The organism is Corallococcus sp. AB030 (assembly GCF_003668965.1).
GTDB lineage: Bacteria > Myxococcota > Myxococcia > Myxococcales > Myxococcaceae > Corallococcus > Corallococcus exiguus.
Map to the genome: position 1 here is coordinate 1 of NZ_RAWQ01000047.1, position 50,234 is coordinate 50,234.

Sequence of the window (50,234 nt, forward strand, 5' to 3'; positions counted from 1 at the left end):
CTCGGGGGGAGGGCGTGGCGGGGCTTCTTCCCCGTGGGCGGGGAGCTCACGTCGGGCCGGCCGGATCGCAAGGAGGGGTTGTATTTCGGCACGGAGCTGTCGCCGGACGACCCTCGCGTGCGCGCCGGCACTCCGCTGCATGGACCCAACCTGTTCCCCCTTGAGCCGGACGGGCTGGGCGGCGCGGTGCTGGCGTACATGGCGGCGCTGACGTCGCTGGGACACACGTTGATGTCCGGCATCGCGCTCAGCCTGGACCTGGAGGCGGACTTCTTCGCCGCTCGGTACATGGCGGATCCGACGGTGCTGTTCCGCATCTTCAACTACCCGCCGGGCCCGGAGGTGGACGCGCAAGGGCTGCCGGTGTGGGGCGTGGGCGAGCACACCGACTACGGCGTGCTCACCATCCTCAAGCAGGACGACGCGGGCGGGCTCCAGGTGAAGACGCGCCAGGACGGGCACACGCGGTGGGTGGACGCGCCGCCGGTGGAGGACGCGTTCGTGTGCAACATCGGCGACATGCTCGACCGGATGACGCGCGGTGTGTACCGCTCCACGCCGCATCGGGTGCTCAACCGCGCCGGCCGTGACCGGCTGTCGCTGCCGTTCTTCTTCGACCCCGACTGGACGGCGGAGATCGCGGCCATCGACTCACCCGCTTTGAAGGACGCGGGCGCGGACGACCACGCGGAGCGGTGGGACCGGCAGAGCGTGCACTCTTTCCGGGGCACGTACGGGGCCTACCTGCTCGGAAAGGTGGGGAAGGTGTTCCCCGACCTGCGCGCGGAAGTGCTGTAGCGCTCGCTCAGGACTGCCGGAGGCGCTGGTCCCTGGCGGTGTCCTGCAGGGACCGCGGCGCGGTCTCCGCGGCGGCCATGTCAGGCGGCCCCGGGTCCTTCATCGCCAGCACCAGGCACTCCCGCAGGCGCTGGCGCGCGCGGAACAGGAGGATGCGGGCGTTCTCCGGCGAGATCTCCAGCAGCGTGGAGACCTCCTCGCCCGGACACTCGTCCAGGAGCCGGAGGCGGATCACCGCCTGCTGCATCTGCGACAACTGCTGTACACAGCGCACCAGGCTCACCCGCGCCTCCGCCTCCGCCACCAGCGTGTCCGCTGAAGGCAGGTCGGAGGCCACCTCGGACAATTCGATCTCGGTCGGCAGCGCCCGGCGCGCCAGCTTGCGCCGCTGATTCAGCGCGGCGTGGGCCACCAGCGTCGACAGAAGGCGCTCGACCTCGCTGGAGCGGGCCGACAGGGTCGTGGCCTCCGGCATCCGCAGGAAGGTGACGAAGGCGTCCTGGACGCAATCGAGCGCGTCCTCGGGAGGCAGACCCCGGCGCCTCGCGCTCGTCACCAGTCGCGCACGGTGCTGGTGGACGAGCAGGGTGATCCAGGAAAGGAACTGGGCGCGCTCGGTGGCGGCGTCCGGGGAGCTGTCATCAGGCATGGCTCCGCCATCCTAACCCCCTTCGGCGAAGGCCGCCGAAGGGGGAAGGCCGGAAGACCCGGATGACGCATGATGACTTGTGCCGTCGCCTAAACCGGGCGATGCGCCCCACGCGCGAGCGCGGTCATCAGCTCCTTCTCGTTGAAGCCCAGCGGCGGCAGGGCGGACTGCCTCCCGTAGACGACCTCTCGGGAGGGGGCCAGCAGCACGGTGCCGCTCGGTTGCAGCTTGCCCCAGAAGATCGGCTCCAGGCCCGCTTCCGCGTGCGTGCCCGTCCCGCTGGTCAGCACCGGCACCGGCACCCCCAGCCAGGTGGCCAGCTCCCGCGCCTCCTCGGGCCCATCCGGGATGACCGAGATCACCTTCGCCTGGTTCGCCGCGATGTCGCCCTGGCGCTTCGCCAGCGTCTTCAAGTGGTTGCGGCACACGGGACAGGCGGCGTTGCGGAGGAAGAACACCACCGCCGCCTCGCCGCCCATGGCCTCGCCCAGCCGCGTGGGCTTGCCTGCCCCGTCCCGCAACTCCAGGTCGGGAAAGCGGGCCCCGGGCTCGAAGGTCGCTGTCACGCGTGGATTCCGTCGATGACCGCCGCTGGGACCAGGTCCACGGGCGGGATGTCGATCTCCGTCTGGGCCAGGTGGTTGAGGTAGTTACCGAAGGTGGTGGCGACGACCTGCGCCAGGATCTCCACCACGTCGCCGTCGGTCCAGCCCGCGGCACGCACCGCCGCCAGCTCCGCGTCCGTCACCGCGCCGCGCCGCGCCGCGATCTGACGGGAGAACTGGAGCGCCGCCTCCACCTTGGCGTCCGGCGCCTTGCCGGAGCGCGCCTGATCCAGCTCCTGATCAGAGAGGCCCGTCTTGCGGCCCAGCTGGGTGTGGTGCGAGACGCAGTAGCGGCAGCCCTGCGCGTTGCCCACCGCGAGCGCGATCTGCTCGCGGACGCGCGGCGTCAGCTGCCCCTGGCCCAGCGTCCCGTGCAGCGCGAAGAAAGCGCTCATCGCCGCGGGCGAATTGGCAAGCACCCGGACCGGCGGAGGCAGGTTGGCGCCCAGCTTCTCCTTGATGGGTTTGAGCGTGGCGTGCGAAGCGTCGACAAGGTTCAGACGGGACATTGAGAACTCCTGAGGCCGCATGATTGCGGCTTGCCAGTCATTAAGGTCGCGACCCCAGGCCGGCGTTACGCCGGACCTGTCGATTCTTCTCCGGGAATCGTAAGTCCATGAAATCACGTGTGATTTCTGGAGAAATAATCATACATAAAATCCCCATAAATCAGGTGCGAAGTGCGCAAGGGAAAATTGAAATGGATGTGATTCTTTGTTGAAACGGATTTCTCGGGGTGGCATTGTCAACTGAATCCAACATTCCATTTTTGGGGAGGGTGAGTCTTGGGGCGACTGAGGATTCATACGATTGAGAGCGCGCCGGAGCAGTCCCGTCCGGTGCTGGCCGCGGTGGAGAAGTCCGCCGGTTTCCGTTCGAACCTGCTGGGGCTCATCGCGGAGTCGCCCGGCGTGACGCAGGCCTTCGCGCAGATGGGGCCGCTGCTGGCCCAGTCCTCCCTGGGCGCCGTGGAGCGCGAGGTGGTCATCATGACCATCGGCTGGGAGAACGACTGTTCGTACTGCATGGCCTTCCACAGCTTCTTGTGTCGCAAGCTCCAGGTTCCGGATGCGCTCGTGGCCGCGCTCCGGTCGGGGACGACGCTGCCGGATCCACGGCTGGAGCTGCTCGCGGAGTTCACCCGGACGGTGGTCCGTGAGAAGGGGACCGTGGGAGACGACCTCTGGAGCAGGTTCACGGCCCAGGGCTTCACGAGCGCCAACGCGCTCGACGTCATCCTGGCCCTCTCCCAGCAGGTGCTGGTGAACTACGCGAACCACCTGGGCGGCGTGGAGCTGGAGCCGGCGCTGAAGGAATTCGCGTGGACCCGCCCGTCCGGGGCGGCGGCGCGCCAGGCGTAGTGCTCGGAGGCCCCGGGCCAGGTCCCAGGGCTTCCTCCCATACATCCGATGTTTCGCGCCCAGGCCCTTCGCGCTGGCGCGCGAGTCCGCGTTCGCGGTGACGGTCTTGTCGTGTCTTGAGTGGCTTCAGGCGCGGGTGGGGTCTGCCTTGCGCTGACGTGGAAACCGGGCCCTTGGGGAAGGGCTGACAGGGGGAAATGCCATGGGTGCGCCGACGAACTCTGATCCTGTGACGGACGCGTCCGTGCTGTCCGCGCTCAGGTCACACCTGCTGGAGGCATTGGCGCGCCGCAACGGCCTGTCGCCAGAGCAGATCGACTCCCGCCGGCCCTTCAGCCACTACGGGCTGGACTCTCTGGGCGCGGTGGCGCTCGGCCGGGCACTGTCGGAGCTGGCCGGACGCGAGGTGTCTCCCACGGTCTTCTGGCGCCACCCCAGCGTGGACGCGCTCTTGCGGCACCTGTCCACGGGTGACGCGGACGCCACGGCTCACGTGGAGGCCGCCGGGCCTTCCGTGGCCCGCGACGAGCCGATCGCGGTGGTGGGCATGGCCTGCCGCCTTCCGGGCGCGGCGGACCTCACCGCGTTCTGGGAGCTGCTGCGCACCGGGCGCGACGCGGTGTCGGAGGTCCCCTCCGGCCGCTGGGCGGACGGGCGGCTGCAGCAGGCGGATCGCGGCGGGGGCAGCGCGCCGGTGCCGCGCCGCGCCGGGTTCCTGCCAGACATCGCGGGGTTCGATCCGCTGTTCTTCGGCATCTCTCCGCGCGAGGCGGCGGAGATGGATCCGCAGCAGCGCCTGTTCCTGGAGCTGGCGTGGGAGGCGCTCGAGGACGCGGGCATCGTCCCGCGCGAGCTGCACGCGACGGCGACGGGCGTGTTCGTCGGCGCCATCTGGCGTGACTACGCGGAGCTGGGCGGCGCGGAGCCGGGGCGCATCACGCCGCACACGGCCACCGGGCAGGCGCTCAACATGATCGCCAACCGGCTGTCGTACGTGCTGGGCCTCCAGGGGCCCAGCCTCGTCCTCGACACGGCGTGCTCGTCGTCACTGGTGGCGGTCCACCTGGCCTGCCAGAGCCTGTGGGCGGGGGAGAGCACCACGGCCATCGTCGGCGGCGTCAGCGTGATGGCCTCGCCGCACACCATGGTGGCGCTTTCCCGCTTCGGTGGCCTGTCGCCGGACGGCGTGTGCAAGGCCTTCGACGCGAGCGCGGACGGCTTCGGGCGCGGAGAGGGCGGGGGCGTGGTGGTCCTCAAGCCACTCTCCGCCGCGCTCGCCGCGGGCGACACCATCCGCTGCGTCATCCGCGCCACGGGCAGCAACAACGATGGGCCGAGCAATGGCCTCACGGCGCCCAACCCGGAGGCCCAGGAGAAGCTGCTGCGGCAGGTCCACGCGCGCTCGGGCGTGGCGCCCGGCGCGGTGGGCTACGTGGAGACGCACGGCACGGGGACGGCGCTGGGAGACCCCATTGAAGCGGGCGCGCTCGGGGCCGTGTTCGCGAAGGCGCGCGGGGAGGGCCCGCCGCTGGTCATTGGCTCGGTGAAGACCAACATCGGCCACCTGGAGGGGGCCGCGGGCATCGCCGGCTTCCTCAAGGCCTGCCTGTGCGTCGAGCAGCGCACGGTGGTGCCCAGCCTCCACTTCACGCGGCCCAACCCGCTCATCCCCTTCGAGGAACTCCGGCTGGAGGTCTCGCGTGAGACCCGCGCGTGGCCGGTGCCGGACGGGTTGGCCGTGGCGGGTGTCAGCGCGTTCGGCTGGGGCGGCACCAACGCCCACGTCGTGCTCCAGGAGGCCCCGCCGTCGCGGCTCACCTGGGTGGGGCTGGCGGCGTCCGGAGCCGAGGCCCTGAAGGCCGAGGCCCGCCGCGCGCTCGACGCCCTGCGGACCGGGGTGCCGCTCGACGCGCTCCACGCGGTGCTGGCGCCGGAGGCTTCCGGCCCGGAGCGGCTCACCGTGTGCGTGCGCACCCGGGGCGAGCTGGTGGCGCGCTTGAGCGGGTTCCTGGACGGCGTGGCGGGGACGGTGACGCTGGGGACGGCGCCTGGCCGGCCTCCGAAGGTGGCCTTCGTCTGCGCTCCGCAGGGCGGCCAGTGGGTGGGCATGGGCCGGCGCATGCTGCTCACGGAGGACGCCTTCCGCGCGGCCTTCGAGCGCGTGGACGCGGCCCTGGCGGTCCACTCCGGCCAGTCGCTCCGGGAGGAGCTGTTCAAGGCGGAGGGCATTGCCCGCTACGACGACGTGGACGTGGTGCAGCCGCTCCTCTTCGCGTTCCAGGTGGCCCTGGCGGAGCAGTGGCGCGCCTGGGGCATCACCCCGGACGTCGTCGTGGGGCACAGCCTGGGGGAGATCGCCGCCGCGCACATCGCGGGCATCCTCGACCTGGAGGAGGCGGCGCTCGTCATCCACCACTACAGCCGCCTGCAGAAGCTGCTGGCGGACCGGGGCGGCATGGCCGTGGTCAACCTGCCGCCCGACGCGCTGACCGGGCTCCTGGAGGCCACGGGCGGGGCGGTGGTGCTGGCCGGCCACAACGGCCCCCGGTCCACCGTGCTGTCGGGAGACCCGGCCGCGCTCGACGCGCTCCTCGCGGAGCTGAAGCGCCGCAAGGAGCTGTGCGCGCGGATCCGCGTGAACGTCGCCGCGCACAGCCCGCAGATCGACGAGATCCTCCCGGAGCTGGAGACGGTGCTCGCCGGGCTCCGTCCGAAGCCCGCGCGCCTGCCGATGATCTCCACCGCGCTGCGGCGGCGGATGGAGGGGCCGGAGGTGGACGGGCGCTACTTCGGCCAGAACCTGCGCACGCCGGTGTGGCTTGCCCCGGTGCTCGCGTCGCTGGTGGCCGACGGCGTGGACGCGCTGGTGGAGCTCAGCCCGCACCCCGTGCTGGTGGGAGCCCTGCAGCAGGCCGCCGAGGGCCGGCAGCCGCCCCCTGTCGTCCTGCCGTCCACCACGCGGGACGAGGACGAGCGGCTGGCCCTGTACGAAGCGCGCGCCACGCTGTTCCGTCTGGGATGCGCGGGGGCGGCTGCCCCCGTCGCCCGCGACTCGCTGGTGCCGCTGTCCGCCCATACCCCGCAGGCGCTCCGGGAGCTGGCGGCGCGCGTGGCCGGGACGCTTCGCCACGCGCCCTGGACGCAGGTGGAGGACGTCGCCGCCACGGCCGCGCTGCGCCGGACGCACCACGCGGAGCGACTGGCGGTGGTCGCGCGCGGAGGGGAGGACCTGGCCCAGGCGCTGGATGCGTTCGCCCGGGGCGAGCCCCATGAGCGGCTGGTGACTCCGGCGCTCGCGAAGGCGCCCTCGGTGGTGTTCGTCTTCCCGGGGCAGGGCTCGCAGTGGCACGGAATGGCCCGGCAGCTCTTGCGCGACGAGCCGGCGTTTCGCGCGGAGCTCGGGCGGTGCGACGCCGCCATCCACGCGCTCACCGGCTGGTCCGTGCTGGAGGAGCTGGAGGCGTCCGAGGCCGCGTCGCGGATGGCCCGGGTGGACGTGGTGCAGCCGGTGCTCTTCGCCGTGGAGGTGGCGTTGGCCGCGCTCTGGCGCTCGTGGGGCGTGCGGCCGAAGGCGGTCATCGGCCACAGCATGGGCGAGGTCGCGGCGGCGTATGTCGCGGGCGCGCTGAACCTGGCGGACGCCGCGCGGATCATCTGCCGCCGCAGTCAGCTGCTCCGCCGGGTGAGCGGGCAGGGCGCCATGCTCGCCGCGGAGCTGACGCTGGACGAGGCCCGGGAGGTCCTGCGCGGCCACGAGGCGCAGGTCGCCGTGGCCGTGAGCAACAGCTCCCGCTCCACCGTGCTGTCGGGCCAGCCACAGGCGCTGGAGGTCATCTCCCAGGCGCTCCAGGCCCGCGGCGTCTTCTGGCGCTGGGTCAAGGTGGATGTCGCCTCCCACAGCCCGCAGATGGACGCGCTGAAGGGCGAGCTGCTGGAGGTGCTGGCGGGCGTGCAGCCCTCGCCGTCGGCGGTGCCCATCCACTCCACGGTCCTGGACGCGGTGACGGACGGCCGCGACTTCGACGCGGGCTACTGGGTGCGCAACCTGCGCGACCCCGTCCTCTTCGCCTCGGCGGTCCGGCGCGCGCGCGAGGCGGGACACGACGTCTTCATCGAGATGAGCCCGCATCCCATCCTGCTGCCCGCCGTGGAGCAGGAGCTGGCGGACGTGGACCAGCCGGGCGAGGTGCTGCCGTCGCTGCGGCGCAACGAGTCCGAGCGCGAGACGCTGCTGCGCTCCGTGGCGGCGCTCTACACGCGAGGCCTGGAGCCTGTCTGGAGCGCCGTCACCCGCGCGGGGCGCCCCGGCGTGCCGCTGCCTTCCTACCCCTGGCAGCGCGAGCGCTTCTGGCTGGACGCGGCGCCCGCGGTCCGTGCTCCCGTCGCCGCCAGCCGTCCGAGCGGTGAGGGGCTCCTGGGCAGCCACTTCCCGTCCGCCTTGGAGCCGCGGCTGCACCACTGGCAGGCCGAGTGGGGCGCGGACGTGTCCGGCTTCCTCGCCGACCACCGCGTGGGCGGTGACGCCGTGGTTCCCGGCGCCGTCTTCCTGTCCATGGCGCTGGGTGCCGCGAAAGAGGCGTTGGGGACCGCGCCCGTGGCGCTGCGGGACATCGCCTTCCCGCAGCCGCTGATATTGGGCTCCGAGCCCGCGCCGCGCGTGCAGACCGTGCTCTCCGTGCGCGACGCGCAGCGCGAGCTCCAGGTGTTCTCCCAGGGCGAGGGCCGCACGTGGGTGCCGCACGCTCGGGCCCTGGTGGACGCGGGGCCCGCGGCGGCGGTGGGCCGGGAGCGGGCGCAGGAGGCGCTGGCGCTCCGGGACTCGCTGCGCGGCTCCGCGGCGATGCTGCTGGACTCCGTGCGGTACTACGAACTGCTGGCGGGCTGCGGGCTGGAGTACCGCGCCGCCTTCCGTGGCGTGGACTGCGTCTGGTCCCGCGAGGCGCAGGCGCTGGGGCGCATCCTTCCGCCCGCGGCCTCCGTGGACCCGGAGCTGGCGCGGGTGGCCTGCATCGACTCCGCGCTCCAGCTCTCCATCGCCACGCTGCCGCCCAGCCTGGTGTTCCGGGGACGGCAGCTCATCAGCGTCGGGGTGGACGGGTTCGCGCTCCACCGCCTCCCGGAAGGGGCCTTCCACGTCCACGCGCAGCGCCGTCCGGGCGGTGAGGGCCCGGTGTTCCTGGTGGACGTGGTGGCGTTCACCGACGCGGGCGAGCCCCTGTTCCACGTCGACGGGCTGAAGGTCCGCGTGCTCGACGTGGCGCGGCCCGCCGTCGCCCGGAATGACGAGGCCCAGCCGGCCGCCGCTCCGCCCCGGACGCTGTTCGACGAGCTGGGCGCGCTGGAGCCCTCGCGGCGGCGGTCCCGCGCCGAGGACGAGCTGCGGCAGGTGGTGGCCACGGTGCTCAAGCTGGCCCCGGCGCGCGTCCCCGTGGACCAGCCGCTGCGCACCCTGGGCATGGACTCCGTCATGTCGCTGGAGCTGCGCAACCGCATCGAGGCGCGCACCGGCATCCGGCTCTCCGCCACCGCGCTCTGGAATCACCCCACGGTGGAGGCGCTGACGGGGTTCGTCCTGAGCCAGGCCTCGTCCGCCCCAGCGGCCCGGTCCACGCCCGCGCGCGTCGTCCCGCCAGCGCCCGTGCCCGCCGCACCCGCCGTTCCCGCCGACGCGGCATTGCCTTCCGACCTGGAGCTCGAGCGGCTGTTGGAGGCCGAGCTCGTCCAGGTCCACCAGCTCATCAAGGAGTCCTGACCATGACGGCCCCACTGCCCACCGCGAATGATCCCACGCTGCTCAAGCGCAGCCTCGACGCGCTGAAGGACCTCCGGGCCCGGTTCGAGGCCCTGGAGTCCCGGGGCCGGGAGCCCATCGCCATCATCGGCCTGGGGTGCCGCATCCCGGGGGGCGGGGAGACCCCGGAGACCCTCTGGAAGATGCTGCGCGGCAAGGTGGACGCCGTCAGCGAGGTGCCCGCGGACCGCTGGGACCTGTCGCGCTACTACGACGCGGACGTGGCCACACCGGGGCGGATGCACATGCGCTACGGCGCGTTCCTGGACGCGCCCGACCGCTTCGACCCTTACTTCTTCGGCATCTCGCCCCGTGAAGCGGAGCAGATGGATCCGCAGCAGCGCCTCTTCCTGGAGGTGGCGTGGCACGCGCTGGAGGACGCGGGCCTGAGCGCGAAGGCGCTCGCGGGCACGGACACCGGCGTCTTCGTGGGCGCCAACGGGAACGACTACCTCCAGCTCCAACTCTCAGAGCCGCAGGTGCTGGGCACGTACTCGCTGGTGGGCGGCACCAACTGCATCATCCCCAACCGGCTGTCGTACCTGCTGGACCTGCGCGGGCCGAGCATGGCCTTCGACACGGCCTGCTCCTCGTCGCTCGTCGCGGTCCACCAGGCCTGCCAGAGCCTGCGCCACGGAGAGAGCTCCACCGCCATCGTGGGCGGGCTCAACCTGCTGCTGTCGCCCGTGGTGTCGGTGGCGCACTCCAAGGGCCTGCCGCTGGCGGCGGATGGGCGCTGCAAGACGTTCGACTCGCGCGCGGATGGCTACGTCCGCGGCGAGGGCTGCGGCGTCGTGGTGCTCAAGCGCCTGTCGGACGCGCTCGCGGCCGGGGACCCGGTGTGGGCCGTCATCCACGGCTCGGCCGTCAACCAGGACGGACTCAGCAACGGCCTCACGGCTCCCAACGGTGGGGCCCAGCGCGCCGTCATCCGCAAGGCGCTGGAGCGCGCGCGGCTCACCGGCTCGGAGGTGGGGCTCGTCGAGGCGCACGGGACGGGCACGTCGTTGGGCGACCCCATCGAAGTGGAGGCCCTCTCCGAAATCTACGGCGCCGCGGAGGGCGAGCGGCGGCCCTGCGCGCTCGGCTCCATCAAGACGAACATCGGGCACCTGGAGGCGGGCGCCGGCATCGTCGGCATCCTCAAGGTCGCGCTGTCGCTCAAGCACGGCGTCATCCCGGCGAACCTGCACTTCCAGGCGCTCAACCCGCACATCTCGCTGGATGGCACGCGCCTCTACGTGCCCACGGAGTCGACGCCGTGGACGGATCCGGCGGAGCGCCGGTATGGCGCGGTCAGCTCGTTCGGCGCGGGCGGCACCAACGCGCACGTCGTGCTGGGCACCCTGGAGTCCGCGCGCCCCGAGGCCGCTGCACGGCCCTCCGTGTCTGGCGTGGAGCGCTCCCACCTGCTGGTGCTCTCCGCCCGCAGCCGCAAGGCGCTGTCGAACGTGGCCCGGCGTCTGGCGGACCACCTGACGAGCGGCGCCGGCCAGCATGAAACGCTGGAGGACGTCTGCGCCACGGCCGCGCTGCGCCGGACGCACCACGACCACCGGGTGGGGCTCGTCGTCCGCACCCGCGAGGACGCACTCCAGCAACTGCGCGCGCTCCAGCAGGACGTCCGGCCTCCGGGCGCATGGACGGGCACCGCCGGAAGGCCGGGGCGCCCGGTGTTCCTCTTCCCCGCGGAGCCCCGGTTGTCAGGGGCCCGGCTCGCGGCGCTGGGCCGCGACTGTCCGGTGTTCGCCCAGGCCCTGGAGCGCTGTCGCGGCGCGCTCCAGTTGGGGCAGGGCGCGGACGGGGTGGGTGAGCACTTCGCCGTGCAGGTGGCGCTCGCCGAGCTGTGGCGCTCGTGGGGCGTCGAGCCGGCCGCGGTGCTCGGGCAGGGAGTGGGGGAGATCGCCGCGGCCCACGTCGCGGGGGCGCTGTCGCTGGAGGACGCCGCGCGCGTCGCCCGTGAGTGCGGAGCCCTGCTGGCGAAGGGAGACGCGGCGGCTGGAGCGCTGAGCGCGGCGCTGGCGGGACTGACGCCCCGGCCCACGGCGGTGCCCCTGTCCTCGGCGGACGGGACGGTGCTGGACGGCGAGTCCCTGGGCGCCGGTGCCTGGACGCGGTGCCTGCGCCGGCCCGCGCAGGTGTCGCCGGGCATCGAGGAGTCGCTGCGCGCTGGCCACGTGCTCTTCGTGGAGCTGGGCGCGGAGCCGGTGCTCACCGCGCCGGTGGAGGAGGCCGCCGCGCGCCAGGGACTGACGGACGTGCTGGCGGTGTCCTGTCTCCGTGGGAGCCAGGATGCGCTGGGGGCGCTGCTGACGTCCGTGGCGGCGCTCCACGCGGCGGGTCTGGGCCTGCTCCTGGAGCGGCTGCTCGCGCCCCACGGGCACTTCCTCCGCCTGCCGACCTATCCCTTCGAGCGCGAGTCCTTCTGGTTCAAGGAGCGGCCCGTCACGATGCTCGCGTCGGTGCGCTCCACCAGCCTGGAGCTGCCCCGCGCGGCGGTGCGTGACACGCCCCCGGAACCCGTCCGGCGTCCCACGGAAGTCCGCGCCCCGGCCTCGCCGCAGCTGGCTGGCTGGGCGGAGCTGCCGGAGCGCGAGCGCGCCACGAAGCTGCGGAGCCTGGTGCACGCGGAGGTGGCGCGCATCCTGAAGTTCGACGCCGCCCGGCTCGACCCCAAGGGTGGCTTCTTCCAGATGGGCATGGACTCCGTGATGGCCGGACAGCTGCGCAACCGGCTGGAGCAGCAGCTGGGGCGCAAGTTCGCCGTGACCGTCATCTTCGAGAACCCCACCGTGGAGCGGCTGTCCCGGCAGCTGGGCACGTTCGTCACGCCACCCCCGGCACCCGCCACCCCGCCGCGTGAGCCGCAGCCCCTGGCGTCCCAGGGCCTGTCCCCGGCGACGGGAGGCGGCACTGACAGCATCGCCGACCTCCTGGCGCGGGAACTCGAAGAGACCTCCTCCATCTCCAGCAAGGACCTGTCATGAGCACCCCGCCGGTTTCCACCGAAGCGTCCAACCGCGACGAACTGCTCCAGCGTGCCCTGGAGCGCATCCGTGAGTTCCGCGGGAAGCTCGACGCCGTCGAGTCCCAGCGCTCGGAGCCCATCGCCGTGGTCGGCATGTCCTGCCGCCTGCCGGGCGGCAATGACGACCCCTCCACGCTGTGGCGCTTCCTGCGCTCCGGAGGCGACGGCATCCGCACCTTCCCCCAGGAGCGCGGCGCCGCGGCGACCCCGGACGGACAGCTCTTCAAGGGCGGGTTCCTGGATCAGGTCGACCGGTTCGACGCGGGCGTGTTCGGCATCTCCCCGCGCGAGGCCGCGACGTTGGATCCCCAGCAGCGCCTGTTCCTGGAGGTGAGCTGGGAGGCCCTGGAGAACGCGGCGCAGCCCTTCGACAAGCTCGAGGGGAGCATGGCCGGCGTGTTCGTGGGCATCACCAACTACGACTACTGCCAGAAGCTGATGCAGGAGACGCCCATTGATCAGCTGGACGCCTACTGCCTCACCAGCAACGCGTCCACGTTCGCGGCCGGGCGCCTGTCGTACTGGCTGGGCCTGCGCGGTCCCAGCCTGTCCGTGGACACGGCCTGTTCATCTTCCGCCGTCGCCCTGCACCAGGCATGTCAAAGCTTGCGCGCGGGGGAGTGTTCGCTAGCACTGGCGGGCGGCGTCAACGTGCTGCTGTCGCCGGAGTGGTTCGTGGTGCTGTCGCGCGCGGGCATGCTGTCGCCGGACGGCTACTGCAAGACGTTCGACCGCGACGCCAACGGCTACACCCGCGGCGAGGGCTGTGTCGTCTTCGTGCTCAAGCGCCTGTCGGACGCGGTGGCGGCGAAGGACCACATCCACGCGCTGATCCGGGGCTCGTGCGTCAACCAGGATGGCCGCAGCGGCGGGCTCACGGTGCCCAACCCCGCGGCGCAGCAGGACGTCATCCGCGGTGCGCTCAAGGCCGCGCGCGTGGGGGCGGACCGCGTCAGCTATGTGGAGACGCATGGCACGGGGACGCCGCTCGGCGACCCGATAGAGGTCCGCGCGCTGGGCGCGGCGCTGGGCGAGGGTCGCGCGGAAGGCGACCGCATCCACATCGGGTCCATCAAGGCCAACATCGGGCACCTGGAGCCGGCGGCGGGGGCCGCGGGCCTCATGAAGGTCATCCTCGCGCTCCAGAACGAGGAGCTGCCGCCCCAGGTCCAGTTCCGGGAGCTGAACCCGGAGATCGACCTGGAGGCGCTGCCGGTGGCCATCTCCACCCGGCCGGAGGCGTGGCCGCGCGCGGAGCGTCCGCGCATCGCGGGGGTGAGCTCGTTCGGTGCGAGCGGCACCAATGCCCACCTGGTGGTGGAGGAGGCCCCGGCCGTGGTGCGCCCGGCGCGGGCCTTCGAGCCCGGCACGCAGCTCTTCACCCTGTCCGCGCGCAGTCCGGCGGTGCTGGCGCGGCTGGCGGGCCGGCACGCGTTGCATCTGGCGGCGAAGCGCGACCTGCTCCTGGAAGACGTGTGCTTCAGCGTGAACACCGGCCGGGCCCGGTTCGCGGAGCGCGTGGCGCTGCCCGTGGACGACCTGGAGTCGCTCCAGCACGCGCTGTCCGCCATCGCGGCGGGGGAGCTGCCGGCGGGTGCGTCCCTGGGCCGCGCGCAGGTGGGGCAGGGGCCGAAGGTGGCCTTCCTCTTCACCGGCCAGGGCAGCCAGTTCCCGGGCATGGCGGTGGAGCTGCACGCCTCGCAGCCGGTGTTCCGGCAGGCGTTGGACCGCTGCGCGGAGGCGCTGAAGTCCCACTGGGACGTGCCGCTGCTCACGCTCCTGCGCGGGGAGGGCTTCACGGCGGGGCTGTTGGATCAGACCCGCTACACCCAGGCCGCGCTCTTCTCCGTGGAGTACGCGCTCGCCATGCTCTGGCGCAGCTGGGGCGTCGTGCCTGCCGCGGTGCTGGGCCACAGCGTGGGTGAGTACGTCGCGGCCTGCGTCGCGGGCGTCTTCGAGCCCGAGGCGGCCGTGGCGCTGCTCGCCGTGCGCGGCGCGCTCATGCAGGCGCTCCCGGCGGCGGGCGCGATGGCGTCCGTCTTCGCCAGCGAGGCCGAGGTGCGGGCGGCGTTGGAGGGGAAGGCCGACCGCGTGTCCGTGGCCGCGGTGAACGCGCCGGACAACATCGTCATCTCCGGCCAGGTGGACGCCGTGGAGCAGGTGCTCCAGGCGCTGATGGCGCAGGGTCACAAGCACAAGCGCATCAACGTCTCGCAGGCGTTCCACTCGCCGCTGCTGGATCCGATGCTGGACGCGCTGGAGCAGGCCGCGTCCGGGCTCACGTTCCATGAGCCGTCCCTCCCGCTCATCTCCAATCTGACGGGCCGGCCCGTGGACGCCGGCACGCTGGGGCCGCGCTACTTCCGCGACCACGCCCGCGAGGCCGTGCGCTTCCAGGCCAGCATGGAGTGGCTGTTCGAGAACGGCTTCGACACCTTCGTGGAGGTGGGCCCCGCGCCCCACCTCATCGGCATGGTGAAGCGCTACGCGCCCGCGGGGGACCGCGCCTTCCTGCCCTCGATGCGCAAGGGGCTGTCCGCGCAGCGCTCCATGCTGGAGAGCGCGGGCGCCCTGTACACACGTGGCGCCGACCTGGAGTGGGACCACCTGCACGCGGGCCTCGAGCCGCGGCGGGTCCCGCTGCCGACGTACACCTTCGACCGGAAGCGGTACTGGTACGCCGCCCCCGCGCCCGGTACCGCGGCCCGGTCCTCGGCCCCGGTGCGGGAGGAGACCGCCTCGACGACGCTGCTGGGGAACCGGCTGCCGTCGCCGCTGCCCGCGGCGCAGTTCCGCGTGCGGTACGACGCGGCCCAGCACCCGTGCCTGGCGGACTGCCGGATGGGCGGGATGCGGGTGGTGAACGTGGGCGTCTTCCTGGAGGCCGCGCTCCAGTCCTGGCACGCGCTGACGCCGGGCGCCGGAGCCTGCCGCGTGGAGGGCCTGTCGGTCCGGCGCGGGCTCCTCATGGACGACGACGAGACGCGCGTCGCGCACCTGGTGGTGGAGCCACCGGACGCGAAGGGCGAGCGTGGCTTCGCGCTCCACAGCCTGCCGCCGGGGGCCTCGGAGGACTCCAGCGCCTGGGCGGTGCACGTGGAGGGACGGCTCGCGGAGGCCCAGGAGGAGAAGGGCCTGGAGTCCGCGGACGCCATCCTCGCGCGCTGCACGCGGACGCTGGACGGCGCGGAGTTCTACGCGCGGATGGAGAAGCGCCAGCTGGTGCTCGGGCACTCGGCGCGGTGGATTGAGCAGGTCCGCTTCCGCGAGGGCGAGGCGCTCGCGACGATGCGCGCGCCCGACGCGAAGGAGGCGGAGGGCTACCGCGTCCATCCGGGCCTGGTGGACGCGCTCTTCCAGGCGGTCTTCGCGTGCCTGCCGGGCGACGTGCCCGAGGACGCCATCTACATGATCGTCGAGGTCGCCCGCTTCGTCGTCGGTCCCGCCACTCCGGCGACCGCGACCCGGGCCCACGTGCGGCTGCGCCCCTGGAAGGATGGGGACACGACGATTGTCGCGGACGTGGACGTGGCGGACGCGCAGGGCCGCGTCTTCCTGCGCGCCGAAGGAGCGCTGCTCAAGCGCACGACGGTCCAGGCGCTCCAGAAGGTGACGCGCGCGGAAGTCACGCCGTCGGCGAGCGCCGCGCGCCCTGCTTCGTCGGGCCTGCGGGACGTGCTCGCGCGCCTGCCGGTGGCGCAGCGCACGCCCCGGCTCGTGGAGTGGCTGCGTTCCCAGGTCGCCGTCATCCTGCGCGCGTCCGCCGCGGACGTGGACGTGGACGCGCCGCTGGCGCACGCGGGCTTCGACTCGCTGATGGCGCTGGAACTCAAGAGCGCGGTCGCCAACGAGCTGAACGTGGCGTTGTCGCTCGGCGGGCTCCTGGCGGGCGCGAGCCTCAAGGCCCTTTGCTCGGAGATCCTCGGTCAGCTGTCGCTGGAGGCGCCTCCCGCGAGCAGCGCGGCGGAGCCGGCGCGGACCGCGAGCGCGGAGCCGGCCCCGGTGGAGGTGCTCGTGCATGACGGGGAAGGGCGCCACCAGCCCATCGGCATGACGGACCTCCAGCAGGCGTACCTGCTGGGCCGCACCCGCTCCTTCGAGCTGGGCGGCGTGTCCACCTACTTCTTCCTGGAGGTGGACCTGCTGGGCGTGGACCTGGAGCGGCTGGGCTCGAGCCTGGACGTCGTCATCCAGCGCCACGACATGCTGCGCGCGGTGGTGACGCCGGACGGGCAGCAGCGGGTGCTGCCCACGGTGCCGTCCTTCGTCATCCGCACGGTGGACCTGCGGGGCCAGGACGCGTCCCAGGTCGAGCGCGCGCTCGCGGCGCTGCGCACGGAGATGGCCACCCAGGTCTTCCAGACGGACCGCTTCCCGCTGTTCGACGTCCGGGCCACGCGGCTGGATGGCGAGCGCACGCGGCTGCACCTGGGCTTCGACGCCCTGGTGGTGGATGCGTGGAGCACGTCGCTGCTCTTCAAGGAATGGTCCGCCGTGTACCGCGAGGGCGCCGGGGCGCTGCGGCCCATCGACATCACCTTCCGCGACTACGTGCTGGGCGTGCAGGCGCTGGAGTCTGGCCCCGCGTACGCCGCCGCGGAGAAGTACTGGCTCGATCGCGTCCCCAAGCTGCCGCCCGCGCCGGAGCTCCCCATGGCCCGCCACCCGGGCACGCTGGAGCTGCCGCGCTTCACGCACCGCTCGTTCCGGCTGCCCAAGGCGCAGTGGGCGCGCTTCAAGGAGCTGGCGCGCGAGGCGGGCGTCACGCCCTCCATGGTGATGTGCGCGGCCTACTCGGAGGTCCTGGCCACCTGGGGCCGCAGCCGCGCCTTCACGCTCAACGTGCTGTTCTTCAACCGCGTGCCGCTGCACCCGCATGTGGACCGGGTGCTCGGCAACTTCAGCGCCACCACGCTGCTGGAGGTGCAGGTGGAGCGCGCGGAGTCCATCGCCTCGCGGGCGCAGCGGCTCCAGCAGCAGCTGTGGAACGACCTGGACCACGCGTCGTTCAGCGGCGTGCGCGTGCTGCGTGAGCTCAACCGCCGCGACGGCGACATGCGGCGCGCCCGCATGCCCGTCGTCTACGCGAGCACCATCAACTTCCACTCGCGCGAAGGCGACGCCGCTCCGGCCGGCCTGGCCCAGCACCTGCTCACCATGGGCACGGGCGGCGAGGAGATCCACAGCAGCATCCGCACGCCCCAGGTGTTCCTGGATCACCAGGTGGTGGAGGACGGCGGTGGACTCGTCCTCAACTGGGACGTGGTGGAGGAGCTGTTCCCGGCGGGGATGATCGACGCCATGTTCCAGGCCTACTCGGGCCTGGTGACGCGGCTGGCGGCGGAGCCCGCCGCATGGACGGAGCGCACCCGGCTGCTGGTGCCTCCGGAGCAGCTGGACGTCCGCCGGGAGGCCAACGCGACGGCCGCACCCGTGGCGCAGGGCCTGATGCACGAGCCGTTCGTGAGGGCCGCCGCGCTCCAGCCGGACCAGCCCGCGGTCTTCACCTCGCGCCGCACGCTCACCTATGGCGAACTGGACGCCGCCTCCAACCGCGTCGCGCACTGGCTGCGCGAGCAGGGGGCCCGACCCAACGCGCTCGTGGCCCTGGTGATGGAGAAGGGCTGGGAGCAGGTCGTCGCCGCGCTAGGCGTCCTCAAGTCCGGCGCCGCGTATGTGCCCATTGACTCGCACCTGCCTCCGGCGCGCCTGCGCTACCTCCTGGAGAACACGGGAGCCCGGCAGGTGCTCACCCAGTCCTGGCTCAAGCTGGAGCTTTCGGGCGTGGACCCCAGCGCGGTGCTGGCCATCGACGGGCCGGAGGCGCAGCGGCCGTCCGCGGACGCGCTGCCGAGCGTGCAGCGTCCGGACGACCTGGCCTACGTCATCTACACGTCCGGCTCCACGGGGCACCCCAAGGGCGTGATGATTGAACACCGGTCGGCGCTCAACACGCTGCTGGACGTCAACACGCGCTACGGCGTCGGCGCGGACAGCCGGGGCTTCGCGCTGTCCGCGATGAACTTCGACCTGTCGGTGTGGGACGTCTTCGGCCTGCTGGCCGCGGGTGGCGCGCTGGTCATCCCGGAGCCCGGCGAGCTGCGCGAGCCCGGCCGCTGGCTCCACCTGGTGCGCGAGCACCGCGTGACGGTGTGGAACAGCGTCCCGGCGCTGATGGAGATGATGGCCGACCACCTGGCGGGCCTGGGCGAGACGTGGCCCCAGCTGAAGACGGTGATGATGAGCGGCGACTGGATCCCGGTGTCGCTGCCGGAGCGCATCCACGCCGTGGCGCCGAATGCCGCCGTCTACAGCATGGGCGGCGCCACCGAGGCGGCCATCTGGTCCATCGTGTACCCCATTGGCGACGTGGACCCCGCCTGGCCCAGCATCCCCTACGGCAAGGCGATGCTGAACCAGCAGATGCTGGTGCTCGACGACGCGCTGATGCCGTGCCCCACCTGGGTGCCGGGGCAGATCTTCATCGGCGGAGTGGGCGTCGCGCGCGGCTACTGGCGGGACGAGGAGAAGACCCGCGGAAGCTTCATCCGCCACCCGCTGACGGGCGAGCGGCTGTACCGCACGGGAGACCTGGGCCGCTTCCTGCCGTCCGGCGACATCGAGTTCCTGGGCCGCGAGGACTTCCAGGTCAAGGTCCAGGGCTTCCGCATCGAGCTGGGCGAGATTGAAAACGCGCTGCTCCAGCACCCGGGCGTGCGCGCCGCCGTCGCGTCCGCCGTGGGAGAGAAGCGGGGCAACAAGCGGCTCGTGGCCTACGTGGTGCTGGACGCGGAGGCGCCCCCGGCGCTGGACGCGCTGCGCGAGGCGCTGCGGACGAAGCTGCCGGAGTACATGGTGCCGCAGACCTTCGTGACGCTGGACTCGCTGCCGCTCAGCGCGAACGGGAAGGTGGACCGCGGCGCGCTGCCGGCCCTGGAGGGCACGCAGCAGCCGAAGCAGACCGGCGTCAAGGTGCCGCCGCGCACCGGGCTGGAGAAGACGCTGGCCGGCCTCTGGGAAGGGCTCTTGCCGGGGCCCGTGGGCGTCCACGACAACTTCTTCGAGGTGGGCGGCAACTCGCTGCTCGCGGTGCGGCTGATGGCGCGGCTGCGCCAGGAGCTGGGCCGGGAGCTGCCGCTGGCGACCCTCTTCGAGATGCCCACCATCGCGCTGCTCGCCGAGTCCCTGGCCGGGCCGGAGGCGCCGCGGCGCGAGGGGCGTGGCGCGCTGGTGCCCATCCAGCCCGCGGGCACGCGGCCTCCGCTCTTCCTCGTGCACCCGGTGGGAGGCAGCGTCCTCTGCTACGCGGAGCTGGCGCGGAAGCTGGGGACGGATCAGCCCGTCTTCGGGATCCAGGTGCCGCCCGGCGCGCCGGCCCGGTCCATCGAGGCCATGGCCGCCGCGTACCTGGAGGCGCTGCGCGACGTGCAGCCGCGCGGCCCGTATCACCTGGGCGGGTGGTCCATGGGCGGCGTCGTCGCCTACGAGATGGCGCGCCAGCTCCAGGCGGCGGGGGACACCGTCTCCACGCTCGCGCTCATCGACGTGCTCGTCCCGCCAGCGGGGCAGGGCGGGGACGCCATGGACGAGGCGGCGCTGATGGCGCGCTTCGCCGAGGACCTGGGCGCCCTGTCGGCCCGCCGCGTCTCGGTGGATGCCGGCGCGCTGCGGGCCCTGCCCGCGGACGCGGTGCTGGAGCGCGTGGTGGAGGACCTGCGGGCGCAGGAGGCCATCGCTCCGGAGCTCGACCGCGCGACGCTGGGGGCGCACGCGGAGGTGTTCAAGGCGAACATGCGCGCCCTCACCGCGTACCAGGCCCGGCCCTACGCCGGCCGCGTCTGGTTCTGCCGGGGCGCGCAGCCCGGAGGCGCCTCGCGGCAGAACGCGGAGGCGTGGCTGCGGCTCACCTCGGGCGGCCAGCTCGTGGAGCTGGAAGGCAATCACTACACCCTGTTCAGCCACGGGCTCGACGCGCTCGTGGGCTCGCTGTCGTCCGCCCTGCGCGCCTGAGCCAGGGCTTCTGCTTCGTTCATCTCGTTTCGTTCACAAGGAGTGCAACCGTGTTTCATCGTCTGAGTCCGTGGATCCTGGGTGCGGCCCTGCTGGGCATGGCCGGCTGTTCCGATGAAGGGGAGACCGTCGACGCCTGTGTCGACAACAAGGTCCAGAAGGTCTCCGAGAAGGAGCTGTCCAAGCGGTTGAAGGACGGCGCGTACCGCGGCACGTGCGACCTGATGGAGAACCGCGTGTCGTTTGGCGACGGTTACGTGCAGTCCATCATCCACAAGAACGCGGACGGCTCCGTGAAGGCCATTGGCGTCACCGTGGATCAGGCCGCCATGGACACGCTGCCCATGCTGCCCCACCTGCCGACGAACGACGGGCAGACGTGCTGGGACATGAACAACGACGGCGTGACGGATCCGGAGAAGGAGTGCAACGGCGGCCACGAGCGCGTGCTCTGGTTCCCCAAGATGAAGGACGTCCCCTTCCAGTGGATCATGTTCAACTGGCAGGGCCGGGGCCACGGCCCCATCGGCGCGTTCGACAAGGGGCACTTCGACCTGCACTTCTTCATGCAGGACTTCGTGACGCGTAACTTCATCCGCACCGGTCCGTGCGGCGTCTACACGGACTGCAACGACTACGCGAAGGCCATCAAGGATCCGCCGGCGCCCTTCTACCCGACGGGCTTCGAGAACCAGAAGGGCGTGTCCGCGCGCATGGGCAACCACCTGGCGGACATCGCCGAGTCGCCCTTCAACGGCGAGCCCTTCACGCAGGCGTTCGTCTACGGCGCCTACGACGGCCACATCACGTACTTCGAGACCGTCGTCGAGGGCGGCTTCGCCAAGAGCAAGCCCGCCGAGGACTGCCGCCCCATCAAGGCGCCTCCGGCGATGGAGGTCTCCGGCCTCTACCCGACGCGCTACTGCTTCCGGTACCGCGAGGACAAGAAGGACTACCTGATGACGCTCGAGGACTTCGAGTACCGCAACGCGCCCAACTAAGCGTTTCCCCCACGCGAGCGGCCGTGCCCCGGAGCGCATCCGGGAGCGGCCGCTCGTTGTTTCCTCTCCTCGCTGGAGCCTCACCGTGAAGAAGACATCCATCCTCCTGTCCTGGATGCTGCCGCTGCTCCTGTCGTTGTGGGCGGCTCCGGCCGGGGCGCACTGGGGCATGCCCGACGAGGCGAGCAGCATCAGCGTGCGCCGCGGGCACGAGGACGACTGGATCATGGGTGACGCTTCCGGCGCGCTCATCTCCCGCGACCAGGGGACGACCTGGCGGTGGATCTGCCCGGAGGGCATGGGCATCGCCATCTGGCGTCCGGAGCGCTACTTCTGGCTGTCCGGCGGGGCCATCATGGCCGCCACGGGGAGCGCGCTGATCCGCTCCGACGACAGCGGCTGCTCGTGGGCGCCGCATACCTATTTCAAAGACACGTGGGTCACCGGGTTGGCGGTGCACCCGACGGACGAGCGGTTCCTGTACGTCAGCACGGGGCGGCCGTCCCTGAACAACGGGCTGTACCGCTCCGAGGACGGCGGGGAGTCCTGGGTCCAGGCGCTGGCGCCGACGCCGGGCTCCCGCTACTCGGCCATCCGCATCGCCGCGTCGGATCCGCTGCGCCTCTACGCGTCGGGCCAGGACGCGGAAGGCCAGTTCCTGGCGCGCAGCGATGACGGCGGGCGCGTCTGGACGCGGCTGCCCCAGCCGCTCACCGCGTTGAAGCTCCCGTATGACCTGGTGCTGCTGCGCGTGAGCGACGCGTCACCGGACGTGCTGTGGGCGAAGATCTCCGCCCAGGGTCGCGACTGGCTGCTCAAGAGCACGGACGGTGGCGTCACGCTGACGTCGGTGATGGACACCTACGAGCGCATCTCCAGCGTGGAGGCGTCCCCGGACGGGCGCACGGTCTGGGTCTCCACGACGACCCGCCTCTTCCGTGGGCAGGATGACGGGCCCTTCACGGAGCTCGCGGAGCCGAACGGGAACGCCTGCGCGCTGAAGCGGAACGGGACGCTCTATGGCTGTGGTTCGGGCTGGACGGGCGGCTGGGCGTTGGCGAAGAGCGCGGACGAAGGCACGACCTGGGAGCCGATGTTCAAGCTCGGCGACGTGCAGGGCGCGCACCTGTGTCCCGCCGCGACGCCCGTGCAGCAGCGGTGTCCGGCCCTGTGGCCGCAGCTGGCGCAGCTCTACGGCGCGGCTCCGGACGGGGGCGTGGGGCCCACGCAGGACGCAGGCCCTTCCGAGCAGCCCGTGGCGCCAGCGTCCCCGGATGGTTGCGCCGCGTCGCCGGGCCTGGTGCCGGGCGCGCTCCTGGTGCTCGCGACGGTGTGGGGGCGCCGTTCCAGAAGGGACGCGCTGGCGCGGAGCCGCAGGTCATGACGGTCTCACTGCCTCGTACGAAGCGCGCTGTCGGGGCGCGGTCCTGGCTGCTGCTCGCCCTGTCGGTGGGCGTGCTCGGGGCTTGTGGTGAGACGGACATGGGGCCGGTCCAGGTGCCGGAGCTGGAGTACGGCGTCGAAGCGCCGTGGCCGGTGTCCGCGCCGCTGCCTCCCGTGGGGCCCGCCGGGCGGCTGATCATCACCAACAACCTGGAGGACACCCTCAGCCTGTTGGACCTGGACGGGATGGAGTCTCCCACCTGGGGTGAGCTGGCGCGCGTCCCGGTGGGGCTCAACCCGGTGGAGCTGGAGGGGCCGCACCACTCGGTCGTCTCGCCGGAGGGTGACTTCTATTACGTGGGCATCTCCAACTATGTGCCCGGCTCCGGATCCGGACCGCACGGGACGCATGGTTCGGGGAAGGCGGATGGCTACTGCCTCAAGCTGGACGCGGCCACCCACGCCGTCGTGGGGTCCGCGCGCGTGGATCCCAACCCGGGCGACGTCATCCTCAGCGCGGACGGGCGGACGCTCTTCCAGACGCACTTCGACCTGCTGAAGATCGCGGAGGTGGCCCGGCGGGGAGGCACGGAAGCGGAGATGGATTCACGGATGGCCATCCTCGACGCGCGGACGATGACGCGCACGGCGATGGTGCCCGTCTGTCCCGCGCCCCACGCGGTCCGGCTGTCACCGGATGGACGCCGTGCCTACGTCGCCTGCTGGTCGGACGAGGTGGCCATCGTGGACCTGGAGCAGGCGGACCGCCCGGTGAGCCGCGTGAAGGTGGCGGCCAACACCGGCACGGCCGTGCGGCCCCTTCACCAGCCCTATGCGCTCACGGTGTCGCCCACGACAGGGGCGGTGTGGGTCAGCTCGCTCGCGAGCCGCGCGGTGCAGTACCTGGATCCGGAGACGCTCACGATGGATCCCCAGCGCACGGTGTGGCTGCAGGGCGCGCCGATGTTCGGTGCCTTCACGTCCGACGGGCGCACGCTCTACATGCCGTACCAGTCGGTGGACTCCATCGCCATCATCGATGCAGCCCATCCGGAGGCGGTGCCCGGGGAGATTCCGCTGTCGCCCAGCGGCTGCCTCAACGTGCACCAGCTGATGCTGACGCCGGATGAGCGCCATGCGCTCGTGGTCTGCGAGGGCGACCACGTGGGGCCGGGCACGCTCCACGTCGTGTCGCTGGAGGAGCGGCGGGTGGTGAAGACGGTCCAGGTGGGGCTCTTCCCGGACTCGGTGGCGCTGCTGCGGAGCCGGCCATGAGGTGGCTCTGGGGGCTGGGCGCGCTGCTGGCGGGCTGTGGCGGCGCGACGCCCGCGGCGGAGTTCGGTGAGACGCTGTTCCAGGATGCCCGGCTGTCGGACAGCCAGTTCAACAGCTTCTCCTGCGCGACCTGCCACGCCACGAGCGCCATGCCCGATCCGGACCGGATGCTCGCGGGCTACCCGCTGGAGAACGTGGCGTTCCGCGAGACGTGGTGGGGCGGCTACGAGACGGACCTGCTGAGCGCGGTGAACTTCTGCTACCTGGGCTTCATGCGCGGCGTGTCCCCCCTCACGCGGGAGGATCCCAAGGCGCGGGCGCTGTACGAATACCTGGTGCGGATCAGCCCGGACGCGGACGCACCCGCGCTGCCCTTCACGGTGGTGAAGGACATCCAGGACGTGCCGGCTGGTGATGCTGGAAGGGGAGTCGCCGTGTACCGCGCCGCCTGCCAGACGTGCCATGGGGCCACGCACACAGGGGAGGGGCGGCTGACGACGTTCGCGTCGGTGTTGCCGGAGGTGACGGACGACTACGACGCGCTCTTCCCCGGCATTCCCCGGCGGCTGGTGGTCATCGAGAAGCTGCGTCATGGCAGCTTCTTCGGCGTCGGCGGCACCATGCCGCTCTACAGCCGGGAGGCCCTGTCGGACGAGGACCTGGCGGCGGTGCTCACCTTCCTGGGGTTGTGAGCGCCTCAGGCCCAGAGCGACTGCTCCAGTGAGTCGAGCAGCGCCGAGGCGACGTCGGGCGAGGGCAGTCCGGCGTCGGCGGTGAGCTCGGGGTCGAGCGGCACGGCCACCTCCGCGCGCAGCACCGCGATGGCCTGCCGCCGGGCCTCGTGGAGGACGGCCTGTGCCTCGGTGGACAGGTTGGGCGTGGCCCACGCGTCGATGTCCCAGGACAGGCCCGCGTGTCGGGTCTCATCGTCGGCGATGCGTGCCATGGCCTCGCGGATTTCCGCGTCCTCCGCGTGCAGCGCCTGATGGTGGGCCAGCAGCGCGCTGTAGGTCTCCCGCACGCACCCCTCCACGGCGTTGTCGAGCAGCACCTCGCGCAAGGACCTCAACGGCACGTCGGCCACGGAGGGCAGGGGAGGCTCGGCCCCGAAGTGACGCGCGAGCCGGGTGGTGACCTCCGCGTGCCGGACCTCGTCCTGCGCGCTGGCGAGCGCCGCGTCCTGCAACGCCTGACCCGCACCGTGCAGGGCCAGCTCCTCGCGCAGCCGGAGGAAGGCGTCGACGGACGCAGCCTCCAGCCGGGCGGCATTGGCGAACCAGGCGCCCCGGGCGTCCTCGCAGTCCTCAGCCTGTGCCTCCTGGAGTCCCACGGGCCTTCTGCCGGGATAGCAGCCCGTGTCGCCGTACTTGACCTTGAAGGCTTTGTGCTCGACCACCTCTCCCGAGGACGAGATGCGCACCGGCTTCCGGGACAGCCATGACTGCTTCTGGTCACAATCAACGCCCAGTTCCTCCAGGATCGTGAAGCCCTCGTCGGGATTGACGCCGACCCATGGCGGGGCCTCGGTGGAGGAGCAGACCTCGTAGCCGGCCGCGAATGCCAGGAGTGCGGCCTCCTCCGCCTGCTCGATGGCACCCAGCACCTGTTTGAGCGAATCCCTCGACCTGAAGATCCTCACGTCGTCGCCCCGGGTGGTCACCACGTAATAGGAGCTACACGTCGAAAGGGCGTCGCCAAGACACTTACCTCCAAAGCCTTCCATGCCTCCGTCGTCCAGCGACTGGCGCGCTTCCACACAGGCCTCTTTGTTGACGGCCGTCTCGCAAGCGTTTCCCGTGGTGAAGACGGACTGGGAGCCAGGGATTCGCTTCCTCTCGGCACGGGCTGGCTGCCCTCCACCGGGTCGTCGGGGCTTTGACGTGTCGGCGACGAGCTCCCAGGTGTACGAATACCGCCTCACCTCGACGAAGTCCGGCACGGGCACCATCCACGCCCTGTCGATTCCGGGGACCGCGTTGTAGAAGGGATATCCCTCCCTCGGAGGAGCCTCCGCGCACCGGATCCGGCGGTAGTTCGTCGCCAGCCGGCCAGCGGGCACGTCCGGCTTTACGTGCCGTTCGCCGTGGCATCCGGCAATCACAAGCGGCGTGGCCAGCGTTGCCTTCAAGGCCCTGGCGAACAGCCGCCGCAATCGCTCCGCGTTCAATGGCAACCCCCGTGTTGGCAGCCCGGCCCCTGCGCTGCCCCCAAACCCTATCAAACCGGTTCGGGACCATGCCCATGAAAAGCAGACGGGCGATGCACGCCGCAAAGCGCGCATCGCCCGTGGGAACGACCGTGGAACAGGTGCGGCCTACGCCCCCGCGTACTTGCGGCGGAACTCGTGGATCTCCGCCAGCCGGAACGTGCCCGGCTCCGGGGCAATCGCCTCCGGCGCGTCGTAGGGCAGGTTCATCAGCCGCTCGTACTCCTCCACCGACACGCGCTCGCGCTTCGCCAGCACCGTGTCCAGGTCCGCGCGGGCCATGCGCTCCGCGGCCTTCTCACCCACGACACCGGTGTAGAACTCTGCGCAGGAACCGCTGCCGTAGGACAAGAGGCCCATCCGCTGGCCCGCCAGCGCCGCGCCCTCCGCGTGCAGCTGGCCCGCGAGCGCCAGGTACAGCGACGCCGTGTAGACGTTGCCCACCCGCGCGTTCAGCCCCAGCGACTTCGCCACCTGCGCGTCGTAGCTGGCCTGCGACTTCGCCGCCTCGTCGCGCGCCTCGGGCGTGGCCGGCCCGTTGCCGGAGTCCTCCAGGTCGCACAGCCGCACCTGCGCGTGCGCCTTGCGCGCCATCTTGCAGAAGGGCACGTGGTAGAGGATGCGCGCCAGCTGCTCGCTGGGCAGCTTCGAATCCCACCGCACCAGCCCCTGCTCCATGGCGCGCTCGCGCCAGCCCCGGTACGCGCCCGCCATGGCGTCCAGGTAGCAGGTGATGGAGTAGTGACCGTCCACCAGCGCCTCGCGCCGGCCCACCGGACGCCAGAAGTCGTACACGTCCGCGGTGCTCACGCCGTTGAGCCCCACGTCCACCGCCAGCAGGTCCGGCGTCTCCGACACCAGCAGCGCCACCGCGCCGCCGCCCTGCGTGGGCTCGCCCGCCGTCTTCAGGCCGTAGCGCGCGATGTCCGTGCACACCACCAGCGCGGAGCGGCCCGCCGCCGCGCCGGACGCAATCCACTCCACCGCCGCCATCAGGCCCGCCGTGCCGCCGTAGCACGCGTGCTGCGAGTCGAACGTGCGCATGCCGCGCGGCAGCTTCAGCAGACCGTGCACGTGCGACGCGATGGGCTTGGAGTGGTCCACGCCCGTCTCCGTGCCCACGACCAGCATGCCCAGCTTGGAGGTGTCCACGCCCTGCTGCTGGATGAGCCGCGCGGCCGCCGTGGCCGCCAGCGACACGGAGTCCTCGCCCGGGTCGTTGACCGCCATCTCCTTCGCGCCCAGGCCCGCGGTGAACTTCGCCGGGTCCACGCCGCGCGCCCGCGCCAGGTCCTCGATGTCCACGTACCGCCGGGGGACCGCCACCGCCAGCGCTTCGATTCCAACCCGCTTCTTCATGGGGAGCTCCTCAAAATCAAAAGGTCACGAATCCAGACGGCCTCACGCCGCGGGGGGCACCAGCACCAGCCGGCCCGCCACTTCCCGGTTCTCCAGCCGGAAGTGCGCGCGGCCCGCGTCCGCCAGCGCCACCTCTTCCGACACGAAGGGACGGACGAGGCCCTTGGCCGTCAGCCGCAGCGACTCGTCCAGCTCCTCGCGCGTGGTCGCGTACGCGCCCAGAATCTCCAGCTCCTTCACGATGACCAGGCCCGGGTTGAGGTTCACCACCCCGGACTCCAGGTTGCCCACCACCACCACGCGTCCACCGGGCGCCATGGCCTTGAGCGTCTGCTCAAAGGTGGCGCTGCCGACGATCTCCACCGCCACGTCCACACCCTGGCCCTGCGTGCGCTTGCGCGCCTCCGACCCGAAGTCCAGGCCGCGCGAGACAATCACCTCATCCGCGCCAGCCTCCTTGAGGGCCGCGACCTTCGCCTCGCCGGACGTGATGGCGATGACGCGCGCCCCGTCCACCTTGGCCAGCTGCACGGCCGCCAGACCCACGCCGCCGCTGGCGCCCGTGATGAGCACCGTCTCACCGGCCTTCACCTTCGCCCGCGTGCGCAGCGTGTGCACGGCGGTGCCCAGCGTGCAGCACACCGTCGCGGCCACCGCCCAGGGCAGGTCGGACGGCACGCGGCCCAGGCCTCGCACCGGGGCCACCATGAACTGCGCGTAGCCGCCCTGGAGCTCCTCGCCGAAGAAGCGGTTGTCCGTCTTGCACAGGCTGTTGCGGCCGGCGAGGCACAGCGCGCACTCACCGCAGGACATGCGCTGCAGCGTCGCCGCGCGGTCGCCCACCTTCCAGCCCACCGTGTCCGGACCCACTTCCACCACCTCGCCCGCGGCCTCGTGCCCCAGGATGGCGGGCACGTGCGTGCGGGGCAGGTTGCCTCGGCGGTTGATGACGTCGTGGTAGCAGACGCCGCACGCGTGGACCTTCAGCAGCACCTCGCCCTTGCCCGGCCGGGGAATCGGCACGGTCTCCAGACGCAGGTTCTCTGCACTCCCGAACTGGCGAAGAACGACGGCTTCCATGCGGTGCCTCTTTTCCGTGTGGCTTGAAGATTGGGGAGATGTGTTTCAGCCGCCGACGAGCGCGTCGCGCAGGTTGCGGGGGTCCAGCGCGCGGATGGCCGACACCGTGCGCGCGTCCGGAAGGGAGGTGACGGGCAGCGCGTCCGGCACTGCGAACTCGAAGCCGGTCCGCTCTGCGATGCCGTCCACCGTGGCCCACGGGTGACGCGCCAACAGCCGCGCCCCACGGGGCCCGCCCAGCTCATACGTGCCCAGGTCGGAGATGAGCCGCACCGGACGGCTGGGGTCGCGCGTCGTGGCCACCTGGACCTGGGGAACGAGGTTGCGGCGCGACTGCCGGGGCACCAGCAGCACCGGGTTCTTCACCCACTGGCGCAGCGTGGCCGCGCCCGCGACACCAGGGAACTTGGTCCGCGGCTTCTCCAAGGTGCCGGACGCCGTCATGTTGGTGCGGCCCGCCGGATCCACCTCCGCCGCGCCAAAGAAGACCGTGTCCACCCGGCCGCGCCGGGCATGGTCGAACAGGTCCGCGATGCTCACCTCCGCGGACCGGCCGTCCAGGTAGCGCAGGTCCTCGGACGACGGGTACAGCTCCGGCAGCTCAGGATCCAACGAACCGACACACGCCAGGTACGTCAGCCCCGGCGCATGCGTGGCCCGGGCCACCGCGATGGCCAGGATGACCAGCGGAGACGCCACACCCGTGGCCACCACCGAGCCGTCTTCAATCTCTCGCGCCAGCAGCGACACCACCGTCTCCGCGGGCGTCGCGTCCACCGTCGTCGTCATCATGCCGCGCTCCGGGTCGCGCGCAGCGACATGAGGAAGCCCTTCGCGTCGCCCGCATCCGCCGCGGCCAGGTAGGCCGCGAGCATCGCGTCGTCATGCGGGTACTGGCCCAGGCAGCCCGTGGGCAGCGCACCGCCGGGGGCGAGCACCACGCGCTCCACCTGGAAGGCGGGGATGGTGACGCGCGACAGCTTCGGCACGCGCTCCTCCACCGTTGCGATGATCCGCTTCGCGGCGCCCGCGACGAGCAGGTCCGTGGTGGGGTCCTCGATCAGCAGGTTGCCCTTGTCGTCCGCCGCCCGGGCGTGGATGAGCGCCACGTCCGGGTAGTACGCGGGCTCCACCGGCACGCGGCGGCCCGTGAACGGATCCTCCACCGTGCGCGGCGCGTCCACCTCCGCCAGCTCCGACACGTCCGAGTCCGGCGCGGGGATGAAGGGCAGCCCCATGGACGCCGCGCGCAGCCGCTGCACCACGCGGTAGCCGTCGTGCTCGCGCCATTCAATCTCGCCCGCCTCGATGGCCCGCTTGAGGCAGGGCAGGGGACGCACGCGGTTCTCCAGCACCAGCGCGCCGAAGGGCAGCTCCACGCGCTTGAGGCACCCGCCCGCGACCAGGAACTCCGCCGGCAACGGGTTGGGCAGGGAGATGAGCTGCAGACCGCGCTTCTCCAGCGCCACCAGCTCCAGCACCAGCGCCATGGGCGCGCGGCCGAGCATGAACCCGCCAGCCGCGATCGACGCGCCGTCCGGGATGGAGGCCACCGCCTCCGACAGGGAACTCCAACGGGCGCGGTTCACTGGGGCTCTCCTCCAGAACCGGAGCTGGAACCGGAAGCGGCGCGCGGCACCATGCGCAGCGCGGGCGCGTCTTCAGCCGAAGGGGCCGGGGCGCTCACGGCCGAAGCGGCGGAGGGAAAGAGCAGCTCCACCATGCCGTCGGCGATCTGCTCCTCGGTGAGGCGCCCGTCCGGTTTGAACCACTTGTAGACCCAGAGGATCATCCCCAGGAACGAGAACGCCGCCACCGTGGGGTCCACCACGCCGCGCAGACGGCCCAGGCGGTTGGCCTCCGCGAACGCGTCCTCCAGGAAGCGCACGTAGCGCTTCTTGCGCCGGTCGATGTACTCGCGCGCTTCACCGGTGAGCGTGGCGTGCTCGTGGAGGATGATGATGACCTCCTTGCTGCGGCCGCTCGTCACGAGGTGGATGTTCTGCCGCATGCACTGGCGCAGCCGCTCCACCGGATCCGCCACAGCCTGAACGGGCGCGAGGACCTGCTCCTCGAACACGTCCATCCCGTAGTTCATGATGGCGAAGAGCAGCTGCTCCTTGTTCTGGATGTGGTGGTAGAGCCCCGCCTTGGTCATCCGGCACGCGGCGGCGATCTCCTGCATCGACGTGCCCTCGTAGCCGCGCTCGCAGATGAGCCGCGCCGCCGTCTCCAGGATGGCCCTGTACCGCTCGCCCTCGTCCGGTTTGCGCCCCGTGGGTGTCATGCGTGCCTTCCCTCGCCGGCCTGCCTGCTCCTGCCGGGCTGAAACCACCTACCGACCGGTAGGTCACTTAACCTACCGACCGGTAGGTAGCACCCGGCGACGCGGTCCGTCAACGGGCAAGTACCGGAGGGCTGGTGGGATAAAGGCTTTTGGAAACAAGGACTTGGGACCACCCAACGGGTTAGGTTGCGGGCCTCCCATGCGGTCCACGCTCCTGCCCATCCTCCTCTTGTGCGCCGCGCTGGCGAGCGTGGGGGTGGGGGTCTGGACCCTCGTGAAGCGCAGCCGGACGACCCTGGTGGAGCAGTTCGCGGGGGACCGGCAGAAGCAGTTGGACGAGGCCGTGGGCGGCGTCACGGACTCGCTGGAGGAGGTGGGCAAGAACCTGCGCTTCGCCGGCGAGCTGATGTCCCAGCCGGGGACCCTGGCGGAGCACCGCCGGGAGCTGCGCGCGCTGCTGGAGGCGGTGGGCCAGTACAAGGCCATCGCGGCGTACGACGGCGACGGCGCGGAGCGGCTGCTGCTGTTGGACCGGAAGCCGGACGCGCAGGTGTCGCGCGAGGGGCTGGTGGCGGAGATGGCCGACACGGCGCGCCGCGCGTTGCAGCGTCCGCCGGGCGACCTCACCACGTCGCCCAGCCTGGACGCGGCCAACGGCGGTTGGCTGCGCATCCTGGCCACGGCGCTGCCCGCGACGGACGGCAAGCCCGAGGGCGCGGTGGCGGTGCTGGTGGACACGGAGTCGTTCTTCGCGCCGCTGCGCATCGTCACGTCGGACCTGGAGGCGCGGATGCTGCTCGTGGGCACGCACGGCCAGCCCACGCCCGCGAGCGACCCGGCCCTGACGGAGTGGTTCGGCCGCGCGAGCCAGAAGGACTCGGGCGTGCCGGGCTTCGCGTTCCTGGTGTCCCGGCTGAAGGCCGGCGCGCGCGGCATGCTGCCCCTGTCCGAACAGGAGGCGGAGCGGCTGGGGTTGGGGCGCTCGGAGGTGGTGGCCGTCTACACGCCCATCCGCATGCGCGGCGGCAGCCACTGGGCGGTGGCGACGCTGGTGTCCACCGCGGCGCTGCGTTCGCACGAGCAGTCGCTGGTGGTGCGGCTGTTGGGCGCGGGCGCGCTGGTGGCGTTCTTCCTGGTGGCCTTCGCGGTGTACGTGGTGCTGGCGCGGCGGCGCGCGGTGGCGCTAATGGAGAGCCGCCGTCACGCGGCCCAGCTCGCCGCGCTCCATGACCGGACGCGGAAGATATTGGACCATCTGCCCACCGGCGTCCTCGCGCTGACGGAGGACGGGCGGATCAGCGCCGTCAACCAGGCCCTGCGCTCGCGCGTGCCCGGCAACGTGACGGGTGCGCCGCTGGCGTCCGCGTTCCCCAGCGCACCGGCACCGGTGGTGGAGCGGCTGTCCGCGCTGGTGGCGTCCGCGCGTCAGGAGGACCGGCCGCGCAGCCTGCTGGGCGAACCGCTGGCGCTCTTCGGCGAGGAGGGCACGTACAACCTGCACGCGGTGCCGCTGACCGCGGAGGACCCGAAGGAGGAGACGCGCGCGCTCCTGGTGGTGGAGGACCTCAGCGACGTGCGCGCGCTGGAGACGCAGCTGTTGCGCGCGGAGAAGCTGGCCACGGTGGGCGTGCTGGCGGCGGGCATCGCGCATGAAATCGGCACGCCGCTGGGCGTGGTGCGCGGCCGGGCGGAGTACGTGCAGAGCAAGCTGGGCCCCACGCATCCTCAAGGGCCGGGGCTGGGCGTCATCGTCGAGCAGATCGACCGGGTGAGCCGCACGCTGCGCCAGTTGCTGGACTTCTCCCGCCTGCAGCCCGCGATGGTGCGGCCGGTGGCGCTGGGGCCGCTTGCCCGGAGCGTGCATGAGCTGTTGCAGGTGGAGGCGGAGCGGCGGCGGGTGAGCTTGAGCGTGGACGTGCCGGAGTCGGTGCCGGCGCTGGCGGCGGACGCGGATCAGCTCCAGCAGGTGCTGCTCAACCTCACGCTCAACGCCTGTGATGCGTGCCGCGAGGGCGGCACGGTGGAGGTCTCGGCTTCCGCGCTGGTGGGCCCGGAGGAAGGCACGTGGGGCCTGGTCGCGCTCACCGTGCGCGACGACGGGTGCGGGATTCCGAAGGAGCGCCTCAACCAGGTGTTTGATCCGTTCTTCACGACGAAGAAGCGCGGGCAGGGCACGGGGCTGGGGCTGACGATGGTGGCCCACGTCGTGCGCAACCACGGCGGACGGGTGGAGCTGGAGAGCACGCCGGGGCAGGGCACCCGCGTCACCGTGCTGTGGCCGGTGGCGCGCGCTGTCCCAGAGGAACGAAATGCCGAGCGACTTGCCGTCTGACGCGCGCATCCTCGTGGTGGACGACCACGTGGAGATGGGGCGCATGCTCCAGGAGCCGCTGGCCGACGCGGGCTGGACGGTGGACCTGGCCACCGGAGGGCAGGAGGCGCTGACGCTCATCCGCTCGCGCGTGTACGACGCGGTGCTGACCGACCTGCGCATGGAGAAGGTGGACGGCCTGGACGTGCTGGACGCCGCCCGCGCGGTGGATCCGGAGCTGCCCGTGCTGCTGATGACGGCCTTCGGCGGCGTGGAGAGCGCCGTGGAGGCGATGCGCCGGGGCGCGTACCACTACTTCACCAAGCCCTTCCGCCTGGACGAGGTGCGGCTGTACCTGGGCCGCGCGCTGGAGGACCGCCGGCTGCGCACGGAGCACCGGGCGCTGAAGCAGGCGTCGCAGGAGCGTTCCGGCCTGGGCGCGCTGGTAGGCAAGAGCGCACCCATGCGCGGGCTGTACGAGCTCATCGACCGGGTGGCCCACGCGGCGGCCCCGGTGCTGCTCCGGGGCGAGAGCGGCAGCGGCAAGGAGCTGGTGGCCCGCGCGCTCCATGTCGAGGGCCCGCGCGCGTCCAACCCCTTCGTGGCCGTCAACTGCACCGCGCTGCCGGGGCCGCTGCTGGAGAGCGAGCTGTTCGGCCACGTGAAGGGCGCCTTCACCGGGGCCACGTCCGTGCGGCGCGGCTTGTTCGTGGAGGCGCACGGCGGCACGTTGTTCCTGGACGAGATTGGCGACATGCCCACGGAGCTCCAGGCGCGGCTGTTGCGCATCCTGGAGGACGGCGAGGTGCGCGCGGTGGGCTCGGACGCCAGCCGCACGGTGGATGTTCGCGTGGTGGCCGCCACGCACCAGGACCTGGAGGCGCGCGTGAGGGAAGGGCGCTTCCGTGCGGACCTCTTCTACCGGCTCAACGTCGTCACGCTGCGGGTGCCTTCGCTGAAGGAGCGCCGGGAGGACATCCCCCAACTGGTGGAGCACTTCACCGCCCGCTCCCGCGCGCGCAACCCGCGCTCCCGCGTGACGTCGCTGTCACCAGAGGTGGTGGCCGCGCTGGGCGCCATGCCCTGGCCGGGCAACGTGCGCGAGCTGGAGAACCTGGTGGAGCGGCTGGTGGTGCTCGTCCCCCGGGAGACGGTGACGCTGGAGGACCTGCGGCCCCACGCGCCGGTGCCCTCGGCGGAGGAGGCCACGCCCTTCGCCCAGGCTCAGGAGGGCGTGTGGACCCTGCGCAAGCTGGAGGGGGAGTACATCCACTGGATGGTCCAGCACTGCGGCGGGAACAAGACCCGCGCCGCGGAGCTGCTGGGCATCGATGTGTCCACCATCCATCGTCGCGAGCGGGAGCGGTGAGCGGGCTGTCTCCTCGCGCGGGCTGACAGCCGGGCGGCCGGACGAACGTCCGTGGGGGAGCCTCCGCCGGGTTGCCGCACGGGCGGCGGGGGCTCATGGAATGGGCATGCCCACGCCTCGCCCCGCCAGGACCGAAGTGTCGTGGAAGCTGCTCTTCCTCGCCTTCGCCGCCGTCGTGGGCAGCTTCTTCGTGACCAGCTGGATCGTCCAGCGATCGTCCGGGGTCATCAGCGATCTCTCGAATGAGATCATCTACAACTCGGCGCCGAGCATCGAGCACCTCGCGCTCGTCCGCAGGGCCGTGCTGGAGGCCGAGCTGGTCCTCGCCCGATTCATCAATGAGCCGATGCACCGGGGGGAGCTGGACCGGGAGCTGGAGACGGCCCTGTCGGAGGCGAGGGCGGGCATCAGCGAGTACCTGGATCTGACGGCGCTCCCGGGCGAGCAGGCGGTGAGGCGGGACGTGCAGGAGTCCTGGTCGCGCTTCGAAGCCGCGGTCAAGCAGGCCCGCACGGACGCGGCATCCGTGCGGGAGGGGGAGGAGGGGGCGCTGTTCGAACAAGAAGTCGAACCCCCGGGCCGGCGCCTCCTTGAGGACATCACGCGCTCCATCGAATGGAACGCGGTCCGGGGACGGGAGCTGGCGGAGCGCATCCGCGAAGCGCGCCGCGAAGCCGTGTGGCTGAGCACGAGCCTCCACGCGCTGTGCGGCATCCTGGCCGGGGTCGTGGCGTGGTTGCTCCATCGCGAACTGCAAGGACGCCGCGCGCTCGCGGACGCGCACACGAAGTTCGTCGAAGCGCGAGCAGAGGAGCTGGAGCAGTTCGCGGGCCGCGTCGCGCACGACATCCGCAACCCGCTGTCCTCGGCCCGGATGGCCGCCGAGCTCGGCTTGCGCAAGACCCCGGAGGAATCCTCTCGCGCGCCCTTCAAGCGCATCATCCGGAGCCTCTCACGGGCGGATGCCATCACCGGCGCGCTCCTGGACTTCGCCCGCTCCGGAGCCCGGCCGGATCCCGGTGCCCGGGCCGAACCCCGGGCGATCATCACCGACCTGCTGGGCGGCTTCGCGGTGGAGGCGGAGCAGGCCGGCATCGAGCTGCGTCACGAGCCCGTTCCGCCGGTCCTGGTGGCTTGCAGCACCGGCGTCTACCTGAGCCTGCTCGGCAACCTGATCCGCAACGCCATCAAGTACATGGGCGATGCGACGACCCGGCGGGTCACCCTCCGCGTGGAGGACACGGGGGCCTTCATTCGCACCCGCGTCAGCGACACGGGGCCGGGCATCACGCCGGAGCTCCTGCCCTCCCTGTTCGAGCCGTACTTCCGCGTCAAGGGGAGCAGCGCCATCGCCGAAGGGCTCGGGCTGGGGCTCGCGACCGTCAAGAAGCTGGTGGAAGGGCACGGGGGCCGGGTGGGTGTCACGTCCACGCGCGGGAAGGGGAGCACGTTCTGGTTCGAGCTGCCGCGGGCGGGCTCTTCCTCCTGGGACGTCTCCCCGCCGCCGCACGACGCTCCAGGCACGAGCCCCCTGAACTAGGCCCGCGTGGCAATCCGCCACGGGGGGCTGGCGGATTGCCACGGTCCACGGGTGATCACGCGGTGGCCCCGGGGGACGGTGGTTCCGGCATGTAGCTTGCTGTGACGTGGGACCGTGGTGTCCCTGCGCACAACCCGGGCCTTGCTGCTCGGTGCGGATGAGTCCCTGGCCTCGCTGCTGGCGGACGTGCTGGGCGACCTGGGCATCGCCCTGTTCCTGGACGCGGAGGACGCGGCCCGGCCGGACCTGGTGCTGGCGCACGTGGAGCGCGGGGAGGCCATCCTCCCGGTGATGACACGCGCTCGGGACTGCGCCGCCACCGCGCCCGTCGTCGTCCTCCTGCCCTTCGCGGACGAGCGTCTGGTGTCCCGCGCCCTGTGTCAGGGGGCCCGGGCATGTTTCGCGCTGGGCAGCCCACTCGATGAGCTTCGCGCCCTCCTGCGCTCGCACTTCCCTCTGTTGGAGACCACCCATGGGTGAACCGATGGCCGTCGTCACCGTGCTGCGTCCCGTTGTCCCCTTGCGTGAAGTGGAGCGCCGCCCGGTGGCTCCGGTGTTGGACTCGGGGGAGCCCTCCCTCTTCCAGGCCGGCCAGGTCCGCGTCACCGCCGAGCGGCTCGTCGTGGGCGGCCAGAGCTGGGCGCTGCGCGACGTGCTCCAGGTGGAGACCGCGCGCCGCACCCCGAAGGTGTGGCCCTACCTGCTCGCGGTGGGCCTGGCCGGGGCGCTGGGGCTGCCGCTGTTGTCCTGGCTGTCCGTCAGCGTGACGGCGCTGAAGGGCGCCTACGAGGCGGGGCTCGTCCTCACCGCCCTGGGCCTCTTCGCGTCCATGGCCGCGCTGCTCGTGGTGGAGGAAACCCACTACCTGGTGCTGGGGCTGCCGGGCGGCTCGCGCCGCGTCTTCGGCAGCCACGACGCCCAGCTCATCGCACGGCTTGCGGGGACGGTGCGGGCCGCGTGTCAGCGGCCGTGAGCTGGTCGCGCACCCGCGAGACGATCTCGTAGGAGCGCAGGCGCGCCGCGTGGTCGAAGATCTGCGCGGTCACCATCAGCTCGTCGGCTCCGGTCTGCTCGATGAGGGACTGGAGGCCGTCGCGCACGCTGTCCGGCGAGCCCACCACGGTGCACGCCAGCATGTGTTCGATCTCCGCCAGCTCCATCTCGTTGAGCTGACCGTCCATGCTTTCCACCGGCGGCAGCAGCGGGCCCGGCCGGCCCCGGCGCAGGTTGATGAAGGCCTGGAGCAGCGACGTGAAGAGGCGCTGCCCCTCCTGGTCCGTGTCCGCGGCGAAGACGTTCACGCCAATCATCGCGTACGGCTTCTGGAGCACGTCCGACGGGCGGAACTGCGTGCGGTACAGGTGCAGCGCGCTCATCATCTGCGCGGGCGCGAAGTGCGACGCGAACGCGAAGGGCAACCCCAGGGCCGCGGCCAGCTGCGCGCTGAAGGTGCTGGAGCCCAACAGCCACAGCGGCACGTGCAAGCCCGCGCCCGGCACCGCGCGCACGGCCTGCCCCGGCACCGGGTCCTTGAAGTAGTTCTGCAGCTCCACCACGTCCTGCGGGAAGCTGTCCGCGCCCCCCAGGCCCCGGCGCAGGGCGGCGGAGGTGCGCTGATCCGTCCCCGGCGCGCGGCCCAGGCCCAGGTCGATGCGGCCGGGATAGAGCGTCTCCAGCGTGCCGAACTGCTCCGCGATGATGAGCGGCGCGTGGTTGGGCAACATGACGCCGCCCGCGCCCACGCGAATCGTCTTCGTGCCCCCCGCCACGTACCCGATGACCACCGACGTGGCCGCGCTGGCGATGCCCGTCATGTTGTGGTGCTCGGCCAGCCAGAAGCGCTTGTAGCCCAGGGCTTCCGCGTGGCGGGCCAGGTCCAGGCTGTTGTGGAGGGCGAGGCCGGCGTCGCCCCCGGAGATGACGGGGGACAGGTCGAGGACGGAGAAGGGGATCATCGGGGGGACCCTCGCGCCACGGGGGCGGAAAAGCCCTTCGATAGCCAGGGCCCTCGGGGTTTTCACGGCATTGACGCACCGCTCGGGCGCTCGGGCCCTCCGGACCGCCAGGCGGAGGCCATCCCACCCATCAGCCTGGCTTCAGGCGTGCGGGGGGCCGGCCTTGCGCTCGGACTTCGCTCGAACCAGCGCGGCGTGCGCGCGGTCCAGGGTGCGGTGCGGATCCTCCTCGCCCCGCACCGTCACGGCGATGGACACGCACGCGGGCTGGCCGGGCACGTCATGGAGCTGCTGGCGCGCGGCCTCCGCGCCCACGGCGTCCGCCCCGGGCAGCGCGAGCAGGAGGGTGTCCCCCGTCCAGCGCACCACGAAGCCCGGGGGAGGACAGAGGCCTTCCGCGTGCCGGGCCAGCTCGCGCAGCGCCGCGTCGCCCGCGTCGTAGCCGCGCGTGCGGTTGATGGCGCCCAGCTCCAGCAGATCCACCAGGAGCAGGCTGGTGGGCAGGCCCTCCCGGCGGCAGCGGCCAATCTCCTTGGCCGGCCGCTCCTCGCCCACGCGCCGGGTGTCCAGCCCCGTGAGCGCGCCCTGGCGCAACAGCCGCTCGCGCGTGCCCTTCAGGTCCGCGCCAATGCCCAGGTCCGTCAGCGACAGGAGCTGCGCGATGCCACCGGGCACCAGGAAGGGCCTCGCCACCCAGCGCACCACGCGCGGCCGGGGCCGCTCCAGCGACAGGGTCAGGTGCAGCCCGCGCGAACTCTCCGCCGCCAGTTCCAGCTGACGCAGCGTGCCGCCGGAGTCCGAGGTCAGGCTCGCGATGTACTGGCACAGCGAATCGAAGGCCATGCCCGCCAGCCGCTCCTCCGGCAGCCCCAGGAGCTCCGCCAGCGCCGCGTTGGCGGCGAAGGGCTTGCGGCCCGGCGCCACCACCAGCACCGGTACTTCCAAGGCACTCACTGCCTCGCGCACCAGCGCCAGCGCCGCCGCCTCGTTGAGCACCGGCTCCGCCGCACCCCGGGGATGCGGCAAGGCGGGGGGCGCCCGTCCCCGCACCGCGGTGTGCTCCAGGTTCTCCGCCACGCGGCTGGCCCATGGAACGGGGCGTTACCACCCGGACGCTCAACACCGTCTAGGTGAAGTCCGGTGCGTCGTCCGCGAACGCGGCGGACGGCAACAGCCACAGCCCCAGGCACAGGACAGCGGCGACAGAAGCCGGGAACCCCCGGCGGGACACGGGGGCAACGGCGGCGGGATTGTTCATGGACCTCTACTGGACGGCGACCGGGCGCTTTCCTAGCGCGGTACTTCCAGCAATTGCGAGACGTGCTCCGCCAGGTCCGGCAGCGGCTGGGGCTTGCTCAGCACCAGGTCCACACCCAGCGCCTGCGCACGCGTCCCCAGCTCCGGCGTCGCGAACGCCGTCAGCAGCACCATGCGCGTGGCGGGCGAGGACTCGCGCACCCACTCCGCGATGATGAGCCCTTCCTCGGACTGCGTTCCGCTCAGGCGCAGGTCGCTGATGACCAGGTCGTACCGGCTGCGCTTCATGTGCTCCAGGGCCTCATTCAGGTCCGTGGCGGAGTCGACCTTGTAGCCGGCGCTGGCGAAGAAGCGGCCCAGGACCCAGCACAGGACCGTTTCATCGTCGACGATCAGCAGGTTCCGGGGCACACACGAAGGCATGAGCAAGTGAGGGGCCAGGGCCCCGAGAATAGAGGGAGGGAGTCTTTACAGCTACTTGGCCCGGCGGAAGCACGTCCGCCGCGCGCGTCTGTCCAGCTTGCGGATCCACTTTCCAGAATTCGGACCAAGTCAGACACTGACGGCAGCCCGCATGCTCACCGCATGGGGATGGGCTGGGGCTGGTCCTCGTTGGCCGCGGCGGGAATCAGCGCGGACAGGTGGAGGATGAGCACCGGCATCAGCTGCGGCTTGGGAAGCAGCCTGGTGATGCCACTGCTCCACGCCGAGTGCCGCACCTCGTCCAGGGGCAGCGCCGTCATCAACAGGATGGGAATGTGCGCGTCCTGCAGGCGCAGGTCGCGCGCGAAGCGCAGACCTTCTTCCATGCCGGGCCGGCCGAAGGGGTGGTCGATGAGGATCGCGTCGAACAGGTTCGTGTTCAGCAGGCCGCGAGCCTGGGAATCCGTGCGAGCGGTGAGAACGGTGAAGCCCGCGGCCGTCAGGTGACGCGCCGTTGCCCCACGAACCGGGGGCTTCGAATCGAGGAGGAGGATTTTACCGTGCATGCACAACAACAGTGCAGCTGTTGTGCCGCGCAGGATGTCATACGCCCATTCCAGTCATTGCAAGGGATTGGAAGGGGGGGGGCGAGCGAGGATGGGCCCGTTTTCCAATTCCTGGACCAGTCTCCGGAATCTGGACGAAAAAGGCCGTACCCCGCCGCGTCCGCGGGCCGTGAATCAATAGAACGCAGGTCCCACCGGGAGCCGAAAGATGCCCGAGCCCGTGAAGGATGAATCACTCCAGCTCCTGCTCGCGCGCGCTGACGACCGCCGGCCGGTGCTGGAGGACGGGCTTCCCGCGGACTCCACCCGGGATGCCCCCAGGCCCGCGCCGCTTCCTCGCCGTGCCGAGGGCATGACGCTGGAGCGGCCCGACGCGAACCCGAATGACCTGCCCGCCCAGCGCTGGGGTGTCATCGCGCCCCTGGGCACGGCGGGCGACGCCATGCTTCGCGCCATCGAGCCGCTCATCCAGCACCGCGAGCAGGAGCAGGGCGCCGCGGTGATGCGCTACCGCGTTCCTCCCGGCATGGACGCGAACGCGGCGGTGCGCTGGAAGGAGTCGGTGCACCGGGCCGAGGACGTCCCCGAGGAGGAGCGTCCCAGGTACCTGCTGCTGCTCGGGGACCTGCCCGACGTGTCCATGGAGTTGCAGCACGTGCTCGCGCATAGCGCGTTCGTGGGACGGCTTCACGTAGGGCTGCCCGACGGTGAACCAGACCTCGCGGGCTACACGTCCTACGCGGGGAAGGTGATCGCGGCCGAGAAGCAGGGCGCGCCTCCGGAGTCCCCCGACATGCTCCTGTACACGGCGCGGGACGGGACGACGGCCACGACCTCCGGACACCACCTGCTGGTGGAGCCCTGCCGGCAGGTCATGGAGACGCGGTGGAGGCAGAAGCGGCCCGCGTTGAAGGTCCAGGAGGTTCCCTATGACTACGGGGACGCGGACGCGCTCCTGGAGGCCGCGGCCGCTGCGCGCTCGGCGGTGATGCTCACGGTGGCGCATGGGTTGGGGCGGCCCTCGAAGGGATGGGCTTCTCCCGAGGAGCAGCGGGCGATGCAGGGCGCGCTGACGCTGGGCGGAGGCCCACCGCTCACGGGAGCCATGCTGAGGGACACGCCCTTCCTGCCCGGAGGCATGTGGTTCAGCGTGGCGTGCTTCGGCGCGGCGACTCCACCGGACAGTGCGTTCCATGCATGGCTCGCGCAGATCGCCGCGGCTGGCGGGTTCGCGGGCCGTCCTGACTCCGTGCTGCACAGCCTGCCCAGGGCAGGGGAGCGTCCCTTCGTGGCGGCGCTGCCCCAGGCCCTGCTGGCGAATCCGCGCGGACCGCTGGGCATCATCGGCCACAGCGACCTGGCATGGACGCTCGGGTTCCTGGACTCGGAGGACATGACGCGCGGCCGTGCCTCGCGTGTCCTCTCCGCGCTCCAGATCCTGTCCAACGGTAGCCGCGCGGGCGTCGCCCTGGACGCGTTGATGAGCGCGTACCGGGGCGTCAACGACGCGCTGCTGGCGGGCTACCGGGCGCGGCAGGACGCGCAGGTGTATGGCATTCCGGATCCTGTCGACCCGAAGCGACAGGGTCATCAATGGATGCAGCGCAATGACTTGCGCGGCTATGTGTTGCTCGGAGACCCCGCTGCAAGGCTTTCAGGGCAGCAGCCGTAGCGTCGGGGGCGGCGTCACGAGCGGATCCCGTCCCTGGGCCCTCTCACATTCCGCATAGCCGCTGCGCGCCTGCTCCTCGCTTTCATCCAGGTAGCTGCGACGGACGTCCGGAGGAAGGCAGTCCTTGTTGACGGCCCGAAGCCGCCGCTGGAGCTCCGAGACATCCAGGGGCCAGAGCTGTGCCTGTCCATCGGCGCACACCGTCAGGACCTGCTGTTGCCCGGCCGGACTGAACTCGGCGGATGCGACCTCCGACTCACAGCCCTGGATCACCAGGGGCACGCCCGTTCCGTCCGCCCTCCACACCCGCGCGGTCTGGTCAACCGAGGTCGTCACCACCCACAGGCCATCCGGGCTGAAGCGCGCGGAATTGACGACGTTCAGGTGTCCCTTGAGCACGACGGGCGTGCCCGTTCCGTCCGCCCTCCACACCCGCGCGGTCTTGTCAGCGGACGCTGTCACCACCCACAAGCCATCCGGGCTGAAGCTCGCGGAATAGACGTCACCTCCATGCCCTTTGAGCACGACGGGTGTGCCCGTCCCGTCCGCCTTCCACACCCGCGCGGTCTGGTCCTCGGACGCCGTCACCACCCACTGGCTGTCCTGGCTGAACTCGGCGGAGAGGACGCGGCGCTCATGGCCCTGGAGCAGCACGGGCGTGCCGGTTCCATCCGTCCTCTGCACCTTCGGGACCCGGACAAACGCGGTCACGACCCACTGACCGTCGCGGCTGAACCGGGCGGAGCGTGCATCGTCGGACTTCAGCACCCGCGGTGTCCCGCTCCCGTCCGCCCTCCACACCTGGGGCTCGCCCCCGGACGTGATCAACACCGACTGGCCATCCGGACTGAACTCCGCGGACCCGATGGGCCTGAGCGGATTCTTCAGCATCACCGGAGGGCCCATCCCATCCGTCCGCCACACCCGCGCACTCCCGTTCTCGAAGACAGTCACCAACTGGTGTCCATCCGGGCTGAACGCGGCCGACAAGACGGGACCCGCGCGCCCATCGAGCACCACGGGGGCGCCCGTCCCCTCCGTGCGCCAGACGCGTGCCGCTCCGTCGGCGCCCGCCGTGACGACCCGCTGCCCATCCGGGCTGAACCGCGCGGACCGGACCGCGTCGGCCGCCTCTCCGGGACCCTGGAACACCACGGGAAGCTCCGGCCCGCCCGCCTTCCAGACCCGGAGGGCTCCATCACTGGACGCGGTGATGATCCGCTGGCCGTCCCGACTGAATCGCGCGTCCGCGACCCAGCCCTGGTGCCCCTGGAGCGCCCGGGGGGAGCCTCTTCCATCCGCCCTCCACACCCTTGCGGTCCCGTCGAACGACGTGGTCACCACCCACTGGCCATCGGGGCTGAACTCCGCGGAGGTGATGGGGTCTGTATGGCCATTAAGGACGGTGGGAGAGCCCGTCCCATCCGCCTTCCACACCCGCGCCGTCTTGTCCTCGGAAGCCGTCACCACCCACTGGCCATCGGGGCTGAACGTGGCGGAGTTCACGCTCCCCTCATGCCCGTTGAGCACGACGGGCGAGCCCTTCCCATCCGCTCGCCACACCCGCGCCGTCTTGTCCTCGGAAGCCGTCACCACCCACTGTCCATCCGGGCTGAACTCGGCGGAGAAGACGGGCTTCGTGTGCCCCTTGAGCACGATGGGCGGGCCCTTCCCATCCGCCCGCCATACCCGCGCCGTCCTGTCCCAGGAGGCGGTCACCACGCGCCGCCCCTCCGGGCTGAAGCGCGCCGACAGGACCGAGGCCTGGTGTTCGCCCAGCATCACGGGCTCGCCGGTTCCATCCGCCCGCCGCACCTGCACGCTCATGTCCGCCGAAGCCGTCACCAGCCACTGGCCATCCGGACTGAACCTCGCGGAGTGGACGGTGTCCTCGTACTTCCAGAGCGCCTCGGGCGTGCCCGTCCCATCCGACCGCCACACCCGGACGGTGGCGTCCCGGCTGGCGGTGGCGACCCATTGCCCGTCCGGGCTGAACTCGATGGAGTCGACGATGCCCTCATGGCCCGTCAACGCCACGGGGGTGCCCGTCCCGTCCACGCGCCATACCCACGCCGGTCCTTCCCGGGAGGCCGCCGCCACCCGCAGGCCGTCCGGGCTGAACGCCGCGACGTTCAGCGGAGCCGTTCCCTGGAACGTCACCTCCGGGAGGGGTTCCTTCAGGACGTCATGCGCCAACTGCGTCCACCACCGCGCCTGCTCGGGCTCAGGCACTTCGAGCAGCAGCTTCGTGGCCATCGCGGCGTAGCCGCGGCCCTGCAGGTCGCGAGCCCCCGCCATCAACGCCAATCCCCGCGCGTCTCGCGCCTGCTTGACGGCCTCCTGCTTCGCGCCATCCGCGGCCGTCTTCGCCCGCTCCGCATGGGTCCGCTCCGTCCAGGCCCAGATGAGCAGCAGGGCCATCAGCGCCGCCACGCCCACCGCCACCGAGGCCAGGATGATGAGCCTGCGCCGCTCGGCCGCTTCACGCCGGCGCTGTCGCTGCCCTGACTCCCGCTCGATGCGCTGCTGCTTGAGGTCGAAGACCTTGCGCGCGAGCCAGTCGTGTCCCAGCTCGAAGTACCGGCTGCCCTGGTGCTGCTCCGCGTGCAGCACCGCCGCCGCTTCCAGGTGCGTCAGCACCTCGTCCGCGTGCTCGGGTGGCAGCTCGGCGCGGGCCTCCTGCTCCGTCAGCAGGGTCCGGCTGCCGTCGCTCGCGATGAGGTGCTGCTCCAGCAACCGGCGCGCCGCCCGCTTCTTGTCGGAGCCGAGCGCATCCAGCGTCGCCTCCAGGTAGCGGTGCACCATCGGCTCCGCGGCGACAGGCTCCACGGCCTGGCCCCGCGCCCGTTCGTCCCACAGCGCCCGGCAGACGATCTGCGCGAACGCGGCCTGCACCTCGGCGTCATCGTCCTGTTCGCCCTGTCCCGCCATGCGCACCTGCCGCATCAGCGCGCGCACCTCCTGCTCGGACCAGGGCTGCGTGGGCAGGCCCTTCTCGGTGGCCAGCCGGCACGACACCCGCACCATCTCGCCCACGGTGAGCGGCCCCAGCCGGAAGCCCTGCTCCAGCAATTCGCGCCGGCCCCGCACGCGGTCACGGAAGCGCCCCAGGTAGTCCTCGCGCATCGCCAGCACGAGCTGCAGCCCGCGCACCGGCTTGCGTGCCAGCGCGTCCAGCCCCTTCAGCAGCGCGCCGGTCGCCTCCACGTCGCGCCCCGGAAGGAAGAGCTGCTCCAGTTGGTCCAGGTAGATGAGCACCGGCCGGTCCGAGCGCTGCGACGCGAGCTCCAGCGCCGAGTCCAGCGCTTCCACCGTCCCCGCTTGCTCCGGTGGAGGCCCCAGCTCCAGCTCCGCGTGCATCGTGCGCACGAGCCGCGCCAGCGGAGCCTCCCCCGCGAGCCACCCGTCGATGCGCACCGTGCGGAACTCGTGCGCCTCCTCCAACAGCGGAATCACGCCGGCCTGCATCACCGACGACTTCCCCGCGCCCGAGGGGCCAAAGAGCGTGAGGCACGGGTGCGCGAGGATGCGATTCACCAGCCGCTGCGTCACGGTCTCGCGGCCGAAGAAGCGCTCGCGGTCCGCCGCGCGGTAGGGCTGCGGCCCGAGGAAGGGATTCACCAGGCCGTTCATCGCGAACCTCCCTGCGTCCCCGTGCCGAGCGACTCGGCCACCGCGCCCGCTTCCGCCTGCACCACCTGGATGCCAGCGCCCGCGGGCAGGCCCCGGCCTGACTTCCAAGACTCCGCCTCATGCACCCCGGGCTCCAGCAGCACCAGGCTCTTGCGAGGGAGCGGCCGGCGTCCGAACAACCGAGACAGCAGCATGCGGTGGTTCCATGCCAGCAATGACAGTCCAATGAGCAGCGCGGGGCGGCTGTCCAGCGTCCCCAGGATGGCGTCCGCCAGGTCCGGAGGCAGGACGGACTCCAGGTCTCGCACGCCGTGCAGGTAATCGTCCTCCGTGAGCAGGGGCGTTTCGAAGACGCGGTCGGGCAGGTAGCCCCGGTACAGCCGCACCAGCGCCACGTCGCGCGACGGGTCGAAGTCCAGGGGCAGCGTGTCGAGCGGTTCCCAGTCCTGCCCTGGCAGGCGCCGTCGGATCAGCGCGGAGCCCTCGTCTGGCGTCGACGGCTGGATGACATAAAGCGGCAGCTCGGGCCGGTGCAGCGCGAGTGCCTGCTCCAACACAGGCATGCGCAAGAGCGTGATGTGCACGCCGGGCCTCAGCCGCCGCGCCAGCGCCTCCACCAGCGGAAGCGTGGGCATCGCATCCCGGAACACCTCCTGGAAGTGCGAGTCCAGCGTCTTGGGCCCGAAGCGCAGCGTGAACCGCTGCGCCAGCGCGCTCATCGGCAGCGCCTCCGGCACGGCCCAGGGCGTGCCCCGCATCCGGCCGTGCAAGAGCTCCCGCAGGTCCTCGTCCGTGGTGCCCCCGTGGTCGCCCAGCACCAGGGAGAAGGGACGCGAGACCAGGTCCAGGAGCCCGCGCAGGGACGGGTCCTCTCCGCGCACCGGTTCGGACCGCACGGGAGCACGGGGCGCGGCGTTCACCCGGGCGGGCCGGAAGGAGAAGAGGGTGGTGTCACTGCCTCGCAGGTACAGGACGGGGGAGAAGGCCTCGGCGCTCTCGCCGAACTCCGTGAGCACCGTGCTGCGCGCGTCATGGAGGCAGCGGGCCACGTCGCCCCGGTGCCGGGTGTCTCCCACCAACGCGCGATAGAAGGCCCGCGAGCACGCGCGCGCCACGTCTGTCTTCACCGGCCACAGGTGCGCCACCACCGCGTCCGCGCCGCCCTGCGCGAGCAGCTCCGCCGCGCTCGTCAGCGCCCCCGGTTGAGCGCCCTGACAGGCTTCGAGCACCACCAATCGCAGGTCGCCCCGGAAGGCTCCCGCCAGCTCCTTCGCCAGCAGCTCCACGGAGAGCCCCGCGGACGCGCCGTCCGCATCCGTGAGTTGCAGGACCGGAGCCCCCTTCGCGTCCACGCCGCCATGACCGATGAAGTGCAGGATGTGCGGCGCGGGCTCCGAGCGGAGCCGGTCGATGACGTAGTCGCGCCGCGAGCGGGCCCCCACGAGCGGCTCCATCCACTCCAGCGCTCCGGAGTCGATGGCCGGCTGGAGCATGGCGCGCAGGCGGGCCGGTGCCTCTTCGTCCAGCGGCGAGACGACGAGCAGCCGCACGGCCCCAGTGACCTCGCGAGGAAGCCAGGGCTTCGTGGACTGCACCCCGCGCACGATGCACAGCTCCGGCGAGATGCCGAGGAAGTCGAGCGGCCCGGACGGTCCACAGAGCGCCTCCCAGGGAAGCGCCTGGAGCTCGCGGTCCCGGGGCAGCAGGCGCAGCAGCAGCGGCTTCTTGCTCCCGATGTTGCGCGACACGCCGCGCAGCTCGAGCAGCACCTCCTGGAGCCCCTCGCGGAAGAGGGCGGAGTGCAGCGCCCGCGCCTGCTCGGCGGACTCCAGGGGTACTCCGCGCACGGCTGCGTCCCGCACCCACTCACCGAAGCGGCGGAGGGACTCGCGCGAGTGCGCGGGCCCCAACCTGTGCGGCGCGGGCTGTTGGCCTCCGCTGCCCCGCGCTGTTGCGCTGACCTCATCGCCAGTCAGCGCGAGGTCGACCTCCAGCCAGAATCCGGGCGCCGTCGTTCCGCTCGTGCTCATGCGAGCGGAAGCCTACTCCGTCCTCATGGCACCTGGAGCAAGCGGCCGTATCAATAGAAAGTACGTCCGAGCATGGAGGCCTCGACGACGGCCGTTTCGCCATACACCGAGATGTACTAGGTCCCCTGGCTCGGGTAGTAGAGGGAGCAATACTCCAGGTTGCTGTCCGTGGCACCGGAGCGGCAGTCGTAGTTCGTCAGTGTGGGCGCTGCGTTGTAGCGCACGTAGAGGGTGCCATTGCCGGTGCCCTTCTGGAGCGACACGGTGAACGCGGGGATGCCCGACGGCAGGGTCAGGGAGTAGTGCTTCCAGCCGCCCTGGGCGGCGCTCACATGCTGCAGCGTCGCCCGCGGCGCGGTGCTCAGCCGCGGGGTCATGTAGTCGATGAACCCCTTGAGGTACGCAGCCCGCTCGAAGATGTTCGGCGCCGAGCAGCCCAGGTTGTAGCTGGCGACGCCCACCAGCTTCTTCCCGGAGGGGCCGTCCACCACCAGCGGGCCTCCCACGTCCCCCGTGCAGAAGGCGTTGCCCTGCGCCGAACCATCCGCCCCCAGTTGGTCGGTGGTGAGGGGTTGCCCCAGCGCCAGGGAGGCATCCGCGTTGGACATCAGCGGCACGCTCATCTTCATCAACGCGTCTGGGATTGCACTGCCGGGGGTTGTCTGCCCCCAGCCCGAGAGCGTGGCGATGACGCCCGGATCGGTGTAGCCGGCGGAGACATCCGCCGCCGTCGCCACCGGCAGGGCCGCCACCGTGGTGCCATTGAGCGTCAGCGGGGTCATCAACCGCAGGAGCGCCGCGTCCTTGCCCTGCGTCGGATCCCACGAGCCAATGAGGGGAATGATGTCCAGCAGCGTACTCACCTGACCCGCGCTGCTCATCGCCGCCAGGCTGTTGCTGCCCGCCGCGACGCGCAGGGTGCTGGGATGCGGGGGCGTCACGGTGCCGGTCCCCAGCACGCACTGGCGTGAAGTGAGGACCCAGTGGGTGTTGATGATGGTGCCGCCACACAGGTGGTTCCCGGCCGCGTCCTGGAGGGACACCATCCAGGGGAACTCCCCGGCGGCGGCGGGCGTGGCGCCCAAGAGAGGCCGAGCGGTCTGCGCCACGGCGGGTGGATCACCGACCGCTTCAGGGCCACAGCCAGCACCCAGGGACAGGAAGCCCAGCGCGACGGTGGCACGCAGGGAAGGGGACCACGGGAAGGCCGAGCGGGGAGAGGTCATGCAGCCACTCTACGGTTCGTCCTCTGGGGGCGAGCAGGCTTGTTTTCACCGCTTGAACTGGGTCCGCGACCAGGTCTGGCGCTCCTTCAACAGAGACAGCGAGCGGCGGCGCCTCCTCGAATGAGCACGCCGAAGGGCTGGTGGCCGGATATATCAGCCTGATATATCCGGGTGGAGGAGGCAGTCATGGCGAGGGAGAGCACCTGTCGGTTCGCCATCCTGGGGATGCTGTGCCGGGAGCCGATGAGTGGGTACGACCTGCGAAGCACCATCGAGCGGTCGGTGGGCCACTTCTGGCAGGAGAGCTACGGCAACCTGTACCCGACGCTGGAGCGGATGGCGGAGGAGCGCCTCGTCGAGCTCGAGCCGGAGGAGCGCTCGCGGGGCGGACGGATCCGCAAGGTGTACCGGGTGACGGCGGCGGGGCGGAAGGCGCTCGCTGAATGGCTGAGGCGGCCGGTGCTCCCCCACGTCGAGCGCAACGAGCTGTTGCTCAAGCTCTTCTTCGGGGCCCAGGTGGGGCCCGCGGACTCCCTGGCGCAGGTGGAGCGCAGCCGCGCCGAGGCCGAGGGGCTGCTGGCGGTGCTGCGCCTCATCGACGAGGACGTCCGCCACGCCCGGCAAGACGATCCGGAGTTTGCCTACCAGCACTTGTCGATTCGCGCGGGGCTGCTCGGGCTGGAGGCGCACCTGCGCTGGTGTGACGAGGCGCGCGAAGCACTTGGGCGCATGAAGCCGACGACAGGTTCGACGAAGAAGAGGGGAGCGCGATGAGAGGTCATCCGGACGAAGGAGCGCGGCGTCTGTCCATGTTCATGCCGTGGCTCGCCCTGGGCGTCGGGGCTGGACTGGTGCTGTTGCTGAACACGGAGTGGGCGGTGCTGCCCGGCTGGCTGATGGGCGCCCTGTTCCTCGTCTTCTCCCGGAGGCAGCGGCCCGCGGTGGGCTTCGTGGGGCTGCTGGTGGCCAACACCATCGCCGTTTACGTGGCGAACCTGGGAGTGTTCCCGGGCTCCGCCGCGAGCGCCTTGGGCATGGCCTTGGGAGGCGCGGTGGTGGTCGCGCTGCTGTACCTGGCGGACCGGCTCGTCGTGGGGCCACGGGGCACCTTCGTGGGGACGATCTTCCTGCCAGCGGCGACGACGGGGCTGGAGCTCTTCAGCAGCCTGGGCAATCCATTCGGCACCTGGGGCGTGCTGGCCTACACCCAGGCCAAGGTGCCGGTGCTGGTGCAGCTGGTATCGGTGACGGGGTTGTGGGGCCTGACGTTCGTCCTGGTGTGGTTCGCCACGGTGGCCAACTGGGCGTTCGAGCACCGGGATACAGGGCGCCGCGTCCTGCCCGGAGTGGCGGTGTACGCGGCGGTACTGGTGGCCATCCTCGGCTTCGGAGCGCTGCGGCTCGCGGGGGCGGGGAGGG

Annotated in this window: 33 protein-coding genes and 1 pseudogene; 17 read left to right on the forward strand and 17 right to left on the reverse strand. The window is 71.6% G+C overall.

The window, feature by feature from the left end; all coding sequences use genetic code 11:
• Nucleotides 1-798: isopenicillin N synthase family oxygenase (locus tag D7Y15_RS14005; protein WP_148712763.1), on the forward strand; the 798-nt coding region annotated here is incomplete at its 5' end.
• A 7-nt stretch (nucleotides 799-805) separates the two neighbouring features.
• Here D7Y15_RS14005 and D7Y15_RS14010 read toward each other — a convergent pair.
• The 3 genes from D7Y15_RS14010 to D7Y15_RS14020 form a co-directional block, all read right to left on the reverse strand.
• Nucleotides 806-1,447 carry an RNA polymerase sigma factor gene (locus D7Y15_RS14010; RefSeq protein ID WP_121752895.1) on the reverse strand — a complete coding sequence of 214 codons (642 nt, stop codon included), beginning with the start codon at nucleotides 1,445-1,447 and terminating at the stop codon, nucleotides 806-808.
• A gap of 89 nt (nucleotides 1,448-1,536) precedes the next feature.
• Nucleotides 1,537-2,013 (reverse strand): redoxin domain-containing protein, encoded by a 477-nt coding sequence (locus tag D7Y15_RS14015; protein ID WP_121752896.1) that lies wholly within the window; start codon nucleotides 2,011-2,013, stop codon nucleotides 1,537-1,539.
• The gene (locus tag D7Y15_RS14020) at nucleotides 2,010-2,561 is read right to left on the reverse strand and encodes a carboxymuconolactone decarboxylase family protein (RefSeq protein ID WP_120553475.1); all 552 of its coding nucleotides are present in this window, start codon (nucleotides 2,559-2,561) and stop codon (nucleotides 2,010-2,012) included. The genes D7Y15_RS14015 and D7Y15_RS14020 overlap by 4 nt, the downstream gene beginning before the upstream one ends.
• A 276-nt stretch (nucleotides 2,562-2,837) precedes the next feature.
• Here D7Y15_RS14020 and D7Y15_RS14025 point away from each other — a divergent pair, with 276 nt between their 5' ends.
• From D7Y15_RS14025 to D7Y15_RS14060, 8 genes are all read left to right on the forward strand, one after another.
• Nucleotides 2,838-3,413 (forward strand): carboxymuconolactone decarboxylase family protein, encoded by a 576-nt coding sequence (locus D7Y15_RS14025; protein ID WP_126933717.1) that lies wholly within the window; start codon nucleotides 2,838-2,840, stop codon nucleotides 3,411-3,413.
• A gap of 202 nt (nucleotides 3,414-3,615) precedes the next feature.
• A complete protein-coding gene (locus tag D7Y15_RS14030) occupies nucleotides 3,616-9,165 on the forward strand; it encodes a type I polyketide synthase (RefSeq protein ID WP_121752897.1) in 5,550 nt (1,849 codons plus the stop codon).
• A gap of 2 nt (nucleotides 9,166-9,167) precedes the next feature.
• Complete coding sequence (locus D7Y15_RS14035) at nucleotides 9,168-12,191, forward strand: type I polyketide synthase (protein WP_121752898.1); 3,024 nt, start codon at nucleotides 9,168-9,170, stop codon at nucleotides 12,189-12,191.
• Complete coding sequence (locus D7Y15_RS14040) at nucleotides 12,188-20,242, forward strand: non-ribosomal peptide synthetase/type I polyketide synthase (RefSeq protein WP_121752899.1); 8,055 nt, start codon at nucleotides 12,188-12,190, stop codon at nucleotides 20,240-20,242. The genes D7Y15_RS14035 and D7Y15_RS14040 overlap by 4 nt, the downstream gene beginning before the upstream one ends.
• A gap of 50 nt (nucleotides 20,243-20,292) precedes the next feature.
• Nucleotides 20,293-21,243: a hypothetical protein gene (locus D7Y15_RS14045; protein ID WP_120577158.1), complete on the forward strand. Its 951-nt coding sequence runs from the start codon at nucleotides 20,293-20,295 to the stop codon at nucleotides 21,241-21,243.
• A gap of 85 nt (nucleotides 21,244-21,328) precedes the next feature.
• Nucleotides 21,329-22,627 carry a hypothetical protein gene (locus tag D7Y15_RS14050; protein WP_121752900.1) on the forward strand — a complete coding sequence of 433 codons (1,299 nt, stop codon included), beginning with the start codon at nucleotides 21,329-21,331 and terminating at the stop codon, nucleotides 22,625-22,627.
• Complete coding sequence (locus D7Y15_RS14055; RefSeq protein WP_199745925.1) at nucleotides 22,624-23,901, forward strand: hypothetical protein; 1,278 nt, start codon at nucleotides 22,624-22,626, stop codon at nucleotides 23,899-23,901. The genes D7Y15_RS14050 and D7Y15_RS14055 overlap by 4 nt, the downstream gene beginning before the upstream one ends.
• Nucleotides 23,898-24,593: a c-type cytochrome gene (locus tag D7Y15_RS14060; protein ID WP_121752901.1), complete on the forward strand. Its 696-nt coding sequence runs from the start codon at nucleotides 23,898-23,900 to the stop codon at nucleotides 24,591-24,593. Before D7Y15_RS14055 ends, D7Y15_RS14060 begins: the two co-directional genes overlap by 4 nt.
• A gap of 5 nt (nucleotides 24,594-24,598) precedes the next feature.
• On the opposite strand, the gene D7Y15_RS14065 is transcribed toward D7Y15_RS14060, so the two are convergent.
• From D7Y15_RS14065 to D7Y15_RS14090, 6 genes are all read right to left on the reverse strand, one after another.
• On the reverse strand, nucleotides 24,599-25,657 hold the full coding sequence (locus D7Y15_RS14065; RefSeq protein ID WP_233604951.1) for a ferritin-like domain-containing protein: 1,059 nt from the start codon (nucleotides 25,655-25,657) through the stop codon (nucleotides 24,599-24,601).
• 558 nt (nucleotides 25,658-26,215) lie between these two features.
• On the reverse strand, nucleotides 26,216-27,466 hold the full coding sequence (locus D7Y15_RS14070; RefSeq protein ID WP_120577162.1) for a hydroxymethylglutaryl-CoA synthase family protein: 1,251 nt from the start codon (nucleotides 27,464-27,466) through the stop codon (nucleotides 26,216-26,218).
• A gap of 42 nt (nucleotides 27,467-27,508) precedes the next feature.
• Nucleotides 27,509-28,546: a zinc-binding dehydrogenase gene (locus D7Y15_RS14075; RefSeq protein ID WP_121752903.1), complete on the reverse strand. Its 1,038-nt coding sequence runs from the start codon at nucleotides 28,544-28,546 to the stop codon at nucleotides 27,509-27,511.
• Nucleotides 28,547-28,591: 45 nt separating this feature from the next.
• Entirely contained in the window at nucleotides 28,592-29,335 is a 744-nt protein-coding gene (locus tag D7Y15_RS14080) for a CoA-transferase subunit beta (protein WP_121752904.1), read from the reverse strand.
• Nucleotides 29,335-30,135: a CoA transferase subunit A gene (locus D7Y15_RS14085; RefSeq protein WP_121752905.1), complete on the reverse strand. Its 801-nt coding sequence runs from the start codon at nucleotides 30,133-30,135 to the stop codon at nucleotides 29,335-29,337. The genes D7Y15_RS14080 and D7Y15_RS14085 overlap by 1 nt, the downstream gene beginning before the upstream one ends.
• Complete coding sequence (locus D7Y15_RS14090) at nucleotides 30,132-30,833, reverse strand: TetR/AcrR family transcriptional regulator (RefSeq protein WP_121752906.1); 702 nt, start codon at nucleotides 30,831-30,833, stop codon at nucleotides 30,132-30,134. Before D7Y15_RS14090 ends, D7Y15_RS14085 begins: the two co-directional genes overlap by 4 nt.
• Nucleotides 30,834-31,032: 199 nt before the next feature.
• Between D7Y15_RS14090 and D7Y15_RS14095 the strand changes: the two genes are divergently transcribed.
• The 5 genes from D7Y15_RS14095 (at nucleotide 31,033) to D7Y15_RS14115 (ending at nucleotide 37,026) form a co-directional block, all read left to right on the forward strand.
• Entirely contained in the window at nucleotides 31,033-33,165 is a 2,133-nt protein-coding gene (locus D7Y15_RS14095) for an ATP-binding protein (RefSeq protein WP_120577167.1), read from the forward strand.
• Nucleotides 33,155-34,513: a sigma-54 dependent transcriptional regulator gene (locus tag D7Y15_RS14100; protein WP_120577169.1), complete on the forward strand. Its 1,359-nt coding sequence runs from the start codon at nucleotides 33,155-33,157 to the stop codon at nucleotides 34,511-34,513. Before D7Y15_RS14095 ends, D7Y15_RS14100 begins: the two co-directional genes overlap by 11 nt.
• 106 nt (nucleotides 34,514-34,619) lie before the next feature.
• A complete protein-coding gene (locus D7Y15_RS14105; protein WP_121752907.1) occupies nucleotides 34,620-36,053 on the forward strand; it encodes a HAMP domain-containing sensor histidine kinase in 1,434 nt (477 codons plus the stop codon).
• 117 nt (nucleotides 36,054-36,170) lie between these two features.
• Complete coding sequence (locus D7Y15_RS14110) at nucleotides 36,171-36,533, forward strand: DNA-binding response regulator (RefSeq protein WP_233597392.1); 363 nt, start codon at nucleotides 36,171-36,173, stop codon at nucleotides 36,531-36,533.
• Complete coding sequence (locus D7Y15_RS14115) at nucleotides 36,526-37,026, forward strand: DUF6232 family protein (RefSeq protein WP_148712764.1); 501 nt, start codon at nucleotides 36,526-36,528, stop codon at nucleotides 37,024-37,026. Before D7Y15_RS14110 ends, D7Y15_RS14115 begins: the two co-directional genes overlap by 8 nt.
• Here the strand turns inward: D7Y15_RS14115 and D7Y15_RS14120 are convergent.
• The 5 genes from D7Y15_RS14120 to D7Y15_RS14135 form a co-directional block, all read right to left on the reverse strand.
• On the reverse strand, nucleotides 36,977-38,008 hold the full coding sequence (locus D7Y15_RS14120) for an LLM class flavin-dependent oxidoreductase (RefSeq protein WP_121752909.1): 1,032 nt from the start codon (nucleotides 38,006-38,008) through the stop codon (nucleotides 36,977-36,979). The genes D7Y15_RS14115 and D7Y15_RS14120 overlap by 50 nt on opposite strands.
• Before the next feature lie 141 nt (nucleotides 38,009-38,149).
• Complete coding sequence (locus D7Y15_RS14125; protein WP_233604953.1) at nucleotides 38,150-39,085, reverse strand: GGDEF domain-containing protein; 936 nt, start codon at nucleotides 39,083-39,085, stop codon at nucleotides 38,150-38,152.
• Nucleotides 39,086-39,134: 49 nt separating this feature from the next.
• A complete protein-coding gene (locus D7Y15_RS46400; protein WP_255430363.1) occupies nucleotides 39,135-39,266 on the reverse strand; it encodes a hypothetical protein in 132 nt (43 codons plus the stop codon).
• A gap of 32 nt (nucleotides 39,267-39,298) precedes the next feature.
• Nucleotides 39,299-39,688 (reverse strand): response regulator, encoded by a 390-nt coding sequence (locus D7Y15_RS14130; protein ID WP_121752910.1) that lies wholly within the window; start codon nucleotides 39,686-39,688, stop codon nucleotides 39,299-39,301.
• Between the two features lie 155 nt (nucleotides 39,689-39,843).
• Complete coding sequence (locus D7Y15_RS14135) at nucleotides 39,844-40,254, reverse strand: response regulator transcription factor (RefSeq protein ID WP_121752911.1); 411 nt, start codon at nucleotides 40,252-40,254, stop codon at nucleotides 39,844-39,846.
• Between the two features lie 208 nt (nucleotides 40,255-40,462).
• On the opposite strand from D7Y15_RS14135, the gene D7Y15_RS14140 reads away from it, so the two are divergent.
• Entirely contained in the window at nucleotides 40,463-41,926 is a 1,464-nt protein-coding gene (locus D7Y15_RS14140) for a hypothetical protein (protein WP_121752912.1), read from the forward strand.
• Here D7Y15_RS14140 and D7Y15_RS14145 read toward each other — a convergent pair.
• The 3 genes from D7Y15_RS14145 to D7Y15_RS14155 form a co-directional block, all read right to left on the reverse strand.
• Nucleotides 41,909-45,559: a hypothetical protein gene (locus D7Y15_RS14145; RefSeq protein ID WP_121752913.1), complete on the reverse strand. Its 3,651-nt coding sequence runs from the start codon at nucleotides 45,557-45,559 to the stop codon at nucleotides 41,909-41,911. The genes D7Y15_RS14140 and D7Y15_RS14145 overlap by 18 nt on opposite strands.
• Nucleotides 45,556-47,589: a CHAT domain-containing protein gene (locus D7Y15_RS14150; protein ID WP_120580325.1), complete on the reverse strand. Its 2,034-nt coding sequence runs from the start codon at nucleotides 47,587-47,589 to the stop codon at nucleotides 45,556-45,558. The genes D7Y15_RS14145 and D7Y15_RS14150 overlap by 4 nt, the downstream gene beginning before the upstream one ends.
• 116 nt (nucleotides 47,590-47,705) lie before the next feature.
• Nucleotides 47,706-48,815 (reverse strand): trypsin-like serine protease, encoded by a 1,110-nt coding sequence (locus D7Y15_RS14155; protein ID WP_121752914.1) that lies wholly within the window; start codon nucleotides 48,813-48,815, stop codon nucleotides 47,706-47,708.
• 186 nt (nucleotides 48,816-49,001) lie between these two features.
• Between D7Y15_RS14155 and D7Y15_RS14160 the strand changes: the two genes are divergently transcribed.
• Together D7Y15_RS14160 and D7Y15_RS14165 are read left to right on the forward strand one after the other, a co-directional pair.
• Nucleotides 49,002-49,589, forward strand: coding sequence for a PadR family transcriptional regulator (locus D7Y15_RS14160; RefSeq protein ID WP_121752915.1), 588 nt, complete (start codon nucleotides 49,002-49,004; stop codon nucleotides 49,587-49,589).
• Nucleotides 49,586-50,234, forward strand: a pseudogene (locus D7Y15_RS14165) (apolipoprotein acyltransferase); the annotation flags it as partial. The gene D7Y15_RS14160 and the pseudogene D7Y15_RS14165, both read left to right, overlap by 4 nt.

Bases quoted from the DNA above. Each gene is read 5' to 3' on its own strand.
- D7Y15_RS14010 (WP_121752895.1), bottom strand. From the start codon at position 1,447: ATGCCTGATGACAGCTCCCCGGACGCCGCCACCGAGCGCGCCCAGTTC.
- D7Y15_RS14020 (WP_120553475.1), bottom strand. From the start codon at position 2,561: ATGTCCCGTCTGAACCTTGTCGACGCTTCGCACGCCACGCTCAAACCC.
- D7Y15_RS14030 (WP_121752897.1), top strand. From the start codon at position 3,616: ATGGGTGCGCCGACGAACTCTGATCCTGTGACGGACGCGTCCGTGCTG.
- D7Y15_RS14035 (WP_121752898.1), top strand. From the start codon at position 9,168: ATGACGGCCCCACTGCCCACCGCGAATGATCCCACGCTGCTCAAGCGC.
- D7Y15_RS14040 (WP_121752899.1), top strand. From the start codon at position 12,188: ATGAGCACCCCGCCGGTTTCCACCGAAGCGTCCAACCGCGACGAACTG.
- D7Y15_RS14055 (WP_199745925.1), top strand. From the start codon at position 22,624: ATGACGGTCTCACTGCCTCGTACGAAGCGCGCTGTCGGGGCGCGGTCC.
- D7Y15_RS14060 (WP_121752901.1), top strand. From the start codon at position 23,898: ATGAGGTGGCTCTGGGGGCTGGGCGCGCTGCTGGCGGGCTGTGGCGGC.
- D7Y15_RS14070 (WP_120577162.1), bottom strand. From the start codon at position 27,466: ATGAAGAAGCGGGTTGGAATCGAAGCGCTGGCGGTGGCGGTCCCCCGG.
- D7Y15_RS14075 (WP_121752903.1), bottom strand. From the start codon at position 28,546: ATGGAAGCCGTCGTTCTTCGCCAGTTCGGGAGTGCAGAGAACCTGCGT.
- D7Y15_RS14080 (WP_121752904.1), bottom strand. From the start codon at position 29,335: ATGACGACGACGGTGGACGCGACGCCCGCGGAGACGGTGGTGTCGCTG.
- D7Y15_RS14090 (WP_121752906.1), bottom strand. From the start codon at position 30,833: ATGACACCCACGGGGCGCAAACCGGACGAGGGCGAGCGGTACAGGGCC.
- D7Y15_RS14095 (WP_120577167.1), top strand. From the start codon at position 31,033: ATGCGGTCCACGCTCCTGCCCATCCTCCTCTTGTGCGCCGCGCTGGCG.
- D7Y15_RS14105 (WP_121752907.1), top strand. From the start codon at position 34,620: ATGCCCACGCCTCGCCCCGCCAGGACCGAAGTGTCGTGGAAGCTGCTC.
- D7Y15_RS14115 (WP_148712764.1), top strand. From the start codon at position 36,526: ATGGGTGAACCGATGGCCGTCGTCACCGTGCTGCGTCCCGTTGTCCCC.
- D7Y15_RS14120 (WP_121752909.1), bottom strand. From the start codon at position 38,008: ATGATCCCCTTCTCCGTCCTCGACCTGTCCCCCGTCATCTCCGGGGGC.
- D7Y15_RS46400 (WP_255430363.1), bottom strand. From the start codon at position 39,266: ATGAACAATCCCGCCGCCGTTGCCCCCGTGTCCCGCCGGGGGTTCCCG.
- D7Y15_RS14130 (WP_121752910.1), bottom strand. From the start codon at position 39,688: ATGCCTTCGTGTGTGCCCCGGAACCTGCTGATCGTCGACGATGAAACG.
- D7Y15_RS14135 (WP_121752911.1), bottom strand. From the start codon at position 40,254: ATGCACGGTAAAATCCTCCTCCTCGATTCGAAGCCCCCGGTTCGTGGG.
- D7Y15_RS14140 (WP_121752912.1), top strand. From the start codon at position 40,463: ATGCCCGAGCCCGTGAAGGATGAATCACTCCAGCTCCTGCTCGCGCGC.
- D7Y15_RS14145 (WP_121752913.1), bottom strand. From the start codon at position 45,559: ATGAACGGCCTGGTGAATCCCTTCCTCGGGCCGCAGCCCTACCGCGCG.
- D7Y15_RS14150 (WP_120580325.1), bottom strand. From the start codon at position 47,589: ATGAGCACGAGCGGAACGACGGCGCCCGGATTCTGGCTGGAGGTCGAC.
- D7Y15_RS14155 (WP_121752914.1), bottom strand. From the start codon at position 48,815: ATGACCTCTCCCCGCTCGGCCTTCCCGTGGTCCCCTTCCCTGCGTGCC.
- D7Y15_RS14160 (WP_121752915.1), top strand. From the start codon at position 49,002: ATGGCGAGGGAGAGCACCTGTCGGTTCGCCATCCTGGGGATGCTGTGC.